The 57,671-nt window shown below is 36.0% G+C and carries 47 protein-coding genes and 1 tRNA gene (1 of these 48 only partly in view); 13 read left to right on the top strand and 35 right to left on the bottom strand.

Going from position 1 to position 57,671, the window contains the following annotated elements; all coding sequences use genetic code 11:
- Window positions 1–726 carry the 5' portion of a DUF695 domain-containing protein gene (locus tag BOQ64_RS06200; RefSeq protein ID WP_129054268.1) on the bottom strand. The gene continues 336 nt to the left of window position 1, outside the view, so only the first 726 of its 1,062 coding nucleotides appear in the window; its start codon is at window positions 724–726; its stop codon lies off the left edge, out of view.
- 20 nt (window positions 727–746) lie between these two features.
- Window positions 747–1,973 carry an imidazolonepropionase gene (gene hutI, locus BOQ64_RS06195; protein ID WP_129054266.1) on the bottom strand — a complete coding sequence of 409 codons (1,227 nt, stop codon included), beginning with the start codon at window positions 1,971–1,973 and terminating at the stop codon, window positions 747–749.
- A 251-nt stretch (window positions 1,974–2,224) separates the two neighbouring features.
- Between hutI and ruvB the strand changes: the two genes are divergently transcribed.
- The 4 genes from ruvB to coaE are packed head-to-tail and all read left to right on the top strand — an operon-like array spanning window position 2,225 to window position 5,408.
- Window positions 2,225–3,247, top strand: coding sequence for a Holliday junction branch migration DNA helicase RuvB (ruvB, locus tag BOQ64_RS06190; protein ID WP_129054264.1), 1,023 nt, complete (start codon window positions 2,225–2,227; stop codon window positions 3,245–3,247).
- A gap of 34 nt (window positions 3,248–3,281) precedes the next feature.
- Window positions 3,282–3,893: an FMN-binding negative transcriptional regulator gene (locus BOQ64_RS06185; protein ID WP_129054262.1), complete on the top strand. Its 612-nt coding sequence runs from the start codon at window positions 3,282–3,284 to the stop codon at window positions 3,891–3,893.
- A 12-nt stretch (window positions 3,894–3,905) separates the two neighbouring features.
- Window positions 3,906–4,772, top strand: a complete 867-nt coding sequence (locus BOQ64_RS06180; RefSeq protein WP_089738103.1) for an MBL fold metallo-hydrolase — start codon at window positions 3,906–3,908, stop codon at window positions 4,770–4,772.
- Window positions 4,773–4,781: 9 nt separating this feature from the next.
- Window positions 4,782–5,408, top strand: a complete 627-nt coding sequence (coaE, locus tag BOQ64_RS06175) for a dephospho-CoA kinase (protein WP_129054260.1) — start codon at window positions 4,782–4,784, stop codon at window positions 5,406–5,408.
- A gap of 327 nt (window positions 5,409–5,735) precedes the next feature.
- On the opposite strand, the gene BOQ64_RS06170 is transcribed toward coaE, so the two are convergent.
- From BOQ64_RS06170 to lpxB, 11 genes are all read right to left on the bottom strand, one after another.
- Window positions 5,736–10,889 carry a fibronectin type III domain-containing protein gene (locus BOQ64_RS06170; protein ID WP_129054258.1) on the bottom strand — a complete coding sequence of 1,718 codons (5,154 nt, stop codon included), beginning with the start codon at window positions 10,887–10,889 and terminating at the stop codon, window positions 5,736–5,738.
- A gap of 666 nt (window positions 10,890–11,555) precedes the next feature.
- A complete protein-coding gene (locus BOQ64_RS06165; protein WP_129054256.1) occupies window positions 11,556–12,221 on the bottom strand; it encodes a DUF6048 family protein in 666 nt (221 codons plus the stop codon).
- The gene (locus tag BOQ64_RS06160) at window positions 12,187–12,663 is read right to left on the bottom strand and encodes a DUF6452 family protein (protein WP_129054254.1); all 477 of its coding nucleotides are present in this window, start codon (window positions 12,661–12,663) and stop codon (window positions 12,187–12,189) included. Before BOQ64_RS06160 ends, BOQ64_RS06165 begins: the two co-directional genes overlap by 35 nt.
- Before the next feature lie 75 nt (window positions 12,664–12,738).
- Window positions 12,739–14,151, bottom strand: coding sequence for a 23S rRNA (uracil(1939)-C(5))-methyltransferase RlmD (gene rlmD, locus BOQ64_RS06155; protein ID WP_129054252.1), 1,413 nt, complete (start codon window positions 14,149–14,151; stop codon window positions 12,739–12,741).
- A gap of 108 nt (window positions 14,152–14,259) precedes the next feature.
- A complete protein-coding gene (locus tag BOQ64_RS06150; RefSeq protein ID WP_129054250.1) occupies window positions 14,260–15,789 on the bottom strand; it encodes a TlpA family protein disulfide reductase in 1,530 nt (509 codons plus the stop codon).
- 312 nt (window positions 15,790–16,101) lie between these two features.
- On the bottom strand, window positions 16,102–16,869 hold the full coding sequence (locus tag BOQ64_RS06145) for a succinate dehydrogenase/fumarate reductase iron-sulfur subunit (protein ID WP_123909931.1): 768 nt from the start codon (window positions 16,867–16,869) through the stop codon (window positions 16,102–16,104).
- 24 nt (window positions 16,870–16,893) lie between these two features.
- Window positions 16,894–18,906 carry a fumarate reductase/succinate dehydrogenase flavoprotein subunit gene (locus BOQ64_RS06140; RefSeq protein ID WP_129054249.1) on the bottom strand — a complete coding sequence of 671 codons (2,013 nt, stop codon included), beginning with the start codon at window positions 18,904–18,906 and terminating at the stop codon, window positions 16,894–16,896.
- A 15-nt stretch (window positions 18,907–18,921) separates the two neighbouring features.
- Window positions 18,922–19,584, bottom strand: coding sequence for a succinate dehydrogenase cytochrome b subunit (locus BOQ64_RS06135; protein ID WP_123909930.1), 663 nt, complete (start codon window positions 19,582–19,584; stop codon window positions 18,922–18,924).
- Between the two features lie 146 nt (window positions 19,585–19,730).
- Window positions 19,731–21,503, bottom strand: a complete 1,773-nt coding sequence (locus BOQ64_RS06130) for a ComEC/Rec2 family competence protein (RefSeq protein WP_129054247.1) — start codon at window positions 21,501–21,503, stop codon at window positions 19,731–19,733.
- 144 nt (window positions 21,504–21,647) lie between these two features.
- On the bottom strand, window positions 21,648–22,739 hold the full coding sequence (locus BOQ64_RS06125; protein WP_129054245.1) for a glycoside hydrolase family 99 protein: 1,092 nt from the start codon (window positions 22,737–22,739) through the stop codon (window positions 21,648–21,650).
- A 34-nt stretch (window positions 22,740–22,773) separates the two neighbouring features.
- Complete coding sequence (gene lpxB / locus BOQ64_RS06120) at window positions 22,774–23,877, bottom strand: lipid-A-disaccharide synthase (protein ID WP_129054243.1); 1,104 nt, start codon at window positions 23,875–23,877, stop codon at window positions 22,774–22,776.
- A 146-nt stretch (window positions 23,878–24,023) separates the two neighbouring features.
- Between lpxB and BOQ64_RS06115 the strand changes: the two genes are divergently transcribed.
- Both BOQ64_RS06115 and BOQ64_RS06110 read left to right on the top strand, forming a co-directional pair.
- Window positions 24,024–24,533, top strand: a complete 510-nt coding sequence (locus tag BOQ64_RS06115) for a DUF2480 family protein (protein WP_129054241.1) — start codon at window positions 24,024–24,026, stop codon at window positions 24,531–24,533.
- 181 nt (window positions 24,534–24,714) lie between these two features.
- A complete protein-coding gene (locus BOQ64_RS06110; protein ID WP_129054239.1) occupies window positions 24,715–25,371 on the top strand; it encodes a DUF937 domain-containing protein in 657 nt (218 codons plus the stop codon).
- Between the two features lie 58 nt (window positions 25,372–25,429).
- Here the strand turns inward: BOQ64_RS06110 and BOQ64_RS06105 are convergent, their stop codons facing one another.
- Together BOQ64_RS06105 and BOQ64_RS06100 are read right to left on the bottom strand one after the other, a co-directional pair.
- Window positions 25,430–25,549, bottom strand: coding sequence for a 30S ribosomal protein THX (locus BOQ64_RS06105; protein WP_129054237.1), 120 nt, complete (start codon window positions 25,547–25,549; stop codon window positions 25,430–25,432).
- A 220-nt stretch (window positions 25,550–25,769) separates the two neighbouring features.
- The gene (locus tag BOQ64_RS06100; RefSeq protein ID WP_129054235.1) at window positions 25,770–27,164 is read right to left on the bottom strand and encodes an MATE family efflux transporter; all 1,395 of its coding nucleotides are present in this window, start codon (window positions 27,162–27,164) and stop codon (window positions 25,770–25,772) included.
- 231 nt (window positions 27,165–27,395) lie between these two features.
- Between BOQ64_RS06100 and BOQ64_RS06095 the strand changes: the two genes are divergently transcribed.
- From BOQ64_RS06095 to BOQ64_RS06080, 4 genes are all read left to right on the top strand, one after another.
- Window positions 27,396–28,583, top strand: coding sequence for a hypothetical protein (locus BOQ64_RS06095; protein WP_129054233.1), 1,188 nt, complete (start codon window positions 27,396–27,398; stop codon window positions 28,581–28,583).
- Window positions 28,584–28,599: 16 nt separating this feature from the next.
- Window positions 28,600–29,622, top strand: a complete 1,023-nt coding sequence (locus BOQ64_RS06090; RefSeq protein WP_164975767.1) for a T9SS type A sorting domain-containing protein — start codon at window positions 28,600–28,602, stop codon at window positions 29,620–29,622.
- 170 nt (window positions 29,623–29,792) lie between these two features.
- Window positions 29,793–31,547, top strand: a complete 1,755-nt coding sequence (gene aspS, locus BOQ64_RS06085) for an aspartate--tRNA ligase (protein ID WP_129054230.1) — start codon at window positions 29,793–29,795, stop codon at window positions 31,545–31,547.
- A 52-nt stretch (window positions 31,548–31,599) separates the two neighbouring features.
- On the top strand, window positions 31,600–32,031 hold the full coding sequence (locus BOQ64_RS06080; RefSeq protein WP_129054228.1) for a bleomycin resistance protein: 432 nt from the start codon (window positions 31,600–31,602) through the stop codon (window positions 32,029–32,031).
- Between the two features lie 64 nt (window positions 32,032–32,095).
- Here the strand turns inward: BOQ64_RS06080 and BOQ64_RS06075 are convergent, their stop codons facing one another.
- Both BOQ64_RS06075 and BOQ64_RS06070 read right to left on the bottom strand, forming a co-directional pair.
- Window positions 32,096–33,364: an adenylosuccinate synthase gene (locus BOQ64_RS06075; RefSeq protein ID WP_129054226.1), complete on the bottom strand. Its 1,269-nt coding sequence runs from the start codon at window positions 33,362–33,364 to the stop codon at window positions 32,096–32,098.
- 279 nt (window positions 33,365–33,643) lie between these two features.
- The gene (locus tag BOQ64_RS06070; RefSeq protein WP_129054224.1) at window positions 33,644–34,216 is read right to left on the bottom strand and encodes a Crp/Fnr family transcriptional regulator; all 573 of its coding nucleotides are present in this window, start codon (window positions 34,214–34,216) and stop codon (window positions 33,644–33,646) included.
- A gap of 207 nt (window positions 34,217–34,423) precedes the next feature.
- Between BOQ64_RS06070 and BOQ64_RS06065 the strand changes: the two genes are divergently transcribed.
- Complete coding sequence (locus tag BOQ64_RS06065) at window positions 34,424–34,957, top strand: hypothetical protein (RefSeq protein WP_129054222.1); 534 nt, start codon at window positions 34,424–34,426, stop codon at window positions 34,955–34,957.
- 56 nt (window positions 34,958–35,013) lie between these two features.
- Here BOQ64_RS06065 and BOQ64_RS06060 read toward each other — a convergent pair whose 3' ends face one another.
- From BOQ64_RS06060 to BOQ64_RS06040, 5 genes are all read right to left on the bottom strand, one after another.
- Entirely contained in the window at window positions 35,014–35,859 is an 846-nt protein-coding gene (locus BOQ64_RS06060; protein ID WP_129054220.1) for a mechanosensitive ion channel family protein, read from the bottom strand.
- Window positions 35,860–36,170: 311 nt separating this feature from the next.
- Entirely contained in the window at window positions 36,171–36,905 is a 735-nt protein-coding gene (locus BOQ64_RS06055) for an SDR family NAD(P)-dependent oxidoreductase (protein ID WP_129054218.1), read from the bottom strand.
- Between the two features lie 228 nt (window positions 36,906–37,133).
- A complete protein-coding gene (gene yajC, locus BOQ64_RS06050) occupies window positions 37,134–37,499 on the bottom strand; it encodes a preprotein translocase subunit YajC (RefSeq protein ID WP_129054216.1) in 366 nt (121 codons plus the stop codon).
- A gap of 10 nt (window positions 37,500–37,509) precedes the next feature.
- Entirely contained in the window at window positions 37,510–38,022 is a 513-nt protein-coding gene (locus BOQ64_RS06045) for a DUF1573 domain-containing protein (RefSeq protein ID WP_129054214.1), read from the bottom strand.
- A 1-nt stretch (window position 38,023) separates the two neighbouring features.
- A complete protein-coding gene (locus BOQ64_RS06040) occupies window positions 38,024–38,929 on the bottom strand; it encodes a transcription antitermination protein NusB (RefSeq protein ID WP_129054212.1) in 906 nt (301 codons plus the stop codon).
- 91 nt (window positions 38,930–39,020) lie between these two features.
- Between BOQ64_RS06040 and BOQ64_RS06035 the strand changes: the two genes are divergently transcribed.
- Together BOQ64_RS06035 and BOQ64_RS06030 are read left to right on the top strand one after the other, a co-directional pair.
- Window positions 39,021–40,682 carry an ABC transporter ATP-binding protein gene (locus tag BOQ64_RS06035; protein WP_129054210.1) on the top strand — a complete coding sequence of 554 codons (1,662 nt, stop codon included), beginning with the start codon at window positions 39,021–39,023 and terminating at the stop codon, window positions 40,680–40,682.
- Window positions 40,683–40,781: 99 nt separating this feature from the next.
- Window positions 40,782–41,117, top strand: a complete 336-nt coding sequence (locus tag BOQ64_RS06030) for a DUF3276 family protein (protein ID WP_002976288.1) — start codon at window positions 40,782–40,784, stop codon at window positions 41,115–41,117.
- A 137-nt stretch (window positions 41,118–41,254) separates the two neighbouring features.
- Here BOQ64_RS06030 and BOQ64_RS06025 read toward each other — a convergent pair whose 3' ends face one another.
- The 13 genes from BOQ64_RS06025 to BOQ64_RS05965 all read right to left on the bottom strand — a co-directional run bounded on the left by BOQ64_RS06025 (window position 41,255) and on the right by BOQ64_RS05965 (window position 57,617).
- Window positions 41,255–46,300 (bottom strand): DUF4132 domain-containing protein, encoded by a 5,046-nt coding sequence (locus BOQ64_RS06025; protein ID WP_129059661.1) that lies wholly within the window; start codon window positions 46,298–46,300, stop codon window positions 41,255–41,257.
- 26 nt (window positions 46,301–46,326) lie between these two features.
- Window positions 46,327–46,761 (bottom strand): hypothetical protein, encoded by a 435-nt coding sequence (locus tag BOQ64_RS06020; protein ID WP_129054206.1) that lies wholly within the window; start codon window positions 46,759–46,761, stop codon window positions 46,327–46,329.
- A gap of 369 nt (window positions 46,762–47,130) precedes the next feature.
- Window positions 47,131–47,206 (bottom strand) — tRNA-His (locus BOQ64_RS06015).
- Window positions 47,207–47,241: 35 nt separating this feature from the next.
- The gene (gene bshB1 / locus BOQ64_RS06010; protein WP_066697827.1) at window positions 47,242–47,961 is read right to left on the bottom strand and encodes a bacillithiol biosynthesis deacetylase BshB1; all 720 of its coding nucleotides are present in this window, start codon (window positions 47,959–47,961) and stop codon (window positions 47,242–47,244) included.
- Window positions 47,962–48,043: 82 nt separating this feature from the next.
- Complete coding sequence (locus BOQ64_RS06005) at window positions 48,044–49,696, bottom strand: tetratricopeptide repeat protein (RefSeq protein WP_129054205.1); 1,653 nt, start codon at window positions 49,694–49,696, stop codon at window positions 48,044–48,046.
- 91 nt (window positions 49,697–49,787) lie between these two features.
- Window positions 49,788–50,660, bottom strand: a complete 873-nt coding sequence (locus tag BOQ64_RS06000; protein ID WP_129054204.1) for a PstS family phosphate ABC transporter substrate-binding protein — start codon at window positions 50,658–50,660, stop codon at window positions 49,788–49,790.
- Entirely contained in the window at window positions 50,650–50,847 is a 198-nt protein-coding gene (locus BOQ64_RS05995; protein ID WP_185147066.1) for a DUF308 domain-containing protein, read from the bottom strand. The genes BOQ64_RS06000 and BOQ64_RS05995 overlap by 11 nt, the downstream gene beginning before the upstream one ends.
- Before the next feature lie 89 nt (window positions 50,848–50,936).
- Complete coding sequence (locus BOQ64_RS05990) at window positions 50,937–51,767, bottom strand: energy transducer TonB (protein WP_129054202.1); 831 nt, start codon at window positions 51,765–51,767, stop codon at window positions 50,937–50,939.
- 28 nt (window positions 51,768–51,795) lie between these two features.
- Window positions 51,796–52,362, bottom strand: a complete 567-nt coding sequence (locus tag BOQ64_RS05985; RefSeq protein ID WP_129054201.1) for an ExbD/TolR family protein — start codon at window positions 52,360–52,362, stop codon at window positions 51,796–51,798.
- A gap of 11 nt (window positions 52,363–52,373) precedes the next feature.
- Window positions 52,374–52,982: an ExbD/TolR family protein gene (locus BOQ64_RS05980; protein WP_129054199.1), complete on the bottom strand. Its 609-nt coding sequence runs from the start codon at window positions 52,980–52,982 to the stop codon at window positions 52,374–52,376.
- Between the two features lie 61 nt (window positions 52,983–53,043).
- Window positions 53,044–53,907, bottom strand: coding sequence for a MotA/TolQ/ExbB proton channel family protein (locus BOQ64_RS05975; protein WP_129059660.1), 864 nt, complete (start codon window positions 53,905–53,907; stop codon window positions 53,044–53,046).
- 239 nt (window positions 53,908–54,146) lie between these two features.
- On the bottom strand, window positions 54,147–56,960 hold the full coding sequence (gene leuS / locus BOQ64_RS05970) for a leucine--tRNA ligase (protein ID WP_129059659.1): 2,814 nt from the start codon (window positions 56,958–56,960) through the stop codon (window positions 54,147–54,149).
- Between the two features lie 177 nt (window positions 56,961–57,137).
- Window positions 57,138–57,617, bottom strand: a complete 480-nt coding sequence (locus BOQ64_RS05965; protein ID WP_129054195.1) for a lipocalin family protein — start codon at window positions 57,615–57,617, stop codon at window positions 57,138–57,140.
- Between the last annotated feature and the right edge of the window lie 54 nt (window positions 57,618–57,671).

Below are 57,671 nucleotides of genomic sequence, written 5' to 3'. Positions count from 1 at the left end.
CAACAAAGGAAGATTCATACAGGCGATAAGAGGTCTTTCATTGTTCAGAGTAGCTCTGAGAATAGAAAACTTTTCTTCTATATCAGCTCTCTTTATGCTTTTATACTTTTCTGTAAATTCTCTTTCTCTCCAGGAGAGGAAATCTTTCAGCTTTTCAATGGGAACAAGTTCTTTTTGGGCCTGATCTTTTCCCACTACAGCAAATGTATCAATCTGCGTAGCAAAATTCAATTCTCCTAAAAAGTTATCCAAAAATATACAGACTCCTGTTGTGATGGCATCTTTGTTTTCAGCATTACCATCGTATACAAAAACAAGATCAATTTCATCTGGATATTCTTCCTGTTCATTGGAATAGAAAAAAATATTCTCTTTTGTAAAGTGGTAATCTCCCATTGTGACATTTACTTTTTCTATATCCTGAGCAGGTTTTAAAGCAGTAAATTTCCAATGATCCAATTGGGGAGCAGCCTCTATAAGCTCTTCAATAAAGACAACATTTCTGATCTCTCCGTCTGCTGTAAGAATTAATTCTGCAGTAGAATCATCTCTCATCCCGGTAAGAAAATAATAACCTTCATTGATCTGGCTAAGTTTAAGGGCAATGCTATCAAAAAAATCTTTTTCAATCGCTTGCTGATCTCTTTGTTCAACAATGGTATAGAAATCTTTTTCTTTGGTTAAAAACCAATCCCAAAACCCTTTATAATCTAGCTTTTCTTCCATTTTGATTAGGCTTTTATATTTTAGTCAACCTGTTTCCCATTAATATAAACATGTTCAGCCTTCAGACTTCCCTGATTGTAAAGAACATTCTGGAAATTATTGGTTTTGAAAGTCACAAAATCTGCTTTCTTCCCTGTTTCAAGCTTTCCTCTATCTTCAAGATTAAGAGCATAAGCTGCACGATAGGTCATTCCTGCCAATACTTCAACGGTTGTCAGTTTCTGAAAGGTAGCTAAAATTGAAGCCTGAGTAATAAGATTCCCCATAGGAGCCGATCCCGGATTCCAGTCACTAGCAATGGCTACAATAGCTCCTGCATCTAATAATTTTCTTGCCGGTGTAAATTTTTCACCTAATCCTAAGCTTGCTCCCGGAAGTGCAGTTGCTACTGTATCAGACTGTGCAAGGAAATCTATATCTTCATCAATGGTTGCTTCCAAGTGATCTGCAGATTTGGCTCCCACTTCTACTGCAATTCTTGAACTTCCCGGTGTAAACTGGTCTGCATGAACGGTTATTTCAAAACCTAAATCTTTAGTTTTAAGTAAAAATTCTTTACTTTCTTCAGGCTGAAAGGCTGATTTCTCAATAAATATATCTACACGATTCGCCAGGTTCTCTTCTCTTACTTTTGGAAGAATTTCGGTAAGGATATAATTCAGATATTCAGAATTGCTTCCTTCAAAATCTCTTGGTTTTAAATGAGCAGAAAGACAGGTAGGAACTAATGTTGCATTTGTTGACTCCTGAGCTTTTTTGATTATACGAAGCATTTTCAGTTCGTTTTCCACATCTAATCCGTAACCACTCTTTACTTCAATGGTTGTAATTCCCAACTCAACAAGGAAATTGATTCTTTCCAACAATGTTTTCAGTAATTCTTCTTCTGAAGCATTTCTTGTATGTTGCACAGAACTCCAGATCCCACCTCCATTTTCAGCAATTTCCAGGTAGGTCTTTCCTGCGTTACGCATTGCAAAATCATTAGCACGGTTTCCTCCGAAGCAGATATGGGTATGTGAATCTACAAAAGCTGGAAGAGCCACCTGTTCTCCTTCAATAGATTCTATTTCTATAGTTGAATTTTCATTTTTTAACGTTTCAAAATGACCAATTCTCTGAATGGTATTATTTTCAACGATGATTCCTCCATCAACAATGATTTCTAATTGTTCATCAGTAAGTTTTCCTCTTAATGGAAGATTGGCAAGTGTAACAACCTGCTTAAATGGGCCTATTAATTTCATTTATTTAGGTTAAAGGTTAGAAAATGATTGATCTCTATCCGCAATTCTAATACAACAAACTGCATGTTTAAAATGAAATCAATCACATTTTAATTTTCATCTCAAAAATACTTAAAATATATCAATTTCGCTCTTCATCTCATTCTAATCCTTGACCATCATCTTAATCTCAGTTTCTAACTCACCTTTTCTCAATCTTCATTTCAATCTTAGCCTAAATTTGCTATCTTTGAGGTAAATGAAATGAATTAATGCCAGATTTTTTACATCCAGATAAGGAAAACTACTCTCGGGAGGAGCTAATGCAGGAAGAACAAATTCGCCCCCAAAGCTTTAAGGATTTTGCGGGACAGAGAAAGACGCTGGAAAATCTTGAGGTTTTTGTGACGGCTGCCAAGAGACGTGGCGGAGCACTTGATCATGTCCTTTTGCATGGACCACCAGGTTTGGGAAAAACAACATTAGCCAATATTATAGCCAATGAACTTGGAGTAAACTGTAAGATTACTTCCGGCCCTGTATTGGATAAACCGGGAAGTTTAGCAGGGTTGCTTACCAATCTGGAAGAAAATGATGTTCTTTTCATTGATGAGATTCACCGTCTTTCTCCGGTTGTGGAAGAATATTTGTATTCCGCAATGGAGGATTATAAGATTGATATCATGCTGGAAACAGGTCCTAATGCAAGAAGCGTACAAATTGGACTTAATCCTTTTACGCTGGTAGGAGCTACAACCAGAAGCGGAATGCTTACGAAACCTATGCTTGCCAGATTCGGTATTCAAAGCAGACTGGAGTACTACTCTATTGAACTTTTATCAACCATTATTCAGAGGAGTGCGAGAGTTTTGGGCGTAGCCATTTATGAAGATGCTGCTATTGAAATTGCCAGACGAAGCCGTGGAACTCCTAGAATTGCCAATGCATTATTGAGAAGGGTACGTGACTTTGCTGAGATTAAAGGAAATGGTGAAATTGAGATCAAGATTACCAAGTATGCCTTAGATTCTCTAAACGTTGATGAGTTTGGATTGGATGAAATGGATAATAAGATCATGCGCGTCATGATTGAAAACTTTAAGGGAAAACCTGTCGGAATTTCTGCTTTGGCTACTTCTATTGGAGAAAATCCGGAGACCTTGGAAGAAGTATATGAACCGTTTCTGATTCAGGAAGGGTTTATCATCAGAACTCCTAGAGGTAGAGAGGTTACTGATAAGGCTTACCAGCATTTAAATATTTCAAGACCTAGAAATCCGGGAGAGCTTTTTTAGGGTAAAGTTTTAGTAAAAAAAGAGTTTCTAATTTATGTTTGTTCCTAAATTGTACAGAAGTGAAGATATGGAGGTAATGAGGGAGATTATCAAAGAAAATTCCTTTGCATTACTCATTTCTTCAGTGGATAAAATTCGTGCTACCCATTCTATGATGATGCTGAATGAAAGTGATCCGGAAAATCCTTATATTGAAACTCATATTTCCAGAGCTAATCCACAAGCAAAGACCTTGAAGGATGGGGATGAAGTATTATGTGACTTTTTAGGTGCTCATACTTATATATCCAGCAGCTGGTATGACCACATCAATGTTTCCACATGGAACTATGAAGCGGTACAGATCTATGGAAAAGCGGTATTAATGAGCCATGATGAACTTTATGCACACCTGGATAAGTTAACCACAACATATGAAAAGTTTCAGCAATGCCCTATGATGGTAAAAGATATGGGACAGGAATTTGTGGAAAAGGAAATGAAAGGAGCCTTTGGGATTAAAGTTATTCCAACGGAAATATTTATCAAACAAAAACTTTCTCAGAACAGGAAGGAAAACGATTTTAACAATATCATTTCCCATCTGGAGCAATCTGATGAAGATGCCCGGAAAATTGCTGAGAAAATGAAATTAATAAAGAAATAAATCAAAATATATATGAAGTTATATCCAATACAATGTGGAAAATTTAAACTGGACGGCGGTGCTATGTTTGGTGTCGTCCCAAAGAGTCTGTGGGAAAAAACCAACCCAGCAGACGAAAAAAACTTAATTGAACTGGGAACCCGCTCCCTGCTTATAGAGGATGGAAAAAAGCTGATCCTTGTAGACTGCGGTCTGGGCAACAAACAGGATGATAAATTCTTCGGGCACTATTCGCTTTGGGGAGATGATACGTTAGATAAAAATTTAAAAAAATATGGTTTTGTAAAGGAAGATATCACCGATGTATTTCTTACTCACCTTCACTTTGACCACTGTGGTGGTGCTATAGAATGGAATGATGATAAAACAGGATACAGACCTGCTTTTAAAAATGCACAATTCTGGACGAATGAAAATCATTGGCAATGGGCAACTGAGCCCAATGCAAGAGAAAAAGCAAGCTTTCTGAAAGAAAACATCATGCCTATGCAGGAAAGCGGACAGCTGAACTTTTTACCACTTCCTACTACAGGAAATTACGGTTTTGCTCCGGATCTGAAAATGGATGTCATCTTTGTAGACGGACATACGGAAAAACAAATGCTTCCTGTTATTCAGTATCAGGAAAAAACAGTTGTTTTTGCTGCGGACCTTATTCCTACAGCAGGCCACATCAATCAGGTATATGTGATGGGATATGACACAAGACCTCTCTTAACACTGGAAGAAAAAGGAAAATTCCTTAAACAGTGTGTAGATAACGAATATTTATTATTCTTTGAACATGATGCTCACAATGAGCTGGCAAGTCTAAAAATGACTGAAAAAGGAGTAAGACTTGACGAGACGTTCAGTTTTAACGATGTTTTTGGGTATTAATATTTAATTATGGAGGAATTACATTCAGAGGGCCAACAGGCCGAGCCACCCGCACCCAAGATCATTGGGTTAACCGGGGGAATTGGTTCAGGAAAAACTACAGTTGCTAAATTTATAGAAGAATTTGGTTTTCCGGTTTATTATTCTGATGACCGGGCGAAGGATATTGTTAATGACAGTGAGGAACTGAAAATTAAGATCAAAGAACTTCTGGGCGAAGAGTCTTATGATGAAAATGGCCTATATGACAGAAAGTTTGTAGCAGGTAAGGTTTTCAATAATAAAGATCTTCTTCAGGAGTTAAATGAGATCATTCATCCTGCTGTACGTATTGATTTTGAACAATGGGTAAAACAGCAGACCAAGTATCTTGTTTTTAAAGAAACTGCATTATTATTTGAATTAAGACTTAACAGACAATGTTATAAGTCGCTTTTGGTAACCGCAGAGGACAATATCCGGATCAAAAGGGTAATGGACAGAGATAACAAAACCTATCGTGAGGTAGAGGCTGTTATGGAAAAACAAATGCCTGAAAAGGATAAAATCAAAATGGCAGACTGTATCATTTATAATAATACAAATCTGGAAGAATTAAAAGAACAGACTGAAAAAGTCATCTTTGCTATCGAATAAGAACTGTTAGAATTTTCGCTAACTTTTAAATACAAAGCCCTCATTTCTGAGGGCTTTTTTATATATCATTCCTTAATAGAATCTCATTTGTACAAGCACTTCTGTTATCATCAGCAATACCTATTACATAAACACTATTAAACCTTTCCAGATTAAGCTTATTATACACGATAATTCGACCTCTATAGCAATCTCTTAATCAGTATAAGGATATTAATTCAAATTGATATGATTAGAGGAAATTTCAGCATTCTCTTACTTGCTCTTATGATATAAAAAAATAAGCCTTCATTTCTGAAGGCTTATTCTATTTGAAATTTGGATTATTTATTCTTTGATAAACTTCCTTTGAGCAGTGTTACCATTGTCATCGATATCTATTACATATACTCCATTAATTAGTTTTGTTACATTAATTTCGTTATTTAATAGAATACCTTCTACGATGATCTGTCCTGCAGCATTGTATATTTTATATTTAGCTTTTTTGCTGATATTCTTCACATACAATATTGTGCTTACAGGGTTAGGATAGATCAGGATATCTTTCTGGTTAATTGGATTAGTAACTCCCGGTTTAGAAATTCTTACCGTATAGTCTTCAACTTCTCCATTCTTAACATTAACGCAGTTTACAGGAAGACCGTCTCTTTCCATTGCCACTCTCATTACAACATATTTGTAGTCTGTATTACTTACAAAAGCATCTGCCGGTACATTAAACTTACCTGATACAGGAGTTGTTGTGTTTGGAGCTGAAGTCAATATTTTTTCATAAACATCAAATTCACCGTTTCTATCGAAATCGATCCAAACTGTAATTCCTTCATTATAAGTTTTTCCTAACCATTTTTTCTCGATGATGATCTCGTTATCTGTAGATCCCTGAATCAATTCGATAAATGCTTTAGGAACTCCTGTATAATCTGTATAGCTTGATCCTTTTGACTCATTTTCCATTTTCTCTTTTCCATTTGGAATAACAGTTACTTTGGAAATGTACTCACCTGCTGAATTTTCTGATTTCATTTTACAGTAAATTACCGTAGGTGTTGTAAAGTAGTAAGGCGGAGTATAGTTTCCTGGTTTTCCAGTACAGATATTCACAACCTGCATTTCATACTTCGTCATTTCTACAAGACCGTTCAGAATAACAGTATTAACAGCTGTAGGAACTTCTGTCCAGCTTGGAATACCAACTTTTCTGTATCTAAGAAGGTATGTTGCTCCCGGATATGCATCCCATGTAACCTCTGCAGAGGTAGGTAATAATTGAGTAATTGTTAATCCCGGAGGAGCAATTTCACATATTCTTACCGTTGTAAATACTTTAGAGTTTGAATAACTATTCCAATTTGTCTCGCCAGCACACAGATTGGCAATCTGAACTTCATAAGTTACAAACGAATCCAAGTTATTTAACTGGTAGGTATTACCCGGACTTGGAAGATTGATTTCAGGGTTCCAAGTTGGTGCTCCAACTTTTCTCCATCTCATCTTATAAGTTGCACTATTTACTACCGGATTCCAAGTAATTAAAGCACTTGTTGAAGTAATATTGCTTATTGTTATTGTTGGAGGTGTAGGATCACATCTTGTTGTAAACGTCTTAATTGCCGTTGCAGTACCTGTTGTACCACCACAAACTGCAGCCACTTCAACTTCATAAGTTGTTGCCGGGCTTAATCCTGTAAGGGTAAGAGGAACGTTTCCTAATACTGCAGAAGCATATACCTGAGTCCACGTACCTGTACCTGCCACTCTGTATCGTACAAGATAAGTTACTGTATTAGCTCCACCTGTTAAATTAATTACAGCAGTTGTGTGTGTTACTGTAGTAAAGGTAGGTGCATTTGGAGCTACATTGCTACAAGGTCTGATTCTTACAGCATAATCTTCAACTTCACCATCTACAGCATTTGCACATGCTGTAGGAATAGCCGTACCTGTTGAACGCTTCAATACAACTCTCATAGTGGTTGTATATGGCCCCGTATAAGCAGGCGGTGTATTAGGTACAGCAAACAATGTAGTAACTGGTGTAGTAGTACTACCTGCAGAACCAAGGATTCTTTCAGTAGCATCAAACTGTCCGTTTCTGTCAAAGTCTATCCAAACAGCAACTGCATCATTACCTGTAGACCCAGTCCATCCTTTTGCAACAATAATTTTATTGTCACTAGAACCTGCATCTAAAGTAATAAGGGTTGCCGGTGTTGCGTAGCTTGTATAATAATTCTGAACAGTAGTGTTGCTCATAGGCGGCACCCCTGAGTTAGAAGAAATAACTGTTACATTTGAAATGTGGTCGTTATCCCCACTACCTGTTACAGGACAATACTGTAATGGTAATGTCTTGAACGGTACTGATGCTGAGAAGCTACCTGATGTTCCATTACAGATTGTTGCAACCTGAACTTCGTAATCGGTTTGTTCTGTTAATGCAACAGTAGTTGTAAAGATGTTTCCTGGTGCAGGAACCGGGTTAATAGTAACCCAACCAGCAGTTCCAGATCCAACTTTTCTATATTGCAATTTATATGTTGCACCTGTAGCTGCTAACCAAGAGAATGTAGCACTTGTATCAGTAATGTTTGAAACCGTAATGTTTGTTGGCGGAGCCGTTGTACATACTGGCTGATCAATTAATCTTACTGCATAATCTTCTACTTCTCCTTCATCATATGTAGCAAATGGCCCACATGGAGAAGAAACAGTACCATCCTTCATTACAACACGCATACGGGTAAGAAGAGTACCATCATAAGTAGCAACATTAGGAGGAAGTTCTATTTTAAAGCCAGCTGCTGCTGTTCCCACAGGGTTTGTAGTACTGCTGCTTGCATTAACAACTCTTTCATTTGGTTCAAAAACACCATTTCTGTTAAGGTCAATCCATACTCCTACTCCATAGCTGGATGAAGTTCCAGGCCAGAATTTTGTAATACTAACTTTATTACCGTCTGTACCTCTTACCAGGGTAACTAATCTTGTAGGATCTGCTGAATAATCTTTATATCCGTCATATCCTGAATTACTTACCATTAGAGGACCATTCGTAGGGGTAACAACCACTTTACCGATATATCCACTTGGAGTACCTGTAGGTGGTACATTAGCACAATAAGTAAGAGCAGGTGTTGTAAACTGAGTACTTGGAGAGAATGCTCCCTGAGTACCACTACAGATTGTTGCAATCTGAACTTCATACGTAGTTGCATCCGACAAATTATACAATGTCCAGCTGCTTGCTAATGGCGTTGTAATATCAACTGTTTTCCAAGGGCCACCAGCAGATGGTCTATACTGTAATTTATAAGTAGCTCCCACTGAAGGCGTCCATGAAACAATAGCCGTACTTGATGTAATATTATTTACTGTAATATTAGTAGGTGGTGCTGTTGTACAAGGCATCAGTTCTATACCTTTAAGTATAATCTGTGGAATATCCGCCTGTCTGGTACCTGAAGGTGGAGAGGCTGGATCAGGATTAGTACCATCACTAATATACTGTAATCCTCTTTCAGGTGTTCCACCAGCAAAACTTCTCCATTTAGCATATGGACTTGGCGAATAATCTGGTGTATTTTCATCAACCGCAACTACAATATTACTTGTACCATCCCAAAGTAAAGGACTCGTTAATGGTATAGTAACCCAAGTTCCTGCAGTCATTGTTGGCATAGCTCCTGCCCAAACCTGCTTTAAAGAAGATAATGGAACCCAGTTTGAAGTTGATGTAAAATTGTTCTGTGTAGTATTCCCCATGTAAACTACCCAATCTTTGTATTTACTCTGATCAGGAGCTGGAGTTTCTACATAGAACTTTATCTCCGTAATAAATTTTCCTGTTCCCACAGCTCCCAAAACTTCGGCAGCTTTATAAATCTGCTGAGAATAATTGTATCCCCAGTTTGAGTTCACTGGAAGCTGAGTACTGGTAGTAGAACCAGAGCCTATTTGTCCTAGAGCAAATTCAGGTCCTTTAACCCAGGCACTTCGGTCTGTAGTAGTACAAACAGCTCTTACCCACCAATGATAGGTAGTCCCTGCAACTAGTGGAGTTAAAGGTGTAGAAGTTCCAGATACGATAGTACCCTGTGTAGTTGCATTGTTTGTTGGCGGCGTACCTGTAGTATTGTAAAAAACTTCATACCCGCCTGCTGGTGCAGAAGGTGATGCCAACCAGCTAACAACAGCACTGTTTGGTGTCATTGTTCCCACTTTTAATGAACCTGCTGTTACAGGAACCGGTAAACATGTAGGAGGTGTTGCAAATGGTTTTGGTGTAATATTCCATGTACTTCGGTCTCCGGCACTACATCTTGCTCTTACCCATACATAATAAGTTGTATCAGGAAGTAAAGGGCTCAGTGTTGCAGTTGTCCCTGTCGGTACATTTTGCATTGGTATAGTAGTACCATTAGGTGCAGCACCTGTAGTATTGTAATAAATATCATACCCTTCCGCCGGTGTATAACCAAATGAAGTCCAGTTAATCACTGCACTTGTAGGGGTTATGGTACCCATTGTGATGGATCCACCTGCAGGCATCGCCGGACATGTTGCTGGCGTAGCAAAGGATAGTGATGTAGACCATTCACTCTGTTCACCTGCACTACATCTTGCTCTTACCCACACATAATATGTTGTAAGTGGAGTTAATACTCCAATAGTAGCAGTAGGTGCTCCTGGTGGCACAGTTAAATTAGGTGTAGACCCCGGTACTGGTGGTACGTTAGTTGTGTTATAAAATATATCATATCCCGCTGCAGGAGCCGGTACATATGCAGTCCAATTGATTACTGCACTTGTTGCAGTAACAGTTCCTGTACTTAATGTTCCCCCAGGAGGCATAGATAAACATGCCGGTGGAGTTCCAAAAGTCATCTGAATATTAGGCCTGTTTCCCGTAACTGTTCCGTTTCCGGTAGGTGGTGTAGTATAAGACTGAATATACATATGTCCTGACGGAACACTTGAATAAGTCAGTTTTGCACCTGTACTGCTGCTTCCATAACTTCCGTAATTGGTTTCAACCAGAACCATCAGGTTATCTACCCCATTATAAGTATAAGGAAGCTGTAAAGGAATAGTATACCATCCTGTTGGTATAAGTCCTACAGTTCCACTATATAATAAAGTAGCTCCTCCAATTGCGGTATTCCAGTTTTGAGCAGTAAGTGTTGTTGCTGTTCCTACCGATTTAATATAAATTTTAACCGGTATCCCAATATTTGAAGCTGCAGTAGAATTCCATCCTAAGGATAAAATGCTTCCTGCAGTACCAATTTCTGCAGCAGTATAAATAGCTGCAGACCGTTCAAATCCATAAGAAGCCCCTAAAGGATACTTTTGGGTTGACGTTCCGGTACCAATTGTAACGACTTGTGCCTGTATGGACAATCCTATGACCATACAGAGCAATGCAATGAGCACCTTAAAAGGCCGGCTCATTTTACAGAGTAAAAGTCCACTCATATTTTTTTAAATTTAATAATGATAACGATAATTAAGAATTATAGTATTCCCTATTGACGAGGTTAAATAATAATTTTGAAACCCCATTCTTTACAGAAGATCTGTAGTAAAAAAAGTAATTTTATCCCATAAGCTAATATTTTAATATTTACACAAATCTAATCATTTTTTCATTATAATATATTTATTAAAATGATTTTTTGTAAAATTTAGATAATATTATCCTATATGATTGAAAATAAAAAATCAAACATAATAACATAAATTCACTACATTTTAGCCGTATTATTGATTTTTAGCAAATCAACCACTTTATAAAATATTATTATCTTTTAAAACGATAGACCTATTTACTTTTAACGTTTAAGATATATTTATATTATTATTGTCAATCTTATTTTTTTCTTGATTTAACACCCTATATGCTTATTCAAAATATTTTTCATGATAAACACTCATAATATTTACAATACTATCTATGAGATTAAAATAAAACTTTGAGGCTGCTATCTTTTTATAGATTTATTCGAGGGAACTTTTAAACATTCATTCAAATTGTCTCAGCATAACTGTGACTTCTTAATGATAAGATTAATAAAAACAATAAGCCCCGGGAAGTTTCCCAGGGCTTATTGATATATAAATGAGTTTTTTAATGAAAGTTAATTAAAACTTATAGGCGATATTCCAAGCGAATCCCATATTAAATTTTGAAGAGCTTTTTCCAAATCCCGGAACGATCATTGGAGAAATATTATCCTGTTTGGAAGTATACACTAAATAACGAGGCTGTAAATTTACATCTATATAGAAGTTAGAATCAAATAGCTGTACTCTTCCCCCCAAAGTTCCTTCCAACCAGAAAGAAGTTTGTGATGATGAAGGAAAGGCTACCGAAGAGGCACTTCCCCCATATCCTCTGACAGGAATAGCCATATATTCCTGGTTATAAAATGATCCAGCGACCTTTCCACCTGCATAAAATCCATTGAATTCATTTTCTCTATCCTTGGCCAGCATATAGAATGCACCAAGTTTAACAAATGGCCCATTTACTTTAGCATCGTAACCATTTTTCTGATAGATGTTTTTTTCAAAACCGGCTTCTGCAATGGCATGAACACTTCCATTAATTCTGGAAGAAATAAATCCCTGATAGAGCTTTCTATCTGAAAAAAATCCAACTCCCGCATTCAGTGCATCAAACCCAACCATAAAATTCGGTTCATATTTCCAATGGGGCTTTTTTGCTTCTTCTTTTTTCCCTTCCTGTGCCCAGGCTAAAATCCCGAACAGGCTACAAAACAAGGTAAAGATTAGTCTTGTCTTCATTCAATATTTGATTTTGTCCGTTTTCCACGCTTTGAACAGGATCAGGAGTTATTAATTCTGAGCTTACATTTTCATATGTTTTTTTGGCTCCGCATCCTGGAGATACATATGTTGCCTGGGTGGTATATTTAACTCTTACCTTTGCTTCTTTGCTCTTTGTAGAGGTTTTAAAGTAGATATCCGTGTAAGGAGAATCATCCACCCTCAAAGGAATAAGCCTTGAATCTATTTTAGTCTGCCATCCTAAATCTACTTTTCCAGAACCATAATCTACTGCTACCGATAATGAATCAACTGTTTTTTCTTTACCTGATTCCTTTGATCTGAAAGCAACCTTCATTCTTGGGGTTCCTTCACCGCTTTCACAGATATCATCATCACTCCCACAGGAATAGAACATTCCCACCAAACAGAATATTATGAGAAATTTAAAATATTTCATCTGTATATTTTTATTTTTTATTTGTCAGATGAAACTTTCGTTTCATATTAAAATTTGAACTCAAATTTAATTAAATTATTTTTTAATCAGCAAGGCAATATTTTCTACGTGATGAGTTTGTGGGAACATATCTACTGGCAATATTTTCACTACAGTATAATGTTCTTTCATCAACGCAAGATCTCTCGCCTGTGTTGCTGAATTACAACTTACATAAACTACTTTTTCCGGAGCTAATTTTAAGATTTGCTCAACCACTTTTTGGTGCATCCCATCTCTTGGCGGATCAGTAATTAAAACATCTGCTTTTGGATGGTTTTCCATGAATTCATCGTTAAAGACATTTTTCATATCTCCACAATAGAAAGTTGTATTGGTAAGACCATTTAATTCAGCATGTTCAATAGCTGCATCAATAGCTTCCTGTACAGATTCTATCCCGATTACCTGTTTTGCATTTCTGGCTACATATTGAGCAATTGTTCCGGTTCCGGTATATAAGTCATATACTACTTCATCACCTTTCAGATCTGCAAATTCAAGAGTTTTTCTATATAACTCTAATGCCTGCTTATAATTGGTCTGGAAGAATGATTTCGGTCCTATTTTAAACTTCAGCCCATCCATTTCTTCCATTAAATATCCTTCCCCGAAATATACATTGATATCCAGATCATAGATAGAGTCATTGGCTTTTGGATTAATAGCATATACCAATGTTTTGATCTGTGGAAATTTCTCTAATATGAATGCAAAAAGCTTCTCTCTGTTTTCTTTTTCTTCTCTGAAAAGCTGGAATAATACCATCCATTCTCCTTTAGAGTTCTGTCTCATCATTAGAGTTCTCAGGAATCCTTCATGGTTTCTTACATCAAAGAAATCCAGTCCGTTTTCAACAGCATACTTTTTCACTGCCAATCTGATAGCGTTGGAAGGGTCTTCCTGCAGGAAACATTCTTTAAGGTCTAAGATCTTACTCCACATTCCCGGAATATGGAATCCTAAAGCATCTTTGCTTCCGAAATTCTCTTCAGAACTTATTTCATATTGAGTAAGCCATCTTGCATTGGAGAAAGAAAACTCCATTTTGTTTCTATAAAAATACTGTTCTTTTGAACCTAGGATTGGCATGGTTTCAAAATCTTCAATACCACCAATTCTTTTAATATTGTTATATACTTCTTCCTGTTTGAAATCAAGCTGCTTTTCATAGCTCATATTCTGCCATTTACATCCACCACAGGTTCCAAAGTGAACACATTTTGGTTCTGCTCTGAAAGGAGACTTCTCCAGCACTTCTACTGCTTCTCCTTCATAATATTTGGATTTGGCTTTTTTCACTCTTACATTAACACGATCTCCCGGAATTGCCCCTGAAACCAATACTGTTTTACCGTCATCCGTTTTTCCAATAGCTACTCCTTTTGCTCCGGCAGTTAACAGCTTTATATTTTCAAGAACTAAATTTTTCTTATTCTTTCTGCTCATTCTAAAATTTTCTATTTTTCCTAATTGAAACTTTAAAAGTTTCATCCTGCAAAAATACAATAAAAAAACCTTATCCGAGGATAAGGTTCTGATCTATATTAAAGTTTATTATTTCGTAGGTGCTGGCTGCGGGTTTGCAGGCTGTGGTGCAGTAGGATCAATTTGCAGTTGCGGCTGCATTTGAGCATTTGGATCTACTTTTGGAGCGGAAAGCCCTGTTAGCTTATCTAAAATGGTTACCAGTTCCTGCTCACCAAGGTTTACAAATGATCTGCTGGCAATTTTACCGTCTTTATCAACAATTACAAAGCAAGGTAATTTAAATCCGTATACTCCATATTTTTTAGCAATATCAGACTCCATTCCTTTTTCCCCGTATACATTTACTCCCTGGATACCTTTTAATAATGAATTGCTTGTTTTGATAAACTGATCTTTTGTATCATCTACATTTACAAAAACGAAGTTCATTTTAGATTTATAGAAGTTAACAACTTCTTTTAAAACCGGCACAGTAGCTTCACTGATATAAGGATTCCATGAAGCGTAGAAGAATAACATATAAGGTTTTCCTTTGTTTTCAGAAAGCTTGTATGCTTTTCCATCCTGTTTTACTAAAGCTGCTTCAGGAGCAACTTCTCCAATTTTAATACCTGTAATCGCCATCTGCATTTTTAACAGATCACTTTTAATGGTAGCATCTTTAATATCTGTATCAATTAATTTTTTGATCTTATCAATATTAGCAGTTGGAGAGGTAGGGTGAATATCTGCCTGAGCCATTACAAATGCTAAAAGATAATCTTTTGCTGTTTGAGAAAGATCTTTTTTAGTACTTAAATACTTAGCAAACATTTCTGAAGTGGTAATTCCAGTTTTATTTTTGCTGTTTGCTTCTGCATATTTTTGGAAATCAGGAGTCATTTTTACAAGAAGATACTGTCTGTAAAGTGGAATAGACTTTACCATTGCTTCTTTGTCACTATCCAGTTTAGCTTCATAATCTGTTAAAGCTTTAGAAGCTTTATAAGAAGGATTTCCAGCCATTGCACCGTGAGACATTTCATAATTGGCAAGAAGGTTAAGGATTGTTACCTTAACATCATTTTTCTTCCATTCTAAAAGTCCTTTGCTCGGATTATTTTTAGCAGCAAGATCGTCAACATTTTTATTGATGTCTGCTTCTACCTTTTGCATCCCTTTAACAAATGCAGCTTCGTCCCCAGCCATCAACTGTCTCAGGTCAATTTTATTACCATATTCTCCTAAAAATTTCTGAGTGGCAGCAAGGAAGTCGTTATTCTTTTTAGCATCTCCGGTAATTACATATTCGTTCGGGAATGTCATTGCATTTCCTGAGATATTTACTTTTTGTCCTCCTTCAAGGTAGATTAAGTTTTGCTTGTTAGCATAATTGATGACATACATTCCATCTTTCGGAGCTTCAAAGCTTCCTGAAAAGTTACCATCTTTGTCAAGACCAATATTAACTAAAGGCAATGTTCCTACTCCGGAAGCTTCTACAAATTCGATTCTTTCTAATGGTGAGCTTCCTGTAATTTTTCCTTTTACTTCTACTTTTTTTGAACAAGACATCACGAAAATCGCGATGATAAACAATAAAAGATATTTTTTCATTTCAATTTTTAATATTACACAAAAATACGCTTTTTAGGGCATGTTAATTAACACTGATAATTTTTTTTAAAAATTTTATTACTACCGATAAAAAGGGATATTTCAATTACTTTATCTATCCATTTTTCACCGATAAAAAACAATGGAAATGATGTGTTTTTTACATCGTTCAACTGCCCTCCAAATATATACTTATTCAGCAAAGTAAACCTACAATCTATCGATAAGTTAACAAACTTTAACAGCTAAATAGCGGATATAAAAAAAATCGCTCCCGAAACGAGAGCGATTTTTAAGTATTTTGAATCAATTCTATCCTTGATCTACAAGAGCAGACATGTATTCTCTGTTCATTCTTGCGATATTTTCAAGAGAAATACCTTTAGGGCACTCAATTTCACAAGCACCAGTGTTTGAACAGTTTCCGAATCCTTCTTCGTCCATAGCTTTCACCATGTTCAGAACTCTTCTCTTAGCTTCTACTCTACCTTGAGGAAGTAATGCGTACTGAGAAACTTTTGCTCCTACGAATAGCATTGCTGATCCATTTTTACATGTAGCTACACAAGCTCCACATCCGATACAAGCAGCAGCATCCATTGCTTTATCTGCATCTTCTTTAGGAACAGGAATAGCGTTCGCATCTAATGTATTACCAGAAGTGTTTACAGAAATGAAACCACCTGCTGCCATTACTCTGTCGAATGCGCTTCTGTCTACCATCAAATCTTTGATAACAGGGAAAGCGGCACTTCTCCAAGGTTCAATAACGATCGTCTCTCCATCTTTGAACATTCTCATGTGAAGCTGACAAGTAGTAATACCTGTATCAGGACCATGAGCTCTACCATTGATGTAAAGGGAACACATACCGCAGATTCCTTCACGACAGTCGTGATCGAAAGCGATAGGTTCTTTTCCTTCGTTAATTAAATTTTCGTTCAGAATATCTAACATCTCCAGGAATGAAGAATCTGTAGATACATCTGATATTTTATAGGTCTCAAACTGACCTTTAGTTTTACTATTTTTTTGTCTCCAAATTTTCAGCGTAAGATGTAAGCCTTTTTTTGCACTCATAATGTTATATTTATAGGTTGGAGATTATTTGTAACTTCTAGTTTTAACCTCGATGTTGTCGTAAATCAGTTCTTCTTTATGCAACACTTCCGCGTTGATATCGTTCCCCTGATATTCCCAAGCTCCAACGTATTTGAAGTTTACGTCGTCTCTTTCCGCTTCTCCATCCGGAGTTGCGTGGTCCCAACGGAAGTGTCCACCACAAGACTCTTCTCTGTTAAGTGCATCGATAGCCATTAATTGTCCTAATTCAAGGAAGTCTGCTACTCTGAATGCTTTTTCAAGCTCAGTGTTCATTCCATCTCCCTCTCCAGGAACTTTTACATTTTTCCAGAAATCGTTTCTTACTTCTTCAATTTCTTTGATTGCTTCTTTTAATCCTTCAGGAGTTCTACCCATTCCTACTTTATTCCACATAATGTGTCCAAGTTTCTTGTGGAAGTGATCTACAGAATGAGTTCCTTTATTATTAATGAAGAATTCAACTTTATCTTTAATTCCTTTTTCAGCTTCATCAAATGCTGCTGAATTGGTAGGAATTGCTCCTGTTCTGATATCTGCAGAAAGATAATCTGCAATTGTGTAAGGAAGTACGAAATATCCGTCTGCAAGACCTTGCATCAATGCAGATGCTCCAAGTCTGTTGGCTCCGTGATCTGAGAAGTTTGCTTCACCGATTACGAAACATCCAGGGATTGTAGACTGAAGGTTATAATCAACCCATACACCTCCCATTGTATAGTGAACTGCAGGATAGATCTTCATTGGAGTTTTGTAAGGATCATCAGCCGTAATTTTTTCGTACATTACGAATAAGTTACCGTATTTTTCCTCAACCCAACTCTTACCAAGATCATAAATTTGCTGATCTGTAGGATTATGAATATGTTTTTCGATAGCGGCTTCTTTACCTTTTTTCATGATCTCTGTAGAGAAATCAAGGTAAACCCCTTCCTGAGTATCATTATTTTCGATTCCGTATCCAGCATCACATCTTTCTTTAGCTGCTCTTGAAGCAACGTCTCTCGGTACAAGGTTACCGAATGCAGGATATCTTCTTTCTAAATAGTAATCTCTATCTTCTTCTTTAATGTTTTCAGGTCTTAATTTTCCTTCTCTGATTGCTACTGAATCTTCAATCTTTTTAGGAACCCAGATTCTTCCTGAGTTTCTTAATGATTCAGACATCAAAGTTAATTTAGACTGCTGAGTTCCGTGAACCGGAATACAAGTAGGGTGAATCTGTACGTAGCAAGGGTTTGCGAAGTAAGCACCTTTTTTGTGAATTTTCCAAGCAGCAGAAACGTTTGATCCCATTGCGTTGGTAGAAAGGAAATATACGTTTCCGTATCCTCCTGAAGCAATTACAACTGCGTGAGCAGAATGTCTTTCGATTTCACCTGTTACCAAGTTTCTTGCGATGATACCTCTTGCTTTTCCGTCAACAATTACAAGGTCAAGCATTTCATGACGGTTGTACATCTTGATTCTTCCTTTACCGATCTGACGGCTCATTGAAGAATATGCTCCTAATAATAACTGTTGTCCTGTTTGTCCTTTTGCGTAGAATGTTCTTTTTACCTGAACCCCACCAAATGAACGGTTATCTAGCTGACCTCCGTAATCTCTACCAAAAGGAACCCCTTGGGAAACACACTGGTCAATAATATTAGCTGAAACTTCTGCTAATCTGTAAACGTTAGCTTCTCTTGCTCTATAGTCACCACCTTTAATGGTATCGTAGAATAATCTGTAAGTAGAGTCACCATCTCCCTGGTAATTCTTAGCTGCGTTAATACCTCCCTGAGCAGCAATAGAGTGTGCTCTTCTCGGAGAATCCTGATAGCAGAATGCTTTTACATTGTATCCTTGCTCAGCTAAAGTAGCTGCAGCAGAACCTCCTGCCAAACCTGTACCTACAACAATAATATCAATCTTATCTCTGTTGTTTGGTGCAACAAGGTTCATATGATCTTTATGATTTTTCCACTTGTCTTTAAGAGGACCCGCTGGAATTCTTGAATCTAATTTACTCATACTAGTATATTGATATTATTGAGTTATAAAATGATAAACCGCCACAATGATAAATCCTGCCGGAATAAGGATAGAATACCAAGTTCCGAAAGCCTTAATCACAGGCGTGTATTTTGGATGTCTTGCTCCAATAGACTGGAATGAAGACTGGAATCCGTGAGCTAAGTGTAAGCCCAATAGTACAAAAGAGATCACATATAAAGCGACTCTCCAAAGGTCAGCAAACTTCTCATGAAGCTCTGGCCAGAAACGTTCTGAATCAGGAGCTATTCCCTCTACATACTTATAGTTGATTTCATGTAACCAGAAATCATATAAGTGAAGCGCCAAGAAAGCCAACACAACTGCCCCGGAAATAATCATATTTCTGGACATCCATGAAGAATTTACAGCAGCATTGTTTGATGCATACTTTACTGGACGCGCTTTATTATTCTTGATCTCCAATACAAATCCCATCGCAAAATGGAAAATTACTGCAAAACCAAGAATAGGCTGCATTAAGAACTGCACAAAAGGATTATAGCCCATAAACTCAGATGCTGTATTGAATGCATCTCTGTTTAGAACTGATAACAAATTGGTTGTCAAATGCAGTATAAGAAAAATCAGCAAAAACATAGCTGATAATGCCATAGCGTATTTTCTACCTATCGTAGAACTCGTTAAACCTGCCATATAAGTTTAAATTTGAATTTCCCACAAAATTAAGAAATGTTAACAATATCGAAAAGTGAGAAATCTCACAATTAGACAGTTTGTAATCTTTCTAAATAAGAGCTTTACACGTTATAAATAAAGGAAATTAAAAAAATCAAAATTCTCTATTTCATATCATAAACATGATCCCTAAAAACTATTTTTTTAGTTGAAAAAGGAATCTTTTTAATCTCAAAATGATCTATCCTTCTGGAAGAACAATAAGGGTGAATGATAAATTGCAGAACCTTTTCCCTGCCTACCCTTTCCGGAATCCAAAAACAGACCTTATTCCCTTGCTTTATCGAAATGATTTTATCTTTACTAAAGGAATGCAAAAGCACTTCTTCTCTCTTATTTTCAATAATATTACATCCAATTCTTATCGTAAAGAAAGCTAAAACAGCCATTATGAAATTCATGGAATTTTTAAGGTTTATTTTTAAAATCAATGCTCTTAAAAAATATATCGCTATTGATACTGAGATGACTTCAGTAAAATTCATAGGAATGCTCTTAATTAATACCATATCTGCTCCTGCAAACCAGTGAATAACTTTTAAAAGTATTTGTATAACCTCATCATATACTGCATCAATAAAACTAAAATCCAAGCCAAAGGCAATAAGAGGCACCATCAGAAATGAAAACACAATAATTCCTTCAGAAAAAGGAACAATAACGAAATTGGCAACTATTGAAACCAATGAAAACTGATGAAAGTAATACAGCACCAACGGAAGCGTTGCTAACTGTGCTGATAAAGATATGGTAACGGTATTAAAGAACAGTTTTTTTAAATAGTTATCGGCTCTTGGAAAATATTTTAAAAGTGGCTGATTCAGCCAAAATATACCCAGCACTGCTACAAAACTAAGCTGAAATCCCACATCAAAAAGCTGCTGAGTGTCCATCATCAGAATAATAAATGCTGATAATGCTAATGAATGCAATAAATCCGGTTTTCTCTGCAACAAAACAAATATAAAATACACGCTCAGCATAATGCATGACCTCAGTACTGAGCTCCCAAATCCAATGAATAAAGCAAAAAGCCAAATAAACATTATGCTTAATACTACAGCATATTTCCTAATTCTCAAAGGAATACAGCGAACCATCAAAGAATAAAACAGTCCGAAAATAATTACGATATGGGTTCCGGAAATAGCCAGTAAATGAACCAATCCAGACCTGTTGAAATCCTGCACTGTACCTGCATCCATTTCCGTTCGGTCTGCCAGAATAATTCCTTTCAAAAACTCTCTGGTATTCCCGGACATTTCTGTTTTATCAATTTTCTTCAAAACATTGAACCTGTATTGCTTAATCTGTTCTGTAAAACTTAAATCATTTCTTTCTACTGAGGAAAAGCCTTTCGAAATATAAGTTTGATGATCTATATTCTTTCGTTTGAGATATTGTGCATAATTGAACTGAAAATCATATTGAGGCTGACGGGGTTGGGTAATATAGGCTTCAGCTCTATAATAATGCTTAAAATCCAGTTCTTCATGGTTTTTAGGTATATAAAAGACTGAATTAAACTGACTGTCTCCCAACTGTCCTATCCCTTCATATTTTTTATATTTTTCTGTTGAATTTAATTTCTGAGAAATCTTAAAAATAATAGTTGTACTTTCAGCTGTATAGCTATTGGCTCTTGGGGAAGAATTGTTAAAAAAATGTAGGATTACACCTACTCCAAAAAATAGAACTCCAAGCAGAACACCTCTGATTTTATGTAAAAAATAAGAAGTCAAGAATAGGGAAATTAAAATTCCGACATCCAAAATAGCCAAACTATAAATCCACGTTTTCCCCAATAAAAATTGGTCCTGAAAAAAAATTCCAAGAATAAAACATATAGCTAGTATCAGCAGTGGTTCCTTATTCAATTTAAATCAATTACATTCCCAATATAAGAAATTGAATATTCGCTTGTTATCACTGTAATTACTAAATAAAACACCCTGTCACCTTCAAAGAGATTAACAGGGCACCTATTTTTTTGCTATGAAATTACGTTTACATAAAAATTTTTACTTTGTTTTCAAAAATTTATCTGCTAAACGCTTTGTTTCTTTAATGTACATCCACGGGTCTTTTCCGTAATCCTCGTAAATGAAACCTCCTGACTTTTTAGGAATTGCAGGTTCTATCTGTGTTCCTTCATGCCATTCGTTAAATGAAGTAATTCCAATAAATTCTGGATTTACTTTCATGGCTGCATCAAACATTCTTTCATAATATTTTCCATCTTCCCGGCTTTTAAAATTCGCCTCATTCCAAGGTCTGATTCTGGTATCTGAATAGCCCGGACCAACACATGGAATAAAAATAAGATGATGATTTTTTGCATATTGAGCCATATATTCCCAGTTAGAAGTTGTGCTTCCAAAAACAAAACCTTCGCTGGCAAAATAAGTATAAAACCCATCAAAGCCAGATGTATTGAAGAAGGCAGCATCCTTTTCCTCTACCCACAACCCGATGTAATAGGCATCTAATTCTGTATTTCGTATTGTTTTCTCGCCATTCTTAGAAAGCAGCTTCGACCACTCTTCCGGAGCAATTTTATAACTGTCATACACATAATACAAAGGTTTTCCGTCTTTTTTGTAAAAAGCAGGATGATGGGCATATGTTTTCACAAGATAGGAAAGCTGATCTCTAAGCTCAGCAACAGATTTGTAGAAAGGCTCTATATGAAATGCTATTTTCAGATTAAAACGGTCTGCAATATCCAGATACTGTATCAGACTTTTATCCGTAAAGGAATCTTTTCCCAGCCAACTTACCACTACAACCCCTACACCAGAATCTTTTATCATCTTCATGTGTTTCTCTATGATAGTTTTATCATTGGAGCTGTAGTTGCCCAATGCCGGATAAAAATTGGCTCCAATATCATCTCCACCTTTATGATTTCCGAGATTATTCCATTTAGGATTGCTCCAATGTGGGATAATTTCATGATTCCAATGCTGCAGGCTGCCATCAGTTTTCTGGTTTCCATACCAACCATAATAGAATATCTGAAGTTTATCTCTGGATACTTTTTCTTGCTGAGCAAAACTTATTGAAAAAATTGTGCAGGCAATTAATAATAGAAAATTCTTTACATGTTTCATGGTAAGGGAGTCGTTATATTTTCTGGGATTTATCTCAGATTTTTAAAATTACCTCAGCAGCATGATCACTGGCTCCTTTACCACCAAGCTTTTCTCTCAAAAGGCTGTAGTCATTAAGGACCTGCTCTCTTTTTCCTCCTTCTAAAATTTTATTGAGTTCATCCACCAGATTTTTAGTGTTCAGATCACTCTGGATAAGCTCTTTCACTACTTCTCTATCCATAATAAGGTTCACTAATGAAATGTAATTGATATTTTTCACCAGTCTTTTGGCTATGGCATAAGAAACAGCACTTCCACGATAGCACACCACTTCAGGAATATTCAACAAAGCTGTTTCTAAAGTTGCTGTTCCGGAAGTTACTAAAGCTGCTTTTGAGCACCTCAACAGATCATATGTTCTGTTCGAAACAAAGTGTACATTATCATCCACATATTTCTCATAAAACTCCTTAGGAAGACTTGGGGCTCCAGCAATCACAAACTGATAATTTTTAAAGTGCGGTCTTACGGAAAGCATAATTTCAAGCATCTTTTCAACTTCCTGTTTTCTTGAACCCGGCAAAAGCGCAATGATCTCCTTTTCATTCAACCCATTCTCTTTTCTGAAATCATCGATACTGATTTCTTTTAAATCAGAAATTGCATCCAGCAACGGGTGCCCTACGAAGTGAGAATGAACACCATGTTTTCTATAAAAATCTTCTTCAAACGGAAGAATAACCATCATTTCATCTACATATTTTTTGACAGTCTCTACTCTTCCTTCTTTCCAGGCCCAAAGCTGTGGAGAGATATAATAAATCACTTTAATACCCAGTTCTTTGGCAAATCTGGCAATTCTTAGGTTAAAACCGGGATAATCCACCAGAATCAGAACATCTGGTCTGTTATTCTGAATATCTTCTTTGCAGAACTTAATATTATTTAAAATGGTTCTCAGATTCATGACCACTTCCAGAAATCCCATGAATGCAAGATCACGATAATGTTTCACTAAGGTTCCACCTTGAGCCTTCATCAGATCACCGCCCCAAAACCTGAATTCTGCATTCGAGTCTTTTTGTTTGAGGGCTTTCATCAAATTACTTCCATGAAGATCACCGGAAGCTTCTCCTGCAATAATATAATATTTCATTTCTTCCGAAATCTTTTTTTTGTTTTAATAACCGTTAGAACAAGCCTATACATTGTATCATGGGCAGCTTCTATGGTAAGGATAGAGAACAAATTAAAATATATATTGATCTTAATTTGTAAATTTGTTCAAAGATAATGATAAAAATGTCAGAAGAATTTGAAATCCGAAATAAAGTTGCTGAAAGCGGCCTTATCAATTTTGACCTTACCACTTTACTTCCAAAAGGGGAAAGGAAAGGTATTGATCTTAAAGATTTTCTTTTCCAGGAGATGATCCTGAAGGAAAAAGATTTCCGTGAAAAAGTGGAAGCTATTAACGTTGAAGAATATAGAGATTCATACATCTATATATACAATTCTGTAGACACCATTATACCGCTTTGGGCTTATTTTGTATTAACGGCTAAGCTTACTGATGTATCAAAAAAGATAGTCTTTGGAAACCGTGAGGACCTGGAAGTTATTCTGATGCATAATGCTATCCAAACCTATGACTTTGATGATATGAGAGGAAAAAGAGTTTTGGTAAAAGGATGCTCAGATAAAGAAATTCCTGAAAATGCTTACATTGAGCTGGTGGAACAGCTAAAACCTATTGTAAAATCACTGATGTTCGGAGAAGCTTGCTCTAATGTTCCAATCATAAAGAATTAAGAACCAGTCTTTACTAATTGATGATTTTTCATTCTGTTAATCATTTATCTTTATTGTGAGCAACAGTAGGATAGTCTGAAACAGTGGTCTGAAAATTTTAACAATAATTATGAATCCTAATTATTTTGTGAGGCATATTTTTTGATAACTTTGAGTCAATTAATACTTAATAAACACAAAAATGAGCTTACTAGACCTACTTACAGGGAACACAAGCAACCAGGTTGCTGAACAGGCTGAAAACAAATTCGGAATTAATAGAAATCAGGTAATTGCATTATTAGCAGTAGCTACTCCTCTTATCATTTCTTATCTTAGAAATAAATCTCAGGATGCCAAAGAAGCTGAAGCTTTAAACAGCGCTTTAGAGAAAGACCACAATGGAAGTATCTTAAATGATCCTTCACAAATTGAAGCAAGACAGGCTGAGGGTGGATCTATTCTTGATCATATCTTTGGTGGACAAAAGAGTACAGTAGAGAACCAATTATCACAAAATACAGGAATTTCAATTGACAAAATAGGACCTATTCTTGCCATGCTGGCACCAGTTGTGATGGGATACATCGGTCAGCAGAAACAACAGAGCAATGTTGGAGCAGGCGGTTTAGGAGATCTTTTAGGAGGAATCCTAGGGAATGCCTCAAATCAGGCACAGACTCAACAGTCTAGCCCATTAAATGACATTCTTGGAAGTGTTTTGGGGAATGGAGGACAGGCTCAGTCATCAGGAAATCCATTGAATGATATCTTAGGCAGTGTACTTGGTGGTGGTGGAAACCAACAGCAACAAGGTGGCGGACTAGGAAGTATTCTTGGAAATATTTTTGGAAAATAATTAATTTAATTTGTCATAGAAAAGGCCGGAGAAAATTTCTCCGGCCTTTTTACTGTTCTTATTTTTTAGCTTTATCTTCCGATGTTGCAAAAGATTTTGAAGCTTTTCTAGGTCTTCTTTTCCCGTAATTTCCGGAATTAATCTTACCTCTTCTTGATTTCTTATCTCCCTTTCCCATAGTAATAAAGTATTTGTTGTTATTACGAATTTAGGGAATACATGATTACTATCCAACTATTTAAGCTGTTAAAGTTTTATAAGAAAGGAAGATGGAGGCTGGGAGATGGAAGTTCTATTTGTCGTTAATGAAATATTTCTTTGATAAATCCATTACAACCAAGGATGTTTATTTATATCTTAATCTTCAGAAACATCCAGCACCCATCACCCACTTCATATTATACTTTAACTGTTTTCCATTTTCCTTTTCTAAACAGAATAAAGGCAACAATTGTAATTAAAGTCTCTGCAGCTGGAATGGAAATAAATACTCCTTTAGGTCCCATTTCAAAATATTTGGAAAGAAAATAAGCTAAAGGAATTTGAAATAGCCAAAATCCAAAAAGGTTTACCCATGTTGGTGTCCACGTATCTCCTGCCCCATTAAATGCATTAATCATTACCATTCCAATTCCATAAAAAATAAAACCTATACTCATGATATGGAGTGCATTTTTAGCAAAATCTTTGATCTCTAATTCCTGAGTAAAGAAACTCACTAAGAAATTACCGAAAAGAACAAATATTAAACTTACAATCACCATAAAAATCACATTATACTTAACTGTTTTCATGACAGATTGTTCTGCTCTCAGCATTTCATTCGCCCCCATGTTCTGCCCTACCAGTGTAGATGCTGCATTACTTAATCCCCAGGCAGGAAGCATAAAGAACATCATTAACCTTAGGGCCGTCTGATATCCTGCAGAAGCATTTTCACCGCCTGTAGTGGCTACCAGTTCCGCCAAAAAAATCCAGCTACATGAAGCAATAACAAACTGGAAGATTCCTGGAGTAGCAATTTTTATAATGGATTTAATTAATTCAGAATCTGCTTTAAAATAAGGGAGTTTAATCCTGATCTGTGTATCGGCTACTAAAAGATGATATAACTGATATATTACCCCGATACTTCTTCCAATAGTAGTTGCTAGAGCAGCACCGGTAAGTCCCATTGCAGGAATAGGTCCCAGGCCTTTAATCAGGACAGGACAGAGAATAATGTTGGCAATATTGGCAATCCACAGACTCTTCATTGCAATCATTGCATTTCCAGCTCCTCTGAAAATCCCGTTGATAAGGAATAGAAGCATAATAATAGTGCTGCTTCCCATCATAATTCTTGTAAAGTTCTTTCCATAAGCAGCCGCTTCCGGTCTTGATCCCATCAAAATCAAAATTTCTTCCGCATAAACAACTCCCAGAATACTTAAAACAAGCGTAATTACAAATGAAACCAGTAACACCTGTGCTGCACTTCTGGATGCCTGTTCAGGGTTTTTCTCACCAATTCTTCTAGCCACCATCGCTGTTGCTGCCATACTCATCCCAATCGCAATGGAGTACATTACGGAAAGAACAGACTCCGTAAGCCCCACCGTCTGAATGGCAAAACCACTCTCCTTCAGATGTCCTACAAAATACAGGTCTACCAATGCAAATACTGACTCCATCGCCATTTCCAACATCATTGGAATCGCCAGAAGCAGAACAGCACTCCTGATATTTACTTTCGTAAAATCAGTTTCTTCTCCACTAAAGGCTTTTTTTAAAAAGTCAATATACTTTGCCATAATTCTTCTTTGTTTGAAATACAAAAATATTCATTCAGAAACAATTACGGATTAGCATATGGAAAGTTTTTCATAAATTAAATATGATTTAACCATACACAACCATATCCTGATGATAAGAAATTAATGTCATTATATTTTTTTTAAAAACAAACCTCAAAAGCTTCCTCTTTGGAAGTTTTTTTATTTATTAAACCTTATATTTGCCAGCTAATAAAAAAAACTACATCCATGAAAACAAAGTACCTTTTTTATGCATTAGGATGCATAATGAGTTTTGGACAAATTAAAGCTGCCGATCTATACGTCCGTGATTTGGGAGCGGGAGGAGCTTATTCTACAATTTCTGCTGCCATAACTGCAGCCAATAATGGTGACCGTATCATTATAAAACCTAAAATTGGAAATGTTCCTTATTTGGAGAATCTTACCATCAACAAGTCCCTTACTTTTGTTTCTGAAACCAATTTCAGCAAATATAATGTTCAGGGTAACATTACTATTGTACCAGCTGCAGGCAGAGTAATAAACCTTCATAACATGTATGCTTTCCAAAGTAGTATTAGTACAACCGCTACAACTTTTACAGGAGGAAGATGTACCATTAATATCGTGAATTGTACAGCAGATTCATCTTTCGATTTTAGTACTTCTAAAAATGTTACTGCCAATGTCTATGGAAGTACTGCCAATGCCTTATATTTCCTACATGGAAAAGTTGTGGGTAACTTCATTGAAACTATTCGTTTAAATAATGATAGTGCACCATTAGCTACCTCTGATGTTTATATTATTGCTAATAAGACTGCTGGAATTGGCTCGAGTACAACAAATTACCCGATAAACATCCTAAACAATGACGTGAGTAATGCTGGTTTCAGTTACGGTCCGGTGGACCTTGCCGAGATAAAAGCAGGATCAACAAATATAGTACAAAACAACAGAATTTTAACAACTAGTGTAGCAGGAACCTATTCTGCTCTTCGTATTTATGGTTCGAACACAGGCATTATCAACATATCAAACAATATTATAAATGCTGCTGGTTCTAATGCTACAGAAATTTCTGCAACAGTTTATCCAACAGTGATTGCTAGTTATAATTTAGCGACTTCTACCTTCAGCGCCACAGGGGTAGATATCCAAAATAACAATATAAGCAGTGCTACTTATGATTTAGATTTAAACCTCCTAATATCCTCTGGAGCAATAATCAATGCAGGAGTACCTGATGAAGAATACCAGGATTTAGATTTAACAAGAAGTGATATTGGTCCTTTGGGAGGGTCAAATTCATGGGCAAATTATTGGCCAAGCAATGCAGGAAACAAGCCAAGAGTAACGTTCCTTAATACTCCGAGAAGAGTATACCTGGGAACCACATCCATCCAGGCAGAAGCAACAGGAATATCCAAATAATATAAATATGAAAACAATGAACAAAAAAATACTCACTGGTATTTTTTCATTATTTGTATTTTTATTTCAGGCACAAATAAAGGTAAATAATGCTGAATACTATTGGGATACTGATCCTGGTGAAGGAAATGCAACAGCTCTGACGGCTGCAGATGGTAATTTTGATAATGTGATAGAAGATATTCTTCAAAATACATCATCTATTCCTTCTGCCAGTGGATTTCATACTTTTGCCATCCGATTTAAGGACAGCCAGGGAAACTGGGGACCTGTTTTTAAAAATATAGTTCATACTGGAAGTCCTACTATTACAGGAGCAGTAAGTCTTACCAATGGAGAATATTTTTGGGACAATGATCCGGGAGAAGGAAATGCTACAGCGCTAACAGCTTTAGACAGTAATTTTGATAACGCCATTGAAGATATTTTACAGAACAACATTTCAATTCCTCAATCTGCAGGTTTTCACGTTTTTAATGTAAGAGTGAAAGATAGCCAGGGCGTATGGGGACCTGTTTTTAAAAATGTTGTTCATACCGGTACTCCTACTATTACAGGAGCAGTAAGTCTTACCAATGGAGAATATTTTTGGGATAATGATCCGGGAGAAGGAAATGCAACTGTATTAACGGCTTTAGATGGTAATTTTGACAATGCTGTTGAAGAAGTTTTGCAGAACAATATTCCAATTGCATCTCCTACAGGCTTCCATATCTTTAATGTAAGAGTAAAAGATAACCAGGGCGTATGGGGACCTGTTTTCCAGAATGTTGTCTATATTGAGACTACTAATTTAGGTACAAAAGAAGTCAAATTATCTAAAAATATAGTTTGTTATCCCAACCCTGCAGATGACATCATCCACTTCAATGTATCCGGTAAAATGAATATCTACTCTATTGAAGGAAGATTGGTTCTTTCTAAAGATAACGTAGACGGAAACAAAGGGATTAATGTATCATCACTTGTTAAAGGAAATTATATTCTAACGATTGAAAATAAGGAAGGAAAATACTCTTCTAAATTCATCAAGAAATAAGATCACTCAAAATAAATGTTGATCATTTTATAAAAAATTTCAACAAAAAATATTTTAAAACTTCCTTCGGGAAGTTTTTTGTTTTAAAAACCTTCAAAAATCTTATCTTTGCAAACATAAAAAAAAGGTTCTAAGCTGAACCTTAAACATTGAACTTTAAACAAATAATTATGTTTCGATCACACACCAACGGAGAGCTATCTCTGAAAAATCTGAATGAAGAAGTTACACTATCTGGATGGGTACAGACTATCCGTGATAAAGGATTTATGATTTGGGTAGATCTTCGAGATCGTTACGGAATTACCCAGCTGGTACTGGACCAGGAGCGTTCTTCTGCCCAACTGATGGAAGAAGCTAAAAAATTAGGCCGTGAATTCGTTATTCAGGCTACCGGAAAAGTAATTGAGAGAGTAAGTAAAAATCCTAATATTCCTACAGGAGAAATTGAGATTTTAGTTGAAAAACTAACCATTCTGAATGATTCTCAGCTTCCACCTTTCACTATTGAAGATGAAACGGATGGTGGAGAGGAATTAAGAATGAAATACCGTTATCTGGATATCAGAAGAAATCCGGTAAAAGATAAATTGATCTTCCGTCACAAAATGGCTCAGAAAGTAAGAAATTACTTATCTGATGAAGGTTTTATTGAAGTGGAAACTCCTGTCTTGATTAAATCTACTCCTGAAGGGGCAAGAGACTTTGTGGTTCCAAGCAGAATGAACCCAGGACAGTTTTATGCATTACCACAGTCTCCACAGACTTTCAAACAGCTTTTGATGGTAGGTGGAATGGATAAATATTTCCAGATTGTAAAATGTTTCCGTGATGAGGATTTAAGAGCCGACAGACAGCCTGAATTTACACAGATCGACTGTGAGATGGCTTTTGTAGAGCAGGAAGACGTAATGAACGTTTTTGAAGGAATGACTAAAACGCTTATCAAAGATATTACAGGTCAGGAATTCGGAGATTTCCCAAGAATGACTTTCGCTGATGCGATGAGAAAATACGGAAACGACAAACCGGACATCCGTTTCGGAATGGAATTCGTAGAACTTAACGAACTTGTAAAAGGAAAGGACTTTAAGATATTCGATGAAGCTGAATTGGTTGTCGGAATCAATGTAGAAGGATGTGCAGACTATACAAGAAAGCAGATTGACGAGCTTGTGGATTGGGTAAAACGTCCACAGATCGGAGCTTCGGGAATGGTTTGGGCTAAGTTCCAGAATGACGGAGTGAAAACTTCATCTGTAAACAAATTCTATAATGAAGAAGATTTAGCGAAGATCATTGAAAAATTCGGAGCTAAAGAAGGAGACTTAATGTTGATTCTTTCCGGAAACGAAAACAAGGTAAGAGCTCAGCTTTCTGCATTGAGAATGGAGCTTGGTAACCGTTTAGGATTAAGAAAAGGAAATGTATTTGCGCCACTTTGGGTTGTTGACTTCCCTCTATTAGAATGGGATGAAGATACTGAAAGATACCATGCAATGCACCACCCTTTCACTTCTCCAAAACCTGAAGATATTCATTTACTGGAAACTGATCCTGGTAAAGCAAGAGCTAACGCTTACGATATGGTACTTAACGGAAACGAAATCGGAGGGGGATCTATCAGAATTTTCGACAGAGATCTTCAATCTAAAATGTTTGACCTGTTAGGATTCTCAAAAGAAGAAGCAGAAGCTCAGTTTGGATTCTTAATGAACGCCTTTAAGTACGGTGCACCACCACATGGTGGTTTAGCATTCGGATTTGACCGTTTGGTAGCGATTCTTGATGGAAATGAAGTAATCAGGGATTATATCGCATTCCCTAAGAACAATTCCGGGCGTGATGTCATGATTGACGCACCAGCTTCCATTGCTGATGCACAACTCGATGAACTAGAGTTAAAATTAAATTTAAAAGCATAAATTTAAAGCGGGGTATTTGCCCCGCTTTTTTATTATACCAGTAACTGTGAATATGGATTTCAATAAATTAACTCCAGAATTACTTGTAAGCAATCTCGATCAATCTAAATTGTTTTATGTAACTCAACTTGGATTTACCATAGAGTTTGAAAGAACAGAAGATCGATTTGCTTTTATTTCATATGAAGGGTCTCAATTTATGCTTGAAGAAGATCATCCTGAAGCATGGCTTACCGATACTCTTTCATTTCCAAGGGGAAGAGGGATTAATTTTCAAATTGAAGTAATTGACCTGAACAATATTATCACAAATATTACAAAATACAATGTCCCTTACTTTAGAGAACCCAAAGAAGAATGGTACAGAATAAATGATCAGGAAGAAGGAGTAAGAGAATTATTAATCCAGAATCCTGATGGATATCTCTTAAGATTTCAACAATATCTGGGTGAACGGAAATACAGAGATAATTCTCAGAAATAAAAAAATATTGATTGTATTTTCAAAAAAATAAAAACGGGAAATATGTACTTCCCGTTTTTTATTTCTATTTCATTTTCAAAATCTGTTCTCTTCCAGGTCCTGTAGAAAGATATCCTACAGGAATCTCCAGTTCTGTTTCCAGAAAAGACAGGAAATCCTTTAGTTCTTCCGGAAGTGCAGAAGATTCTTTAATCACTGCAAAATCCGCATTCCAGCCATCCAGCCATTTGAATATTGGTTTTGCATTTTCAGGAAGTGTTCCTGCTGTAGTTTCAACAGATCCATCTTCCAACTCATAATGAGTACAGATTGCTACAGATTTCAGCCCACTTAAAACATCAGCTTTCGTTAGAACCAACTGAGTTACTCCATTAATCATTACAGCATATCGCAAAGCCGGAAGATCCAGCCAGCCTGTTCTTCTCGGACGTCCTGTATTGGAACCGAACTCATTCCCCTTCGTTCTGATCTCTTCACCCATTTCATCCAAGAGTTCTGTAGGGAATATTCCATTTCCTACTCTTGTACAATAAGCTTTAGCAATTCCGTAGATCTCAGCGATTTTTTTAGGAGAAATCCCTAATCCACTACAAGCCCCTGAAGCAGTAGTTGAAGAAGAAGTTACATAAGGATAAGTACCATGATCTATATCCAGTAATGCAGCCTGAGACCCTTCTGCTAAAATTGTTTTCCCTTCGGATAAAGATTTGTTCAGGAATAACTCGGTTTCTGTACAATTGAATTGTTTTAAAAACTCAACTGCATCAAAAAACTCTTCACGAATTGACTCTAAAGATGGTAATTCCATACCTCCATCAGACAAAAACTGATAATCTCTCTCTAAAATTCGGTCTACCCTTTCCTGAAAGTCTGGCGAATACATATCTCCGATTCGCACATTCTGTCTTAAAATTTTATTTGAATATGCTTGTGCAATACCATTCTTTGTTGTTCCTATGGTTGTATAAGCCGGATTTTCTTCCATAAAAATATCCAGAAGCTTATAAGTAGGCAGTACAAAATGAGCCTTTTTAGAAAAAATCAAATTTTTCTCTGGCTGAAGTGTACCATCGAACTTTTTTAAATTCAGAATTTCAGTTTTAAAACTTACCGGATCAAGAACAGTTCCTGTACCAATAACATTCTGTACCCCTTGCATAAAAATACCCGAAGGAATCATTTTAAGGGTAATTCTCTTCCCATTTCTTTCAATACTATGTCCAGCATTCGAGCCACCATTGAAACGGGCAGCAATATCATAATTTTCACTGATAAGATCAATAAACTTTCCTTTTCCCTCATCTCCCCATTGAAGTCCTAATACAATATCCATATCATTATTTTTATGATGCAAAGCTATGGCAGTTTGAAAAGGAGACCATTGCCATTTGACAAAAACGTGTTTCTGTGAATCTGAACCAGATTTTTTCAGCAATATTTTTTATAAGTTTTGGCTAAAGCCAATGGAAGGTTTTTAAAATGACAGAACGGGCTAAAGCCCGTTCCTATTGAATGTTTATAGTTCGTTTATTTAATTTAACGCGTTTGTTATAGTCTGTGAAAATATATTTCGATGATAATATCACCTTTATACTTCTGAATTAAAACCGCATTATTCATTAATATTCCTTCTGATTCTGCTCAACGATGAAGGTGTCACTCCAAGATAAGAAGCTAACATAGATTGCGGAACTCTGTTGGCAAGCCCCGGATAATGATTCAAAAAATGAATATATCTGGATTTTGCATCCTGATTGAGCATAATGCTGGCAACTTTAAGCTTATTTTCGGCAACAAATCCATGAATTCTGGCAAATAAAACAGGCCAGATCGTAATTTTCTCTTCTAATATTTTAAAATGATTGAGATCTATGACAAGTAAAATAGCATCTGTAATGGCTTCTATGTACTCGTGGGCAGGAAGCTGATCTGTGAAGCCCTGAAAATCTCCAATAAAACGACCTTCATAGATAAAATAACGGGTAAAATCATCCCCCTCTTTATTGTAATACAAAGAACGGAACACGCCTTTCTTTACAAAAGCAATTTTTTGGCTTACTTTTCCTGCTTCTACAAAAATTTCTGCTTTCTTTACAGGAATTTCCTGGATACCTTCTGCAATCAGAAGCTCATCCTGAGCCTTTAGTAATCCAAATTTTTTGATGTAGTTAAAAAGTTCTTCCATGATATTTTATCCACAGATTGTGGAAAAGTAAAGGTATAAAAGTAGAACTTAAAAACAATTGTCATTTGGTAAAAAACGAATTAACAGCTTACAATGGTCTGGAAAATATGAAAAAACTGCTTTAGCAAGGAAGTTTGCATAATAAAAAGTTTTGTATTTACTGTATGATATTGTCTAGTTTATATATTTTTGCACAAAACTATAATTATGGAAGAAACACTGAGTGTTCATATTAATTTTAATGAAAATATTGTCCGTAAACAATTATGGCATCACTTTTATTACTCCTGGAAAAAGAAATTGCCTACTATTTTTCGAAACTTCCTATATGCCTTGTTGGTCATTTTTATTTTTGATAGTCTTATCGGCAAGAAAACCAGGTATGACTTTTTCCAGTTTGCCCTTCTATTTTTTGGACTTGCCTGCCTTTTTTATCTTATCCACTTTTATTATCAGAAGGCCAATTACTCTATTAAGATAGATAAACATATTGATGAAGTAAAAGGATATCATCCTATAACAGAATTATATTTTGATGAAAAAAACTTTCAAGTCAATAGTGAGCTTTACAATATAAGAAGTCTTTGGAAAAAGATCACTTATGAAGTTTCTGATACAATTATTATGTTACACATTGATATAGGTACAATCTTTACATATCTCATCAGTAAAGAAGAAACAGATCAATATACAGAGATACTCAATTTTTTGAAACATAAAGCAAAATTGAAAAACAAATAAAAAACTCCTGCATTATTTTGAATGCAGGAGTTTTTATTTTAAATCATGATAGATAACTATTTATTGTAAACGTGTATATCTCTCTGTGGAAAAGGGATTCCGATTTCTGCTTTATCTAAAGCTTCTTTACAATCAATAATAAGTTCTTCATTCAGTTTCCAGAAGTTTTCTGTAGTGGCACTCACTCTAACCGATAAGTTAATGGCGCTGTCTCCCAATGCTGTTACCATTACCTGAGGAGCAGGCTCAGAAAGAGCATATTGATTCTTTTGAATAACTCTCATCAGAACCTCCTTCGTCTGCTTAAGATCTGCATCATAAGCAACCCCAATATCCAGAGACGTTCTTCTTGTCCCTAATTGTGTGAAGTTGGTAATACTGTTATTAGAAACCACCCCATTAGGAATAATGATTAACTGATTTTGAGGTGTAATCAGTTTTGTATGGAATATATCAATGGCCTGTACCGTTCCTGAAACGCCTGAGTTGGTAGATATAAAATCTCCTATTTTAAATGGTTTTAATAACAGAATAAGGATTCCACCTGCGAAGTTTGTCAAAGATCCCTGCAAAGCAAGGCCTACCGCTAAACCTGCAGCACCAATCATGGCTACAAACGCTGAAGTCTGTACTCCTAATTGAGTTACTACTACAATAAAGAGAAGAATATTAAGTCCCCAATTGATAATATTAAGAAGGAAGTGCTGTAAAGAAGCTTCCATATTACGTTTTTTGAAACCTTTCGCAACCAGTTTCTTAATCATTCTGATCATCCATGATCCAATCAGATAAATCAATAATGCAGATACTACTGCAGTAAAGATTCTCGGTGCCCATGAAATGGCTGAAGTTATTAAGGTGTCCCAATGTTTTTGAAGGTTGTTCAATTGTAAATCGTCCATTTTTTATACTACTTATTTTTATATATCATTACAGATACTCATTCCTGTAGTGGCAAGTTTTAAAATGAATCTGAATAGAAAACATAGTTTTATTTAACCTTAACTCTTTGGAAGTTAAAATTAATGGTTATATGCATTACAATAGATTGACTGCTGAACAGATAGTTCCAGCTTACTCAATGATCATTTTAGAATTTGAATCTTGCCAGGAAGAATAATTCGGGGCAATTATTACAAAAAAAATACCGAAGTCTCTTTTCAGAGAAAAAATCTTAATATAAAGTAGATTTTGAACAGTAAAAATTAAAGATTTACGGCAATTTTGCAGCCAGGCTTTCCGGTAAAAGTCTCAGGATATGATAAATCATTTTCCACTTAAAATTAGGAACAATAGTAAAAGAATTCCCAGCATTCACAATGAATTTCGCAACATAATCCGGTTCCATAATTAAAGACTCATTAAGCTCCAATCCTTCATTAATCTTTGTTCTGATATAACCTATTACCAAAGCATTAACGGTTATTTTTCTGGAAGCTAATTCTTGTCTTAATCCTGCCAGATATTGGGTAAATGCAGCCTTTGTACTTCCGTACACAAAATTACTTTTTCTTCCTCTTACTCCTGATAGTGAAGAAAGCCCGATGATTCTTTCCAGATTTTTATTGATTTCATCCATTGCTATGATACTCAGAATAGAAACTCCACCCATATAATTAACTTCCATCATTTGCTTGGCTACTTTAAAGTCTCTCAGAGCCTTTTGATTATCTACCAGAAAACCTGCTGAATATACAGCAATATGAGGTTTTACAGAAAGATCGTTATAAAACTGCTGATGGGAATCAAAATCTGCAGCATCAAAATACAAAACAGTTACTTTTTTCTGATCCAGATTATTAGTTACAATAAAATCTTCTAATGATTTTGTATTTCTGGAAGCCGCCATTACCGAGAAACCTTTTTCAAGATATTGAATGATGCATTGTTTTGCTACGTCTGAATTGGCTCCTAAAATGAGAACAGTTTTGTTTGTGTTTTGATTCATATGGCAAAGATAATTTTTTATTAAACACTAATTTCACAAATGAGCACAACGGTTCTGGTTATCACAAAATTTTAAATCTTTTATGAGATTCTTCACTACGTTTTGCTTCGTTCAGAATGACAAATAGAAGTTTTTTAATAGGTATAACTTAAGGTTTTATAAAAAAAATTGCGGCGGGTGAACTTCGTTCACCCGCCGCAGCTAAATATTTTCAGACTGAATAAAAAATTATTTCTTTTCTTCAGTTTCTGTTTCTTTTTTATCCGCTGATTTATCAGCAGTTTTTGCTTTATCTCCGAAACGAGTTTCTGTCATTTCTCTGGAAACAGCTGCTTTTTCAAACTTAAGCTTTCCTGATAATGTTTCAATGACAAAACCATCATCCTGAACCTGAGCAATTCTTCCGTGAAGACCTGAGGTAAGAACTACTCTAGTCCCTACTTTAAGGGTTTCCTGAAAGTTTTTTTCCTGCTTCTGCTTCTTCATTTGAGGTCTGATCATCAGGAAATAAAATCCTACAAACATCACACCCATCATGATCAGCATCATAGATGAAGAACCCTGTGGCTGTGCCTGTAAAAATAATGTCAACATATTTTTAAAATTATGGTTGAATGTTCGCAGTGAACGTTAATTTGATTGGAGCTTTGTCTACGTTTGCAAAAACATCTGCATATTTCTGAACATTTCCATCAAAGTTTGAAGAGTCAAAATGCAATGTAATTTTTCCTTTTTTACCTGGCATAATAGGCTCTTTTGTAAAATCAGGAGCTGTACATCCACATCCAGGCTTCACTTCAGAAATAACCAACGGATTTTTTCCTGTATTGGTAATTTCGTATACGTGCTCTACTTTATCTCCTTTTTTAATTTTTCCAAAATCGAAGTTGCTTTCGGATAAAGCGATAGAAGTAGATGGTCCGTTAGAAACCGGTGCAGCAGGAGCTTCTCCTGTTACAGATGCAGCAGCAGAATCAGTTGTTGCAGGAGTTCCTACAGCAGCAGTAGAATCAGTAGCTACAGCTTCAGGGCTTTGAGTTTCTTTGTTTTCTTTTTTGCATGAAACTAATCCAAAGCCTATAATTGACAAGGCGATAATTGATAACGTCTTTTTCATTTTATATTCTATTTTGATCTTTACAATATTTATCTAAAATACCATTAATGAAGATATTTGAGCGGTCTGTAGCAAATACTTTTGCAATCTCAATATATTCATTAATAATTACTCTTGAAGGGGTGAAGGCGAAACTATCAAGCTCTGCGATAGCTGTCGACAAGATTACTTTGTCCATCAGGGAAATTCTTTCAAGATCCCAGTTTTCCAATCTTTCTTCCAGCTTTTTCTCATTGTTTTCCCAGTTATTCAGGGTATCTTTCAATAATTTAGCAGCGAAAGTCTTGTCTTCTTCATCTTTAATCATTTTGATTAAAGTTCGGCTTTCTTCATCTTCTCTTAGGAATCCGATTGTTTTTTGCACCATGGAATTGGCAATATGGATATCATCATACCATGAAAGTTCTTTATCTCCAAGATAATCGTGGAAATCATCATTTTCAGCAATATATCTTAAAAATAATTTCCCGATAAATTTCTGATCTTCTTCAAAAGAATAACCTTCTTCTTTCATGAAATCCTGATAACGTTTTCCAGCAGTAATTCTTTGGAAAGTCTTTACCAATAAATCATCATGCATATCCCATTTCAGCTGCTTGTGCTGACCTGTGAAGAACAATCTTTCTGGATTTTCTTCCAGCTTAAGCAATACCTGGTTGTTGATGAATTTTTGGTTAGGATTAATATCAGCATCGGTTTTAAGAAATTTATTCTTACCGATTTCAATTTGATGCTCAGCCAATTCTTTTAGACCTACTAAAAAATTAAGCTGATAGATATAGAGATAATAGATTTTCTCTATTCCAGCGAACATGTTTTTCTCTAAAACATCAAATTTCACAGGGTTCTGATAGTATGAATACACTGCCTGTACTACTTTTTCACGGATTTGTCGTCTTCCTAACATTCAAAGAGCTTTTTAATGAGTGCAAAGATACAAAATTTAAAATTGATGAGATTCGTAGTCTGATGACATTTTTGTAATTTTGTAAAACTATATGAAAGCGCTAAAAACCTTAAACCCCTATTTTTGGAAACACAAAATGCTGTTGTTTTGGGGGGTACTATTCATCATTGCCAGTAATTTTTTCAATATATATAAAGTTCAGTTTGTAGGTAAATCTGTAGATGAGCTTACCAAAAGTGGAAACCTTGGGTTCAATCAACAGGTACTTATCTATGTTGGAATTATTGTAGGCTGTTCACTTCTAACCGGATTCTTCACTTTTATGATGCGACAGACTATTATTGTTGCTTCCAGAAGAATTGAATATGAATTGAAGAATAAAATTTACAGACATTATCAGGATTTATCTTTAACCGATTATAAGCAAACCACCATCGGAGATTTAATGAACAGGTTAAGTGAAGATGTGGTAGCAGTAAGAATGTATCTTGGACCAGGGGTAATGTATGTGGCCAATCTTATTGTTCTTGTTCTGATTACGGCAATTTATATGGTAAAAACGGATGCTTACATGACGATGTGGACCTTGCTTCCCCTTCCTATATTATCTTTTGCGATCTATAAGGTAAGCTCTATTATCAATAAAAAGTCGAAGATCATGCAGAAAAGCCAGTCTGCAATTTCAACTTTTGTACAGGACAGCTTCTCCGGAATCCGTGTGGTGAAATTTTTCGCAAAAGAAAAATACATTGAAAAAAACTACGGAATAAAAGTAACCGACTACCAGAATAAAGCATTGGATCTTGCCAAAACAGAAGCTTATTTCTTTACCATCATCCTGTTTGTTATTGGCTTACTGAACGTTGCCATTATCTGGATTGGAGGTACAAAATATATTGCCGGAGAATTAAGTATTGGTAAAATCGCGGATTTCTTTATGTATATCAACACCCTGATCTTTCCGTTCTCTATGGTAGGCTGGGTAACATCTGTTAATCAGAGAGCTGAAGCGTCTATGCAAAGGATTAATGAGTTCATGGATAAAAAATCGGAGATCATCAATACGAACTTTGAGAACTATCCTATTAAAGGAGATATAGAATTCAGAAATGTATCTTACGTTTATCCCAATACAGGAATCCGGGCGCTGGATAATTTAAGCTTTAAAGTTAAAGCCGGAGAATCTCTTGCTATTATGGGCAAAACAGGAAGTGGGAAGTCTACCATTGCGCTGCTTTTATGCAGACTGATTGATCCTACTGAGGGGGAAATTCTGATTGATGGGAAGAACCTGAAAGAGCACAACCTGAGCAACTACAGAAACTTCCTGGGCTATATTCCTCAGGAGAGTTATTTATTCTCTGATTCCATTGAAAATAATATCGGATTTGCCATAGATCATCCATCACATGAAAAAGTAATTGAGTATGCTCAGATCGCAGATGTGCACAAAAATATTGTTGAGTTTAAGGAACAATATAAAACACTTGTTGGTGAACGTGGGGTGATGCTTTCGGGAGGACAAAAGCAAAGAATTTGTATTGCAAGAGCCCTAATTAAGGACCCTAATATCATTATTTTTGACGATTCTCTGTCTGCTTTAGACACCGAAACAGAGCAGAATATTCTTGAAAATATTGACCGAAAAATCAGTAACGCTACATCCATAATTATCACACACAGAGAGTCTAGCGCTCAAAAAGCTGATCAAATCCTTAACCTTACCGAAATTACCAATTCTGTAACCGCATAGCTGTTTCATTCCTAATTGTTAAATAAATCATAAAAAAAATTTTGTGATTAAAAGAATTCTTTTATATTTGTTCTTAACAAGATTAAAAAATATCTAACAATGAGTGAATACAAGGAACGCCATGAAAATGAGATTTTCACTAAGGTGTTAAAAGCAGGGAGAAGAACTTATTTCTTTGATGTGCGCGAGACGAAAGCAGGAGATTATTATCTTACAATCACTGAGAGTAAGAAGAATTTCGGAGAGAATGGGGAAGCTACATTCGAGAAGCATAAAATTTACCTTTATAAGGAAGATTTTAAGAGTTTTCAGGAGATGTTTAATGAGTCCACAGATTTCATCATTAACGAAAAGGGTGAGGATGTAATTTCAGAAAAACATGACAAAGATTTCAAAAGCAGATCTTACACAATAGACTCTGACGACGAAGTTTAAAAAAGAATATCTAAAAACACAAGCATCTGAAAAAGATGCTTTTTTTATGTCTTGAAATTTTATATTCAGTTATCAATAGTCATTCACTCAATATATAAAAACGGTACGCTTTAAAAGCGTACCGTTTTATTTTTAGTTTATACATACTCTCGCTTTATCTGCGATAATATGGTTGGATCCTGTATTTCATTGTCTTTGGCTAGCAATAAGACCTTAGACAATACTTCTGCTGATTTTGGATCATCATCTGCAAAAGGTAGGAATAACCTTCCTCTATGTTGAGAATGTACAGGAAGAATAGATAAATATTTACCCGGAGTCTGATGAACAACCGCGCTTCCCAAATGTACACTGTATTCTGCCATCTCCCCTTTTACCAATACATGTGAACCTTCAATTCTCACATTATCCAGTTTGAACAGACGGGCAGTTTCTTTCATCAATACCGCTCTCATTTCAATAGATGAATGGCTGGCTTCCGGATCTACTCCTCCCACATGTGCCACAGAAACTACCAGATCTACATCCCTCATAACCTCTGAAAATAGCCTTGGATTAATTTTTTCAAAAGGAATATTCTTATAGTCTTTTAATGAGTGAAACTCTATGGTTTCAAGAGTCGGACTTTCTATATCCGCAGGCGAGAACCAGTCTGCCATTGCATATAATTTCACCTGAAAGCCTTCTTTATGATATACTTTCTGTAATCCTTCTTCATAATCTACCTTCCACCCTCTTGTTTTAAGCAAAGCTAATGTCTGTTTTGGCTGAATCTGATGTCCTGCATATCTACGGGAAATAGATTTTTCCTTCAATTCGTCAGGGGTAGGAACATATAGTTCTCTGAATATCTGCTTAAACGGCTGGATTAATTTTTCTTTAAAGCAATAATGCTGATAATCGCTCCATACAGAATGTTCATGCAGGTCTACACAATGCGCAATACGTAAAGTACTTTCATCACCCAATTCCTGAATTTCTCCATGAGAATTTACAAGATTTCCATCATGGTAAAAGCCTATTTTATCATCGTTGGAAATAAACACCAACTTTTCCAGGTGTTTTACAATAACAGGATGTTCAAAAAGGGTTTTAATTTCTTTTAAGAAGAATTCATCACCTCTTATCATAGCTTCTTCCAAACCTTTTCTGGAACGGGTCCATTGCTCACGCATAATTTTGCGGTTATTGGTTAATTCCACAATGGCTTTATCTTTCTTAATTTTCGGTGGAATAGATTTCAGCTGTTTATCGTCTCTGAAAACAACCAGCTCAGCCTTCCCGTTATCTTCTATAATTAATCCAACAGTTACTTCATCAATGGTCACTTGGGTTTCTTTTGATAGAAGAGCCTGAATCTGCTTGGTTTCCATTGCCCAGGTAAGTCTTACCGGATCAGGATAACCAGCATTTCTAGCTAAATTCTCAAGGGCTACACGAATTGCCAGAGCTTCACTAGACTGTTTCATAGAACCAAACTCTTTACTTTCTTTTTTGAACTGCTGGATGTATTCATATCTACTCAATACATCTTTCCCTGGATTTGTTTTACTTAAAGGAACAAGCCCGTAAACACGGAGATAATCCTGATCACGCTTATCTTTTACTTTAGCTGTAACTTCTTTGATCTTTAAGCTTCCGGATAGCGTATCAGAATAAAGCCTTGCTCTACGGTGTCCGTTTCCATCAGATATATACTTTGCAGACTCGTATAGCATCTCCCAGCGGGCTTTACCAAGTTCTTTGTAAGCTTTTGTAAACCAATCTTTATCCACAGCACCATCTTTAAATTCCTGGATATCTACAGATGAATATTTCGCCACTTCACTTTCAAGCTTCGCATTTTGCTCTTCATAAGCTCCGGTTTTGGTATGGGCATGCATCCACCAAATTGCAGAATCCAGTCCTTTCCAACCTAAAAAATTACTGATAAGCGGCTGCCATTGCGGTGCATATACTGCTGCCTGAATTAATCTGAGCTCTGTAATTTTCTCTTTCTTCATCATGTCATCAAATACCTTCTGTGTATCACTTTCTAAAGGATAACATTCTGAAATGAGTTTGGAGAAGAGCTTTTGCTTAGTCATGCTTTCTCTACTATAACTGTATATATAATTAGCATATAATCCCGATTTACCAAGCCCTTTAAGGATCTGTACTAAACGTTTCGCCCCGTATATTGTCTGAAAATCCTGTACAAAATGGGAAACTGTAGTATTTGCATCCCCACGGATAAGTTCTATATCCAGAAATTTTTCCTGTATTTCCGTAATCATAGGTTTCAGGAAAGGAAATTCTTCCAGATATTTTTCACTGTTATAATAATTGGTTTTTACAGTCGTCAGTTCTCTGATTGCTGAATCAGCGGTTAAAATCCCTTCATACAGTTCTTCTTTGGTGATGAGCTTTAGCTCATAAGCTTTACAAAAGAAATAAAAGTTAGGAACAGATTTGCTGATATTTTCTTTCAAGCCATTATACTGCATCCAACGGTATAAATTCCATCGTTTGATATTTTGCTCATCGGTAAGGCCTGTTCCGGGAACTGTCCATAAGAAAGGCATAAAAAAATCAAGTCTTTGCCAGCCATTTCCCTGATCCTGGTAATAATAATCGTTACTATCTTTTCCTTTATAATTAATTACACTTTCAGGAAGGTTCGCAAAAATCGTACTGGTAGCATCTAAAGCGAAATCCACATGCTCCTCGAATACAAATAGATCTTTTAACGATTGTAAAATCATAATGATTGGATTAGTCCAGGCATATCCATCTTTTAGCGGATTGACTAAAAGATCTTTATAATAAAAAACATAGTTCTCCATAAACTCCCTGAAGACCTTTCTATCGCAATTTTCAGCCAAAGTCAGTAAATACAGATCTCTCGACTGTAAACCTGAATCTAGAAACCACTGTTCCCAAACTTCATGCAATGGATAATTTTCAGCCAATTGTTTCGGTGTAAAACCCTCCGTATTTCTTTTAATCTGACGGAAAGTATTCCCCATCAGCAAAGTAGTTACGGAGCCATCCCATTCTTCAGCATCATATTCGTGATTTTTATGTTGCTGAAATAGATCATAAAGCTTTTTTATTTCTGCTTTTACATCCTCCATCGGTTTTGTAAAGCCATATTTATCTTTTTTAACAGCCTGTGCATATACCGAGTCTGATTCTACTTTTGGTAAAGCAAATTTTGAGACTACGCCAGGATTATAAAAACCATATCCATTGTCTTCAGAGAGTACTGTATCATCTCCGGATGGATTAATCTGATCCAATAAACCCTGTTCTCTTTCTGTTATTTTTGGTCTCTCAGCATATTGCTTTGTCCAGTTGGTAATCTGTGCAGATACTCTTTTTCCCTTTTGAAGCTGAAGCATAATATCTAAGGATGCTGCACGCTGCTCCAAATCACCTTTACTCATCAATTCATCAACTAATGGAATTAGAACATTATCTTCCTGCTCAATCACCAACTCTACAAGCTTTTTACGCAGTACACCACCCTTTCTTTTAAAGAGATCAAAGAAAACCATGATTTCTTCCTTATTTAAAGGGTCCTGTAACAATATATTGATTCCGGAAGCCACCAATGCTTCACCTCTGTCTTTTAAAATTTTAAAAGCAAATTCTCTTTGAAATGCCTTTACTTTCAGTTTCTTCTTTCCTTCTGCATACGACAGTGAGTAACAGTAAAATTCGCGCAATATATTCCTTGCCAGCAATTCACGTAAGGAAAGATCAAATTGATCGAAATAGGAAAGAACAGTATCAAGTTTATGACTATCATCTCCTACCAGATAAAACATGGAAGCATACAGATCACTTTTCTTGAATGTAGCATTCAGCCATGAAAAGATTTTACCCTCAACTTTTTTCTCTTTTATCTCTGTATTTAATGTCAGCTGATGAAGCTTTTCGAAAAACTCCGGATAATCCGGGTTATTAATAAAGAACTTAGAATCTGTATTAGTACTCAAAAGCGTGGACATCGGATAACCGGCAAAAGCCAACACATCAGTATTTCCATCTAAAACAGCCTTATAATACAATGGCATCTGAATATAAGGATCAGCAGTTTCTATAGCAAATTTAATGACCAGACACTTTTTCTCCACATCGCCTTCATCAAACAGCTGATGTAAATAAGGAACTGCTTTTTCAACATCCTTCACTCCCTGAACCCAAAGCGCCATATACACTTCATTATTATTCTTGCTACTCATCGCTTTCGGAATTTCTCCCGGATTCTTAAAGTAATGATCTGCCAATGACAGGATATTCTTTACTACAGATTCTTTTTCTGCCTCCCAACCCAGACCTGTCCATGTATCTATAGCTCTTACAACAGATGAGAAACGGGTCAGCTTCTGGTCAATAATCACATTAATCATATACTCCAAAGCTCCGACACTTGTTTCATCTAAAGCTTCCAATATAGTCTGACGTAATCCTTCCTGTCTTTGAGCTGCCAATAATAACTTTTCTACCAGTTCCCAGCATTTTTTCTGCTCACTATTGAGTAAAGCTTTAATAATACTTAGAGAAACTTTTCCTTCAGGATGCTTATTGAAAATAATATCTTCAATCAATTGATAGATGGCTACATTTCCCGTATCTATCGCGGCAGACCAAATATAAGAACGGCTTGAATTATGAACAAATTCATTGTCATATGTAATTTGTTCTTCCAAAGACAGATCGAAGCTCTGATCGCCATTATAAGAATAAATATAAGGGAAAACCATTAGTTCCCTGATAAAATTAACCTGGTTAAGCATTATATAATCTTCGCGATGAGGAGCACGGAACGAACGTCTGGAATAGCTGCTCTGATACATTTTATAGGGCATTTTATTCCATGCATATTTTACCAGATCTGCATTCTCTCCAAAAAGATAAATTAATAAATTATAATAGTCCTGGTCTTCCCAAATATCGGGTTTAATAAATTCTTTAAGCTTTTCTGCTTCTTTTGACCCTAAAAATACCCTTTCAAAATAATTAGGTTTCCCCTTCAGCAATTTACCTAACTCCGCTACTTCTTTCGTAAGAATTGGTCTATCTGGAAAAAGCGAAGAAGGAATTCCTTGCTCAGCATGTTCCAACAGATCTTTTCGCTGTTTTTCATAAAAGTTTTTGATGAGTTTTTTCGATTCTAATTTTTTTGTGATTTCCATGTATTTTATTTGTTGATATAGTTTAATTACCAATAGCTTCCTGCAAGAAAGGTGAGCCTGATAAAAGTAAATGTATGCTGTAAACTCAAATCTATTGTTTGTTCAAGGCTTTCAAGCTGCTCATCATTATAAAACACAGCAAACATCCCGTCTTCAAATGCCTGAATAGCGTTATCCTGGGCTTTTTGCACATCTGCTTTTTTAAGATTATAAATACTTCCGAAGCCTACTTTTCCTGTATCTGTAAGAATATTCAGATAATTATCGGTGGGAATTTTGGTATAATCTTCGTCTTCGAGCTCAAATGATTTAGCATTAAACTCTTCTACCTGCTGCTGAACAACGAGTTTTAGTAAATTTTCTAAGGTGATAACTGAATCTTTGTAATCGATTTCAATTTTTTGTTCCGAAAGAACAGGATGTTTCCTGCCCAACTGCTTTACAGTGACTTTTATATCCATATTTGAACTTAGTGTGTTTAAATATAGTGAAATTTAAAACCTCTATTGTATCAAAATGAGCTTTTATGACGAATATCAATGATTGGGTGAAAAACACCCGTGAAAAGTGAATAGTCAATTGTGAATTTTACTCCTCAAGTGAATTGCAGACACAAAATATAAAGAGAACTGGAAACTATTACCCATAAAATTAGCCCCGATAGAAACGGTTACCCCGCAACAAGCGATGCCATTTTTAGGGGTCGGCGTGAGGAGTATGAGTGGATAGCGGGAAAAAGCTTCTGAAAAAAAATATAAAATTGGATATTATTTCACACCCGAAACAGGTATAAAATAAAAAAGTACACTTTCAAAAAGTGTACTTTCTTTGGGTGAATGATGGGTCTCGAACCCACGACCTTCGGAACCACAATCCGACGCTCTAACCAACTGAGCTACAATCACCGTTTTCTGAGTGCAAATATAGGACAATTTTCTCAACTACCAAACAATTCCATCAAAATTTTTCAAAGAAATTAATCTTTCTGACGTAAAGCCCTCAGCATAAGCAACTCCCGATAATCGCCCTAAATCCTGTGCGCGGTAAGTTAAGCTCTCATAAAAGTCTTTTGTGGTAATTGGCGTTTCAGGTTCCGTAGAAGTTGGATCATAAAACTGAGTTTTATAAGCCATACATGAAGCAATCTTTTTATCCAGAAATTCTGAAATGTCAATAACGAACTCCGGCTTGATATCTTTCCACTGAATATAATGAAAAACATGCTTAGGTCTCCAAACTTCCTGGGCTTCTCCATCCATTACAGTCTCAATTTTTCTCAGTCCGGACAAAAAGCACGCATCTGACACTAATTTCGCTCCTTTTGCATGATCTGGATGTCTATCATCAATTGCGTTAGCTAAGACGATTTCTGGCCTGTATTTGCGAATCATTTTTACGATCCTCATTTGGTATTCTTCGGAATTGACCAAAAAGCCATCTTTCATTCCGAGATTCTCTCTTGCGGAGAGTCCAAGAATTTTAGCGGCATCTGCTGCTTCAGCTTTTCTTGTTTCATCTGTACCTCTTGTCCCGAGTTCTCCTCTGGTAAGATCTACTACTACGCATTTTTTTCCTTCGGCAACCAATTTAGCAATCGTTCCACCACATCCTAACTCAACATCATCGGGATGTGCACCAAAAGCAAGTATATCTGTTTTCATATAATCAAAGATAAGATTTAAAATAAAAACTTCCCAAACATTACGAATGGGAAGTTTTAATATCTATAATTTAAATTTTAAATTACTTGTTGATCTCTGCATTTAATTTTACAGCATCCTGATAAGTAGGATCTAACTGTAGAGACTTAGCAACATAATCTTTTGCTTTTGCTACATCTGAGTCTTTGCTCATATAAGCTACTGCAAAATAAGCGTAAGCAAGAGTCTGTTTGTTAGCTTCCTGATCAGCAGGTTTTACCGTACTGATGAATTTTTCGTAAGCTAATTTAGCAGCATCATTATTTCCTGCCTGTTGGTAAGAGTACCCCTGGCTGTAATAAGCCGGTGCCCAATCAGGAAGAAGTGCTGACATTTTCTGCCACGTAAGGATTGCTCCGTTCCAGTTTTTAACATCCTGATAAGCAGTTGCTAATTTGAATAATGCATCAGAATCCTGGTTGTTAGCAGCTACTTGTTTCTTCAATGCTTCAATAGCAGGGTTAGTAGGTCCTTTATCAGCTTCAGCCTGAGAAGCACCACCACCTCCAGCGATGTTTGCTAATTCTAAATCCCATTTCATTGTTTCGTCTTTTGCTGCTTTAGCAATAGCGATTTTTTGTTGAGATTCTGTTGTTAAAGCAGATTTTTTAGCAGCATCTTTTTCATCTTTTGCTAATCCTGCTGCAATAAGTCCTTGTAAACCTTGGTCAGCAGGCAATACTCTTGCCTTGTCAGCCTGAGCAACGAAAGTATCCATGTTCTGTTTTGCATCAGCATAATTTCCATCTGCATAAGCCTGGTAAGCTCTTAGCTTGAACTTAATCGGATCATCAATTTTATCAAAAATTTTATCCAATACTGCTTTAGAGTTTGCATAATCTTCGTTTGTGAAGTATAATTTTGCAATTTCTAATTGAGTATATGGATCTTCGTCAGCATATTTTGTATAGTTGATAAGGTCTTGTGTAGCTTTTGCATTTTGCTGATATCTGATATCATATCCAGCCATAGCCTTATATGCAGGGGCATATGTAGGATCTACACCAATTGCTTTATCAATATTTTGTTTTGCTTGTTGCCATTGTTGAGCAGCCATCCATAAAGTTGCCATTCTTGTGTAAACGGAAGCTTTATTTCTAGCTAATGGTAATGCTTTGTCATAAGCAGACATAGCCTCACCTGGAGCTCTCTTCAATCTGTAAGCATCACCTAATGTATAATAGTAATGAGCAGGAACTCCTTTTTTCTCAGCTTTTTCAATTGCTTTAGTCAGGAATTGGATTGCAAGATCCGGAGAACTGTTCTTTTCAAATAAAGTTAAAGCTTCTGCTGCTCTGAATAAAACTTCAGCATCTTTTTCTTTAGAATCAGTTACTATTTTCTGAATTTCAGCAATAGCCCCTTTATCTCCTTTTCCTAATTTTACAGTAGCTAAACCAATTTTATTAACAAAGCTTTTAGCATCTGCAGCTAATCCTTTATTAAAGTTTTCAGTAGCTTTTGCATAATCCGGCTCTCCTTGCTTTAAGAAAGTATTTCCTAAATAGAAGTAGTTTTCAGCTGTAGGTTCTTTAGCGATCATATCAGTGAAGTTTGTTTTTGCCTGAGCAAATTTATCACTGTCTATACTGTTAATACCATCCTGCAATGTCTGTGCAGAGGCAAAACCGGTAAAAAATACCACGGCTGCTCCAAAAGCAATCTTCTTTACATTCATATTCATTATATCTTTCATTTTATATTTTCTAATAATTGAGTTATATTCTACACAATTTTCAGACCAAAATATTCTGTTTATCAGGAAGAAATTGTGAATTTAATAATTTTTAACGCATCTGTACTTCTCTTTTATACAGATTATAAGGCTGTAAGCCTTCTTTTTGAACAATTTTCTGTCCTAAATGGGTACATGAAAATCTTATAAATCCGTTTGCAATATTGAAATTACCTTCGTTTTCCAGGAAATAAAGAACTCTTGTAAACGGATATTCCATGGAACGTAGTCCTTCAAAATCGGCATTGTAGGATTTCCCTTTATCAACTACCGGAAGAACTTTGACCATTTCTCTCAGTTTCTCTGAAGCTTTATCATAAGGACGGCTGAAGGTATTAAGCCCAATAACGCCTATTTTATTAGGATATTTCCCTAGTTCTTCTATAATCTTCTGATTTCCGGGAATAATGGAATATTTAAGATCTTTAGGCTGTTTTTTTAATTTCTCAGCCACAAAGTTCAGATTACTGGAGTTGGTCCCGTCAAAAATAAATTCTTTATTATCTGAAAGAAGTCCATTACTGATCTCATCCATTGAAATACTTTCTTTTGGAGAGTCTTTTGGAACTACAAAAACTACGGCATCTGCAGCGAATTTAGCAGGAAGAAACTTCAGGTCTGTCCTTTCTTCGTATGTTTTTATTTCTTCAGGTTTCAGGTTTCTGGACATTACAATGACTTTAGCATTACCATGTAAAAGATCAAGAAAGCCTAAATCTTCTTTTTTTGTTTCTACTTTGATACGCGTTTCAGGGTAATTAATCATATAACCATCCGCTAATGCTTCTGTAACGCTTTGAAAAGATTCATCTGTAAAAATCGTAAGATCACCTTTATTATAGGAAGGAGATTTCTCCTCTTTTTTGCAACCTGTCAGCATAATACTTATGGTGAAAGCAAGTGCAATTTTGAAACTATTCTTCATCTTTCGATTTTTTGATTTTAGAAACGGCTCTATAAATTCTGAAAATACCATAAATAATCAACACTGCTCCTAAAGCATAAGCAATAGCAGGTTCTAAAATAGTAAAGAAGAATTTATAGATAATGACTACAATTCCTAAAACAATATAAAACAATCCCGTAACCAGGGATAACCAATTGAACATCATGTAACAAAAATACCAAAAAAAATAAAAAGAGAAGCATATGCCTCTCTTTTTATTTATATTCTGAATAAATAAGTCTAATTATTCAAAGTTCATAGTAATGGTACGCTATAGTAAGATCTTACGCTTTCTCCATTTCTCTTAGCAGGAGTCCACTTTTTAAGTTTCTTAACTACACGAATTGCTTCATTGTTGAAGTCGCCATTTGGAGATTTCTCTTCAATAGTAACCGCAGAAACAGTTCCGTCTTTTTCTACAACGAACTTAAGCTTAGCTTTAAGGGTACCTTCACCTCCTTCCATTAATGAAGTATCAAAGTTTTCTCCTAAGAATTTTCTTAATGCTCCCATACCTCCAGGATATTCTGCAGACTGGTCTACATCTTTGTAGATTTCGTTAGGGTTATTCGCTTTCACTTCTACTGTACTAGCTTTAGTACCTGTAGATGGTGGTGGTGGTGGCGGTGTATAAGCCGGAGCTTTAACTCCCTCCTGATTATTCAAACCAGTTGTAGTTTCCAACTGCTTAGAAATTGGCGGTGGTGGAGTTTCAATCTTCGGAGCTTTTACAGGCTCAGGAACAACGTTCTGAATCACTTCAATTTTCGGCTCCTCTTTTGGAGGTGGCGGTGGTGGAGGTGGTTCTTCTTCTTTAGGCTGCTCGATAATCGGTTCTTCTTCAAGAATATCTACAAGATCTGCCTTTACTTCTTGCTTAGGCGGAGCTGTAAGATTCTTGATCGTAAGATAGATGAACGGCGATAAAGCTGCCAAAAGGAATAAAGCTGTTCCGATAATAAATGACTTTGTTAAAAGTCTCGGATACTGATGTCTAAGATCATAGGCACCATATTCCTTGTTTCTATTTTCAAATACGATTTCGTCTAGAGTAAGATTCTGACCGTATACATTTTCATCTGCCATAGATTAGATATACAATTTTATGGTTAAATTACTTTGTAGCAGCCGGTGCAGCAGCACCTCCTACTTTCTTATCATAAACAGCTTTTTCCCAAGCTTTCACATCGGTAACCCCGTATTGCTCACTTTTGGTAATTGCCATTTCGTCAAGAATATCAACAAAGTTCTTATATACAGCATCGTCAGTTGGCTTAATGATCACGGTAAATTTCGTTTGATCTGCAGCTCTAGATTTTGCCTGCTGAATTACTTTTCTAATTCCTTCTCTATCAAGAGTAGTTTCCAAAAGAGTCTGGTCATTTAGAGATGTAGCATCCTGTTGGTGCCAGAAAACTCTGTTGTTTTTTCCTAATAGGATAGAAATTGAGTTAGAAAGTTTAATTTCTGTTGGTGGAGGTTTAGGAGCATCAGGCTTTGGTTTAGCCGGAAGACCTAAGTCCATAACATTCGGTTTACTGAATGTAGTTGTGAACATAAAGAAGGTAATCAATAGAAAACCCAAGTCCACCATCGGAGTCATATCGACTCTGGTACTTTGCTTCTTGGAACGGACCTTGCCGCCCTTGCCGCCTTTCTCTTGTACTTGTACTTCTGCCATTTCTATCGATATTATTCGTTAGGTTTACCTTCTTGTGATGTAATCAACCAAAATTTAAGAAAATCAATATCTCTTAAACCTTCAAACAGGCCTTTAACTTTAGGGTACTGAGTTGTAACGTCACCTTTAATGGCTAACTTGTAGTCAGGATTAACGCTCAAACTTTCTTTTACCCAGTCAATTAACTGCTTATTTGTACTGTCCATAGGAATACCTGTAGGACTCTTATAATTTTTTTGCTCATCTGCAGACATATCCAAATAACCTTTAAGTTGGTTCATTGGAACTCCAATTGCCTGAACTTTCTGGAAAGCAGCTTTTTGGTTATTGTCAAAAGTAATACCATACTTTTGTCCCATTTTATCCAAAAGAGCAACTCTTTCTGATGCGTTTTCTACTGGCTGGAAATAGAATTTTCCGTCCGGAGTAGCGTTGATAGTCATTAAACTAGCATCAGGAAGCAATTTTTCCGAAATTGAAGATGGCGGTTTGATCTGCTCCACGTCAGGTTTCTTAAACTGAGTGGTCAAGATAAAGAACGTAAGAAGTAGGAACGCAACGTCACACATTGCGGTCATGTCCGTCACTACTCCATGTCTTTTAGGTTTGACTCTCGCCATTATTATAAAATATTTTTAATTAAACTTCTTTTAATTGCTAATGCAAATTTCTTGCTAATTCTTAGTTGAATTCAGCGAAAGACTGCTGGATGCTCATAGAGATCTCATCGATCTTATAAGTTAATCCATCAATTTTAGATGTAAAGAAGTTATAAAGGATAATAGCGATTGCTGAAGTACCAATACCTAAAGCTGTGTTAATCAAGGCTTCAGAGATACCTGTAGATAGAGCAGCAGCATCTGGAGTACCACCCCCTGAACCTAATGCAAAGAACGCCTTGATCATCCCGATTACCGTTCCAAGTAGTGCTACTAACGTTGCAACTGTACCTAAAGTAGAAAGGATCATCATGTTTTTCTCAAGCATTGGCATCTCAAGAGTTGTAGCTTCTTCGATAGCTTTGTTAAGTGCTACCATTTTCTGCTCTTTATTTAATGTGTTATCGTGAGCTAAAGCTTTATAAGTAGTAAGACCTTCTTTTACAACGTTCCCTACAGAACCTTGTTGTCTGTCACACTCTTCGATAGCTTCGTCAATTTTGTTTTGGTTTAGTAAGCTTCTTACTTGAACTACGAAGTTGTCTAAGTTTCCTTTTCCAGCAGCTTTACCAAGAACGAAATATCTTTCGAAAGAGAAAACGATTACTGTAATCATGAAAGTAATCAAGATTGGTACAATAACCCCTCCTTTGTAGATAATACCTAAAAACGACTCTGGGTGAATGTCTTTTCCTTCAATGCTTGAAAAAGCTACAGATCCACTTCCTAGTTTGTCTGCGTCTTTAAAGTTTCCTGGGCTACCAAGAACGAATAAATAAATACATACTCCTATAGCAAATAGAATAGGAATAATAACAGCTGGATTTAAACCTCCTGCCTTTCTAGCAACTACTTGCTCATCATTTTTTGAAACATTCATTTCCATATTTAACTAAATTATATTGTTTTAAAATTTTACAGGGTGTAAATTAAAGGCAAAATTAATTAAAATGCAAGAGTCTTAATTAAACATTTTGCTTTTTTTGATAAAGAATTTTTAATACGATTTCGATATAACAATTATTCTTAAATATTTTATTTATTTTTTCCAAATTTAACATTTGAGTTAAAAAATCAAAAAAATAAAACACCCATTTTTTTTAATTTCCCAATGTTAATTTTTTTTTAAATTACGATATTCACAATACGGTGAGGGACTACAATGATTTTTTTAGGGGTTTTACCCTCCAAAATCTGTTGCATTTTCTCATTTGAAATCACCAAATCTTCCACTTCCTTAGCAGATAATTGAGCTGAAAGAGAAATTTTGAACTTCATTTTACCATTTACGCTTACCGGATATTCAATTTCATCCTCGATCAGATAATCTTCGTTTAATGCCGGAAACTTCTCGAATTCGATAGATGTATTGTGTCCTAATAAACTCCACAATTCTTCACAGATGTGCGGTGCATAAGGAGAGATGATAACGGCTAACGGCTCTAAAATATTGCGCTTGTTACATTTTAATTTCTGAAGTTCGTTTACAGCAATCATAAATGATGATACTGAGGTATTGAAAGAGAAGTTTTCAATATCGTAAACTACTTTCTTTATTAAGGTATGTAAAACTTTATATTCTGCTTTTGTAGGTTCTTCGTCTGATACCTCAAAAGTTTCCCCATTGAAATAAAGGTTCCAGAATTTTTTAAGGAAACCATACACTCCACTTAGTCCCTGAGTATTCCAAGGCTTGGATTGTTCTAATGGTCCTAAGAACATTTCGTATAGTCTTAATCCGTCTGCTCCGTATTCTTCACAGATATCATCAGGGTTTACTACATTATATTTAGACTTGGACATTTTTTCTACTTCACGGTCTGTGATGTATTTTCCATCTTCCAAAATAAATTCTGCATCAGCATAATCAGGTCTCCATGCTTTGAAAGCTTCAGTATCCAATTCGTCAGAGGTTCCTTTTAATAAGGATACGTCAACGTGGATCTGCTGAGTCTGGTAGTCTTTAGCTAAATTTTTAGATACATATTGATTAGTACCGTCAATTCTGTACACGAATGCACTCATCCCAAGGATCATTCCCTGGTTGATTAATTTCTGGAAAGGCTCATCATGATTAATATACCCTCTGTCTTTTAAGAACATATTCCAGAAACGTGAGTATAATAAGTGACCGGTTGCGTGCTCGCTACCTCCTATATATAAATCTACTTGCCCCCAATAATCTGAAAGATTCTTTGCAGAGAACTCTCCGTCATTTTGTGGATCCATATATCTAAGGAAATACCATGAGCTTCCTGCCCAACCTGGCATTGTGGATAATTCTAACGGGAATATTGTTTTATCATCAATTAACTCAGTAGCCACAACTTTTTGGTTAGCCTCATCCCAAGCAAATGTTTTAGCATTTCCTAGTGGTGGATCTCCATCTTCAGTTGGCAAATATTTTTCAACTTCAGGAAGTTCCAACGGTAATGCAGAAACTGGCAACGTGTACGGCATTCCTTCCTTATAATATATAGGAACCGGTTCACCCCAATAACGCTGTCTTGAGAAAATGGCGTCACGCTGTCTGTAGTTTGTAGTTCCATGACCGATACCTTTCGTTTCAATTTCTGAAATTATTTTTGACTTGGCGTCATTATAATTTAATCCGTTTAAGAAATCTGAGTTTACACAAACAGAGTCCTTAGAATCAAAAGAGTTTTCCTGAACGTCTTCTTCAGTGGCTACAACTTTTTTAATTTCTAAATTAAATTTCTTTGCAAATCTGTGATCACGTTCATCATGTGCAGGAACAGCCATTACAGCTCCTGTTCCATAGCCCATCAATACATAATCTGAAATATAGATCGGCATTTTCTCTCCGCTAAACGGATTGATTGCATAACTTCCTGTGAAAGCTCCGCTCACGTTTTTCACGTCAGACATTCTGTCTCTTTCAGTTTTTTTGGAAGTTTCTTCTATATAAGTATCTACTTCTACTTTCTGAGCAGCTGTAGTAATTGTATCCACTAAAGGATTCTCAGGTGCCAATACCATAAAGGTAGCTCCAAAGATGGTATCAGGCCTTGTAGTGAAAACCTCAACAACCTCATCATGCCCATCTACCTGGAACTGAACCTGTGCTCCCTGAGATTTTCCAATCCAGTATTCCTGGGAATCTTTCAATGGCTGTGGCCAGTCTAATGTAGAAAGCCCCTGTAGTAATCTTTCGGAATAAGCTGAGATTCTCATACTCCACTGCATCATTTTCTTTTGGAATACAGGGAATCCTCCTCTTTCAGACTTTCCGTCTTTTATTTCATCGTTTGCTAAAACGGTTCCCAATGCCGGGCACCAGTTTACCGTTGTCTCTGCTCTGTATGCAAGACGGTAATTTAACAAGATATCTTCTTTATCAAGATCAGAAGCATTAGCCCATTCTTCTGCTGTGAAGTTGAGCTCATCATTTTGATTGGCATTTAATCCTTCTGTACCTTTTTCTTCAAAATGTTTGATTAAGGTATCAATAGATTCTGCCTTATCTGTATTTTTATTATACCAAGAATGATACAACTCAATAAATATCCATTGTGTCCATTTATAATAAGATGCATCAGAAGTTCTTACCTCTCTACTCCAGTCGAATGAAAATCCGATTTTTCTTAACTGCTCTTCGTATCTGTTGATATTCTGTTCTGTAGTAATTGCCGGATGCTGCCCTGTCTGGATTGCATACTGCTCAGCAGGAAGCCCGAAGCTGTCATAACCTACCGGATGGAGAACGTTAAATCCCTGGTGTCTTTTATACCTCGCATAAATATCTGACGCAATGTATCCCAGTGGGTGACCTACGTGAAGTCCTGCTCCGGATGGATACGGAAACATATCGAGTACATAAAATTTAGGTTTATCGGTATTATTGGAGGTTTTATAGGTTTGATTATCCTCCCAGTATTTCTGCCACTTTTTTTCTATCTGCTGATGATCGTAAAACACTTTATATATATGTTATATGTTAGACTTTAATATTGGATTGCTTTTCTTGTAAACAAGATTCACAAAAATAATGATTTTAAAGGAAATAGAAATTTAATTTCTGATGAATTACAATTCCTTTTTAACAGAAAGGTCTCACCCGAAGATGAGACCTTTATTATATCTTGAAATATCCTATTAAGGATTAGAACTTACTCTTTTAAAAGTAATGGTTCTTGTTTTATACATTTCTGGATCTTCGGTTTCTACTCTTATTGACAAATTGAGCGTAGTGGCATCCAGCGTCATAACTTTTGCATTCTCCGCTACTACCACTCCCTGATATTTTATCTGGAGTGCTTTACTACTTTTATCATATGTATATGTGAAATTTTTGTCTGGAAGAATATTACAAGCAGTTCCTGTAACAGGATCTTCCACATCTATTCTTTTTCCGGTAACTTCTGTACTGAACCACCATCTGGATTGTTTCTGGCAGTCTGTATAAGTAATCACATCTGAAATTGGTTGCTCACCTACTTCAACGGTAGTAACCACCTCTTTTTGCGGTTGCCAGAATCCAATAATCGGTTCGTCTATAACAATTTCATTGCTATTATTACATCCGGTGGTCACCAATAATGATAAACCAAAAAATAGTAGTGCTAATTTCTTCATAGATCAATTTTTTCAAGGGCTAAAATTATAATTTTTTTGATTTATAACACCATT

This window comes from Chryseobacterium sp. CH25 (assembly GCF_004119455.1).
Lineage (GTDB): Bacteria > Bacteroidota > Bacteroidia > Flavobacteriales > Weeksellaceae > Chryseobacterium.
Note: the sequence above shows the minus strand (reverse complement) of the source record. Positions and strands in the feature narration are given on the sequence as shown.

Coding starts and splice junctions, on each gene's coding strand:
- BOQ64_RS06180 (WP_089738103.1), top strand. CDS start 3,906: ATGAAGTTATATCCAATACAATGTGGAAAATTTAAACTGGACGGCGGT.
- BOQ64_RS06040 (WP_129054212.1), bottom strand. CDS start 38,929: ATGTTAGGAAGACGACAAATCCGTGAAAAAGTAGTACAGGCAGTGTAT.
- coaE (WP_129054260.1), top strand. CDS start 4,782: ATGGAGGAATTACATTCAGAGGGCCAACAGGCCGAGCCACCCGCACCC.
- BOQ64_RS06060 (WP_129054220.1), bottom strand. CDS start 35,859: ATGGACGATTTACAATTGAACAACCTTCAAAAACATTGGGACACCTTA.
- BOQ64_RS06025 (WP_129059661.1), bottom strand. CDS start 46,300: ATGGAAATCACAAAAAAATTAGAATCGAAAAAACTCATCAAAAACTTT.
- BOQ64_RS05995 (WP_185147066.1), bottom strand. CDS start 50,847: ATGATGTTCAATTGGTTATCCCTGGTTACGGGATTGTTTTATATTGTT.
- BOQ64_RS06035 (WP_129054210.1), top strand. CDS start 39,021: ATGAAAGCGCTAAAAACCTTAAACCCCTATTTTTGGAAACACAAAATG.
- rlmD (WP_129054252.1), bottom strand. CDS start 14,151: ATGAGCAGAAAGAATAAGAAAAATTTAGTTCTTGAAAATATAAAGCTG.
- BOQ64_RS05990 (WP_129054202.1), bottom strand. CDS start 51,767: ATGGCAGATGAAAATGTATACGGTCAGAATCTTACTCTAGACGAAATC.
- yajC (WP_129054216.1), bottom strand. CDS start 37,499: ATGTTGACATTATTTTTACAGGCACAGCCACAGGGTTCTTCATCTATG.
- BOQ64_RS06145 (WP_123909931.1), bottom strand. CDS start 16,869: ATGAGTGCAAAAAAAGGCTTACATCTTACGCTGAAAATTTGGAGACAA.
- hutI (WP_129054266.1), bottom strand. CDS start 1,973: ATGAAATTAATAGGCCCATTTAAGCAGGTTGTTACACTTGCCAATCTT.
- BOQ64_RS06065 (WP_129054222.1), top strand. CDS start 34,424: ATGGAAGAAACACTGAGTGTTCATATTAATTTTAATGAAAATATTGTC.
- BOQ64_RS06020 (WP_129054206.1), bottom strand. CDS start 46,761: ATGGATATAAAAGTCACTGTAAAGCAGTTGGGCAGGAAACATCCTGTT.
- ruvB (WP_129054264.1), top strand. CDS start 2,225: ATGCCAGATTTTTTACATCCAGATAAGGAAAACTACTCTCGGGAGGAG.
- BOQ64_RS06165 (WP_129054256.1), bottom strand. CDS start 12,221: ATGAAGACAAGACTAATCTTTACCTTGTTTTGTAGCCTGTTCGGGATT.
- BOQ64_RS06030 (WP_002976288.1), top strand. CDS start 40,782: ATGAGTGAATACAAGGAACGCCATGAAAATGAGATTTTCACTAAGGTG.
- BOQ64_RS06135 (WP_123909930.1), bottom strand. CDS start 19,584: ATGGCAGGTTTAACGAGTTCTACGATAGGTAGAAAATACGCTATGGCA.
- BOQ64_RS05965 (WP_129054195.1), bottom strand. CDS start 57,617: ATGAAGAAATTAGCACTACTATTTTTTGGTTTATCATTATTGGTGACC.
- BOQ64_RS06170 (WP_129054258.1), bottom strand. CDS start 10,889: ATGAGTGGACTTTTACTCTGTAAAATGAGCCGGCCTTTTAAGGTGCTC.
- BOQ64_RS06055 (WP_129054218.1), bottom strand. CDS start 36,905: ATGAATCAAAACACAAACAAAACTGTTCTCATTTTAGGAGCCAATTCA.
- BOQ64_RS06115 (WP_129054241.1), top strand. CDS start 24,024: ATGTCAGAAGAATTTGAAATCCGAAATAAAGTTGCTGAAAGCGGCCTT.
- BOQ64_RS06095 (WP_129054233.1), top strand. CDS start 27,396: ATGAAAACAAAGTACCTTTTTTATGCATTAGGATGCATAATGAGTTTT.
- BOQ64_RS06005 (WP_129054205.1), bottom strand. CDS start 49,696: ATGAAAGATATAATGAATATGAATGTAAAGAAGATTGCTTTTGGAGCA.
- BOQ64_RS06100 (WP_129054235.1), bottom strand. CDS start 27,164: ATGGCAAAGTATATTGACTTTTTAAAAAAAGCCTTTAGTGGAGAAGAA.
- BOQ64_RS06110 (WP_129054239.1), top strand. CDS start 24,715: ATGAGCTTACTAGACCTACTTACAGGGAACACAAGCAACCAGGTTGCT.
- BOQ64_RS06075 (WP_129054226.1), bottom strand. CDS start 33,364: ATGGATATTGTATTAGGACTTCAATGGGGAGATGAGGGAAAAGGAAAG.
- BOQ64_RS06125 (WP_129054245.1), bottom strand. CDS start 22,739: ATGAAACATGTAAAGAATTTTCTATTATTAATTGCCTGCACAATTTTT.
- BOQ64_RS06090 (WP_164975767.1), top strand. CDS start 28,600: ATGAACAAAAAAATACTCACTGGTATTTTTTCATTATTTGTATTTTTA.
- BOQ64_RS05975 (WP_129059660.1), bottom strand. CDS start 53,907: ATGGAAATGAATGTTTCAAAAAATGATGAGCAAGTAGTTGCTAGAAAG.
- BOQ64_RS05985 (WP_129054201.1), bottom strand. CDS start 52,362: ATGGCAGAAGTACAAGTACAAGAGAAAGGCGGCAAGGGCGGCAAGGTC.
- BOQ64_RS06000 (WP_129054204.1), bottom strand. CDS start 50,660: ATGAAGAATAGTTTCAAAATTGCACTTGCTTTCACCATAAGTATTATG.
- BOQ64_RS06070 (WP_129054224.1), bottom strand. CDS start 34,216: ATGGAAGAACTTTTTAACTACATCAAAAAATTTGGATTACTAAAGGCT.
- bshB1 (WP_066697827.1), bottom strand. CDS start 47,961: ATGAAAACAGATATACTTGCTTTTGGTGCACATCCCGATGATGTTGAG.
- BOQ64_RS06185 (WP_129054262.1), top strand. CDS start 3,282: ATGTTTGTTCCTAAATTGTACAGAAGTGAAGATATGGAGGTAATGAGG.
- lpxB (WP_129054243.1), bottom strand. CDS start 23,877: ATGAAATATTATATTATTGCAGGAGAAGCTTCCGGTGATCTTCATGGA.
- BOQ64_RS06140 (WP_129054249.1), bottom strand. CDS start 18,906: ATGAGTAAATTAGATTCAAGAATTCCAGCGGGTCCTCTTAAAGACAAG.
- BOQ64_RS06105 (WP_129054237.1), bottom strand. CDS start 25,549: ATGGGAAAGGGAGATAAGAAATCAAGAAGAGGTAAGATTAATTCCGGA.
- BOQ64_RS06080 (WP_129054228.1), top strand. CDS start 31,600: ATGGATTTCAATAAATTAACTCCAGAATTACTTGTAAGCAATCTCGAT.
- BOQ64_RS06150 (WP_129054250.1), bottom strand. CDS start 15,789: ATGAAAAAATATCTTTTATTGTTTATCATCGCGATTTTCGTGATGTCT.
- BOQ64_RS06045 (WP_129054214.1), bottom strand. CDS start 38,022: ATGAAAAAGACGTTATCAATTATCGCCTTGTCAATTATAGGCTTTGGA.
- aspS (WP_129054230.1), top strand. CDS start 29,793: ATGTTTCGATCACACACCAACGGAGAGCTATCTCTGAAAAATCTGAAT.
- BOQ64_RS05980 (WP_129054199.1), bottom strand. CDS start 52,982: ATGGCGAGAGTCAAACCTAAAAGACATGGAGTAGTGACGGACATGACC.
- BOQ64_RS06160 (WP_129054254.1), bottom strand. CDS start 12,663: ATGAAATATTTTAAATTTCTCATAATATTCTGTTTGGTGGGAATGTTC.